The 57,671-nt window shown below is 50.6% G+C and carries 52 protein-coding genes (1 of these 52 running past the window's edge); 25 read left to right on the forward strand and 27 right to left on the reverse strand.

All coding sequences use genetic code 11. The features are described from left to right. Positions 1-8 precede the first annotated feature (8 nt). Entirely contained in the window at positions 9-437 is a 429-nt protein-coding gene (gene dcm / locus V0288_RS25135; protein ID WP_422661978.1) for a DNA (cytosine-5-)-methyltransferase, read from the reverse strand. A 166-nt stretch (positions 438-603) separates the two neighbouring features. Here dcm and V0288_RS14080 point away from each other — a divergent pair, with 166 nt between their 5' ends. Next, positions 604-804, forward strand: a complete 201-nt coding sequence (locus tag V0288_RS14080; protein ID WP_422661980.1) for a hypothetical protein — start codon at positions 604-606, stop codon at positions 802-804. Here the strand turns inward: V0288_RS14080 and V0288_RS14085 are convergent. From V0288_RS14085 to V0288_RS25140, 12 genes are all read right to left on the reverse strand, one after another. Continuing rightward, positions 801-1,688 (reverse strand): alpha/beta hydrolase, encoded by an 888-nt coding sequence (locus V0288_RS14085; RefSeq protein ID WP_332865750.1) that lies wholly within the window; start codon positions 1,686-1,688, stop codon positions 801-803. The genes V0288_RS14080 and V0288_RS14085 overlap by 4 nt on opposite strands. Before the next feature lie 25 nt (positions 1,689-1,713). Continuing rightward, on the reverse strand, positions 1,714-3,162 hold the full coding sequence (gene gatA, locus V0288_RS14090; protein WP_332865751.1) for an Asp-tRNA(Asn)/Glu-tRNA(Gln) amidotransferase subunit GatA: 1,449 nt from the start codon (positions 3,160-3,162) through the stop codon (positions 1,714-1,716). A gap of 104 nt (positions 3,163-3,266) precedes the next feature. Then, positions 3,267-3,497, reverse strand: coding sequence for a type II toxin-antitoxin system HicB family antitoxin (locus V0288_RS14095; RefSeq protein ID WP_332865752.1), 231 nt, complete (start codon positions 3,495-3,497; stop codon positions 3,267-3,269). Between the two features lie 314 nt (positions 3,498-3,811). Beyond that, a complete protein-coding gene (locus tag V0288_RS14100; RefSeq protein ID WP_332865753.1) occupies positions 3,812-5,161 on the reverse strand; it encodes a hypothetical protein in 1,350 nt (449 codons plus the stop codon). Positions 5,162-5,246: 85 nt separating this feature from the next. Beyond that, positions 5,247-5,549 (reverse strand): hypothetical protein, encoded by a 303-nt coding sequence (locus V0288_RS14105; protein ID WP_332865754.1) that lies wholly within the window; start codon positions 5,547-5,549, stop codon positions 5,247-5,249. 41 nt (positions 5,550-5,590) lie between these two features. Next, positions 5,591-6,613 (reverse strand): phosphoribosylformylglycinamidine cyclo-ligase, encoded by a 1,023-nt coding sequence (gene purM / locus V0288_RS14110; RefSeq protein ID WP_332865755.1) that lies wholly within the window; start codon positions 6,611-6,613, stop codon positions 5,591-5,593. Positions 6,614-6,647: 34 nt separating this feature from the next. Beyond that, entirely contained in the window at positions 6,648-7,403 is a 756-nt protein-coding gene (locus V0288_RS14115; protein WP_332865756.1) for a Uma2 family endonuclease, read from the reverse strand. Positions 7,404-7,726: 323 nt separating this feature from the next. Next, entirely contained in the window at positions 7,727-7,963 is a 237-nt protein-coding gene (locus V0288_RS14120; RefSeq protein WP_332865757.1) for a NifU family protein, read from the reverse strand. A gap of 74 nt (positions 7,964-8,037) precedes the next feature. Further along, positions 8,038-8,685 carry a DUF3386 domain-containing protein gene (locus tag V0288_RS14125; protein ID WP_332865758.1) on the reverse strand — a complete coding sequence of 216 codons (648 nt, stop codon included), beginning with the start codon at positions 8,683-8,685 and terminating at the stop codon, positions 8,038-8,040. Positions 8,686-8,825: 140 nt separating this feature from the next. Next, positions 8,826-9,842, reverse strand: a complete 1,017-nt coding sequence (locus tag V0288_RS14130; RefSeq protein WP_332865759.1) for a DNA cytosine methyltransferase — start codon at positions 9,840-9,842, stop codon at positions 8,826-8,828. A gap of 43 nt (positions 9,843-9,885) precedes the next feature. After that, on the reverse strand, positions 9,886-11,586 hold the full coding sequence (locus V0288_RS14135) for a sensor histidine kinase (protein ID WP_332865760.1): 1,701 nt from the start codon (positions 11,584-11,586) through the stop codon (positions 9,886-9,888). Positions 11,587-11,730: 144 nt separating this feature from the next. Then, positions 11,731-11,961 (reverse strand): hypothetical protein, encoded by a 231-nt coding sequence (locus V0288_RS25140; RefSeq protein WP_422661981.1) that lies wholly within the window; start codon positions 11,959-11,961, stop codon positions 11,731-11,733. Between the two features lie 241 nt (positions 11,962-12,202). Here V0288_RS25140 and lepA point away from each other — a divergent pair, with 241 nt between their 5' ends. The 5 genes from lepA (at position 12,203) to V0288_RS14165 (ending at position 17,523) form a co-directional block, all read left to right on the forward strand. Continuing rightward, positions 12,203-14,014, forward strand: a complete 1,812-nt coding sequence (gene lepA / locus V0288_RS14145) for a translation elongation factor 4 (protein ID WP_332865762.1) — start codon at positions 12,203-12,205, stop codon at positions 14,012-14,014. A gap of 90 nt (positions 14,015-14,104) precedes the next feature. Next, positions 14,105-14,344, forward strand: coding sequence for a type II toxin-antitoxin system HicB family antitoxin (locus V0288_RS14150; RefSeq protein WP_332865764.1), 240 nt, complete (start codon positions 14,105-14,107; stop codon positions 14,342-14,344). Then, entirely contained in the window at positions 14,341-14,571 is a 231-nt protein-coding gene (locus V0288_RS14155) for a type II toxin-antitoxin system HicA family toxin (protein ID WP_332865765.1), read from the forward strand. Before V0288_RS14150 ends, V0288_RS14155 begins: the two co-directional genes overlap by 4 nt. Before the next feature lie 470 nt (positions 14,572-15,041). Continuing rightward, complete coding sequence (locus V0288_RS14160) at positions 15,042-16,583, forward strand: ferredoxin--nitrite reductase (protein ID WP_332865766.1); 1,542 nt, start codon at positions 15,042-15,044, stop codon at positions 16,581-16,583. Between the two features lie 454 nt (positions 16,584-17,037). Beyond that, positions 17,038-17,523 (forward strand): hypothetical protein, encoded by a 486-nt coding sequence (locus V0288_RS14165; protein WP_332865767.1) that lies wholly within the window; start codon positions 17,038-17,040, stop codon positions 17,521-17,523. 141 nt (positions 17,524-17,664) lie between these two features. Here the strand turns inward: V0288_RS14165 and leuC are convergent, their stop codons facing one another. After that, a complete protein-coding gene (gene leuC / locus V0288_RS14170) occupies positions 17,665-19,062 on the reverse strand; it encodes a 3-isopropylmalate dehydratase large subunit (RefSeq protein ID WP_332865768.1) in 1,398 nt (465 codons plus the stop codon). A gap of 89 nt (positions 19,063-19,151) precedes the next feature. After that, positions 19,152-21,518 (reverse strand): glycogen debranching protein, encoded by a 2,367-nt coding sequence (locus V0288_RS14175; RefSeq protein ID WP_332865769.1) that lies wholly within the window; start codon positions 21,516-21,518, stop codon positions 19,152-19,154. Between the two features lie 353 nt (positions 21,519-21,871). Here V0288_RS14175 and V0288_RS14180 point away from each other — a divergent pair, with 353 nt between their 5' ends. Genes V0288_RS14180 through V0288_RS14190 form a run of 3 tightly spaced genes read left to right on the forward strand, consistent with a single transcriptional unit; the run spans position 21,872 to position 22,845 of the window. After that, positions 21,872-22,384 carry a DUF29 domain-containing protein gene (locus tag V0288_RS14180; protein ID WP_332865770.1) on the forward strand — a complete coding sequence of 171 codons (513 nt, stop codon included), beginning with the start codon at positions 21,872-21,874 and terminating at the stop codon, positions 22,382-22,384. Next, entirely contained in the window at positions 22,381-22,512 is a 132-nt protein-coding gene (locus V0288_RS14185; protein ID WP_332865771.1) for a hypothetical protein, read from the forward strand. Before V0288_RS14180 ends, V0288_RS14185 begins: the two co-directional genes overlap by 4 nt. 3 nt (positions 22,513-22,515) lie before the next feature. Beyond that, the gene (locus V0288_RS14190) at positions 22,516-22,845 is read left to right on the forward strand and encodes a GlsB/YeaQ/YmgE family stress response membrane protein (protein WP_332865772.1); all 330 of its coding nucleotides are present in this window, start codon (positions 22,516-22,518) and stop codon (positions 22,843-22,845) included. A 160-nt stretch (positions 22,846-23,005) separates the two neighbouring features. On the opposite strand, the gene V0288_RS14195 is transcribed toward V0288_RS14190, so the two are convergent. Next, on the reverse strand, positions 23,006-23,572 hold the full coding sequence (locus V0288_RS14195; protein WP_422661982.1) for a GUN4 domain-containing protein: 567 nt from the start codon (positions 23,570-23,572) through the stop codon (positions 23,006-23,008). A 173-nt stretch (positions 23,573-23,745) separates the two neighbouring features. Between V0288_RS14195 and arsS the strand changes: the two genes are divergently transcribed. Further along, entirely contained in the window at positions 23,746-24,717 is a 972-nt protein-coding gene (gene arsS, locus V0288_RS14200) for an arsenosugar biosynthesis radical SAM (seleno)protein ArsS (protein ID WP_422661983.1), read from the forward strand. Between the two features lie 144 nt (positions 24,718-24,861). Further along, positions 24,862-26,763: a glutamine--fructose-6-phosphate transaminase (isomerizing) gene (gene glmS / locus V0288_RS14205; RefSeq protein WP_332865775.1), complete on the forward strand. Its 1,902-nt coding sequence runs from the start codon at positions 24,862-24,864 to the stop codon at positions 26,761-26,763. Positions 26,764-26,981: 218 nt separating this feature from the next. Here glmS and V0288_RS14210 read toward each other — a convergent pair whose 3' ends face one another. Together V0288_RS14210 and V0288_RS14215 are read right to left on the reverse strand one after the other, a co-directional pair. Then, entirely contained in the window at positions 26,982-30,941 is a 3,960-nt protein-coding gene (locus V0288_RS14210; protein WP_332865776.1) for a DEAD/DEAH box helicase, read from the reverse strand. Positions 30,942-30,985: 44 nt separating this feature from the next. Further along, entirely contained in the window at positions 30,986-31,228 is a 243-nt protein-coding gene (locus V0288_RS14215; RefSeq protein WP_332865777.1) for a hypothetical protein, read from the reverse strand. Positions 31,229-31,354: 126 nt separating this feature from the next. Here V0288_RS14215 and V0288_RS14220 point away from each other — a divergent pair, with 126 nt between their 5' ends. Further along, positions 31,355-32,452, forward strand: coding sequence for a DNA sulfur modification protein DndB (locus V0288_RS14220; RefSeq protein ID WP_332865778.1), 1,098 nt, complete (start codon positions 31,355-31,357; stop codon positions 32,450-32,452). A 2-nt stretch (positions 32,453-32,454) separates the two neighbouring features. Here V0288_RS14220 and V0288_RS14225 read toward each other — a convergent pair whose 3' ends face one another. The 4 genes from V0288_RS14225 to V0288_RS14240 form a co-directional block, all read right to left on the reverse strand. Then, positions 32,455-33,285 (reverse strand): hypothetical protein, encoded by an 831-nt coding sequence (locus V0288_RS14225; protein WP_332865779.1) that lies wholly within the window; start codon positions 33,283-33,285, stop codon positions 32,455-32,457. Further along, on the reverse strand, positions 33,282-35,699 hold the full coding sequence (gene dpdA / locus V0288_RS14230; protein WP_332865780.1) for a tRNA-guanine transglycosylase DpdA: 2,418 nt from the start codon (positions 35,697-35,699) through the stop codon (positions 33,282-33,284). The genes V0288_RS14225 and dpdA overlap by 4 nt, the downstream gene beginning before the upstream one ends. Positions 35,700-35,989: 290 nt before the next feature. Then, complete coding sequence (locus tag V0288_RS14235) at positions 35,990-36,532, reverse strand: DUF2808 domain-containing protein (RefSeq protein ID WP_332865781.1); 543 nt, start codon at positions 36,530-36,532, stop codon at positions 35,990-35,992. A 28-nt stretch (positions 36,533-36,560) separates the two neighbouring features. After that, entirely contained in the window at positions 36,561-37,040 is a 480-nt protein-coding gene (locus V0288_RS14240) for a hypothetical protein (RefSeq protein WP_332865782.1), read from the reverse strand. Between the two features lie 460 nt (positions 37,041-37,500). On the opposite strand from V0288_RS14240, the gene V0288_RS14245 reads away from it, so the two are divergent. Together V0288_RS14245 and V0288_RS14250 are read left to right on the forward strand one after the other, a co-directional pair. Then, complete coding sequence (locus tag V0288_RS14245; RefSeq protein ID WP_332865783.1) at positions 37,501-38,013, forward strand: hypothetical protein; 513 nt, start codon at positions 37,501-37,503, stop codon at positions 38,011-38,013. 69 nt (positions 38,014-38,082) lie between these two features. Beyond that, positions 38,083-38,772 carry a tetratricopeptide repeat protein gene (locus V0288_RS14250; RefSeq protein WP_332865784.1) on the forward strand — a complete coding sequence of 230 codons (690 nt, stop codon included), beginning with the start codon at positions 38,083-38,085 and terminating at the stop codon, positions 38,770-38,772. Positions 38,773-38,783: 11 nt separating this feature from the next. On the opposite strand, the gene V0288_RS14255 is transcribed toward V0288_RS14250, so the two are convergent. Continuing rightward, the gene (locus V0288_RS14255) at positions 38,784-39,875 is read right to left on the reverse strand and encodes an AraC family transcriptional regulator (RefSeq protein ID WP_332865785.1); all 1,092 of its coding nucleotides are present in this window, start codon (positions 39,873-39,875) and stop codon (positions 38,784-38,786) included. 373 nt (positions 39,876-40,248) lie between these two features. Continuing rightward, positions 40,249-40,737, reverse strand: a complete 489-nt coding sequence (locus V0288_RS14260) for a glycine zipper family protein (protein ID WP_332865786.1) — start codon at positions 40,735-40,737, stop codon at positions 40,249-40,251. A gap of 451 nt (positions 40,738-41,188) precedes the next feature. Between V0288_RS14260 and V0288_RS14265 the strand changes: the two genes are divergently transcribed. From V0288_RS14265 to V0288_RS14315, 11 genes are all read left to right on the forward strand, one after another. Further along, positions 41,189-42,124 carry a DUF2092 domain-containing protein gene (locus V0288_RS14265; RefSeq protein WP_332865787.1) on the forward strand — a complete coding sequence of 312 codons (936 nt, stop codon included), beginning with the start codon at positions 41,189-41,191 and terminating at the stop codon, positions 42,122-42,124. A gap of 138 nt (positions 42,125-42,262) precedes the next feature. Continuing rightward, complete coding sequence (locus V0288_RS14270) at positions 42,263-43,063, forward strand: hypothetical protein (protein ID WP_332865788.1); 801 nt, start codon at positions 42,263-42,265, stop codon at positions 43,061-43,063. Positions 43,064-43,131: 68 nt separating this feature from the next. Beyond that, a complete protein-coding gene (locus tag V0288_RS14275) occupies positions 43,132-43,656 on the forward strand; it encodes a type IV pilin-like G/H family protein (RefSeq protein ID WP_332865789.1) in 525 nt (174 codons plus the stop codon). Between the two features lie 201 nt (positions 43,657-43,857). After that, positions 43,858-45,234 (forward strand): DUF1254 domain-containing protein, encoded by a 1,377-nt coding sequence (locus tag V0288_RS14280; RefSeq protein WP_332865790.1) that lies wholly within the window; start codon positions 43,858-43,860, stop codon positions 45,232-45,234. A gap of 39 nt (positions 45,235-45,273) precedes the next feature. Further along, a complete protein-coding gene (locus V0288_RS14285; protein WP_332865791.1) occupies positions 45,274-47,658 on the forward strand; it encodes an arylsulfatase in 2,385 nt (794 codons plus the stop codon). 57 nt (positions 47,659-47,715) lie between these two features. Beyond that, complete coding sequence (locus V0288_RS14290) at positions 47,716-48,030, forward strand: hypothetical protein (protein ID WP_332865792.1); 315 nt, start codon at positions 47,716-47,718, stop codon at positions 48,028-48,030. 134 nt (positions 48,031-48,164) lie between these two features. Continuing rightward, the gene (locus V0288_RS14295) at positions 48,165-49,988 is read left to right on the forward strand and encodes an SLC13 family permease (RefSeq protein ID WP_332865793.1); all 1,824 of its coding nucleotides are present in this window, start codon (positions 48,165-48,167) and stop codon (positions 49,986-49,988) included. Positions 49,989-50,091: 103 nt separating this feature from the next. Further along, positions 50,092-50,571 (forward strand): hypothetical protein, encoded by a 480-nt coding sequence (locus tag V0288_RS14300; RefSeq protein WP_332865794.1) that lies wholly within the window; start codon positions 50,092-50,094, stop codon positions 50,569-50,571. Positions 50,572-50,621: 50 nt separating this feature from the next. Then, positions 50,622-52,808 (forward strand): hypothetical protein, encoded by a 2,187-nt coding sequence (locus V0288_RS14305; protein ID WP_332865795.1) that lies wholly within the window; start codon positions 50,622-50,624, stop codon positions 52,806-52,808. 69 nt (positions 52,809-52,877) lie between these two features. Then, positions 52,878-54,557 carry an alpha/beta hydrolase gene (locus tag V0288_RS14310; protein WP_332865796.1) on the forward strand — a complete coding sequence of 560 codons (1,680 nt, stop codon included), beginning with the start codon at positions 52,878-52,880 and terminating at the stop codon, positions 54,555-54,557. Between the two features lie 67 nt (positions 54,558-54,624). Beyond that, the gene (locus V0288_RS14315) at positions 54,625-55,011 is read left to right on the forward strand and encodes a hypothetical protein (RefSeq protein ID WP_332865797.1); all 387 of its coding nucleotides are present in this window, start codon (positions 54,625-54,627) and stop codon (positions 55,009-55,011) included. 73 nt (positions 55,012-55,084) lie between these two features. Here the strand turns inward: V0288_RS14315 and V0288_RS14320 are convergent, their stop codons facing one another. The 3 genes from V0288_RS14320 to V0288_RS14330 form a co-directional block, all read right to left on the reverse strand. Further along, positions 55,085-55,249 (reverse strand): hypothetical protein, encoded by a 165-nt coding sequence (locus V0288_RS14320; protein ID WP_332865798.1) that lies wholly within the window; start codon positions 55,247-55,249, stop codon positions 55,085-55,087. A 27-nt stretch (positions 55,250-55,276) separates the two neighbouring features. Next, entirely contained in the window at positions 55,277-57,409 is a 2,133-nt protein-coding gene (gene glyS / locus V0288_RS14325; RefSeq protein ID WP_332865799.1) for a glycine--tRNA ligase subunit beta, read from the reverse strand. A 203-nt stretch (positions 57,410-57,612) separates the two neighbouring features. After that, positions 57,613-57,671, reverse strand: the end of a protein-coding gene (locus V0288_RS14330; protein WP_332865800.1) for a hypothetical protein. 97 nt of this gene lie beyond the right edge of the window; the window shows 59 of its 156 coding nt (coding positions 98-156); its start codon lies off the right edge, out of view; the stop codon is at positions 57,613-57,615.

Below are 57,671 nucleotides of genomic sequence, written 5' to 3' on the forward strand. Positions count from 1 at the left end.
CGTTCAATTTAGCTATCGATCACAGTATACCTCATCTTTGTGAGAAAGGCTGTAACATTTTCCAGAAAGATTACCTTCGGTTTTTTACAAACACAAATCCTTAAAATTTGCTCGATCGCTTTTCCCCGACTATCTTGAAAACCGTTCTTTTTTCCCGCTCTCGAAAAGGGTTGGCAGGGAAACCCACCACAAAAAACATCGAAATCTGGAATCTCGCTAGGGCTTAAATCCTCGATCGAGCGAGGTGGTATATTCTCGGCAAAATTATCATTATAAGTGGTCACGCAGTCGGGGTTATTCTCATTGGTAAAAACACATTGCCAACCGATAGGCTCAAGACCGAGACGAAACCCGCCAATTCCCGCGTAAAAATCGGCAAAAGTCAAGGATTGAATTTTGGATTTTCGATCGCGATTACTTTCCAGCAATTCTTTCATAATATTCGTGTAGAGTTGTACCGTTCCTATCAGTACAATTTTACTCGATATTTCCAGAACGATCGAGTTTTAGGCAAAGCGAGCGAAGGAATTGCCGGTCGATCGAGGAATGTCGTATATTCGGAAAGGTAACGGAGCGCGCGCTGAAAACATCGAGGAGGTTCTCGTGAACGATACGGTAGATTGCGCCAGAGATTGCGTGAACGGGTGCGTTTTAGGCGATAACTGTCCCCATCGAGAGGACGCGGACCGCGCCTCCAAATTTATCGCCGAGACTTCCCTGGACAAAATGTTAGAAATCGCCGAGGCCGCGAGAATGAAAAAATTAACCGAACCGCCGAAATGGATTATTCCCGACGATTTCTAGGGTTTAACGTGGGAACGGGGGAGCGATCGAGCGGCGCGGGTGAAACTTTCCAAAGCGTCGAGATAGGTTTTTCCGCCGATCGAGATCAGGTCATTATGTCCCGCGCCCTCGATCATCAGCAGTTGTTTGGAAACGGTAGCCTTATCGTAGAGTACCTGACTCATGGTAGCGGGAACGGCCCGATCTTCCGTGCCGTGAATTAACAGTAACGGCACGCGGAGGATGCGTAACTTACTCAGGGAGTCAAAATGCTGGGTTAACAGGAGATCCGCGGGAAACAGGCGATAAACGGGCATTCGATCGACGATCGCCCGCATCGAGGTAAACGTCCCGTCGGTGATCACCCCGGCCGCCCTCGGTTGACGGACGGCGAGATCGATCGCCACCGCGCCCCCGAGGGAATGCCCGTAGAGAAAAATATTCTCCGGTTCGATCCCCCGAATTTTCACCAGATAATCCCAAACGGCTCCCGCGTCGCGATAAACCTCCGCTTCGGTGGGAAAAGCTCCCTCGCTCCGACCGTAGCCCCGATAATCGAAAACGAGCGTCGAAAAACCGAGACGGTGGAAAGCCTGCACCGGCGCGAGATTGTAACTGATATTCCCCCCGTTGCCGTGGAGGTATAGCATAACCTGTCGATCGCCCCTCGCGCCGGGTATCCACCAGCCGTGAACTCTCTCCGTTTTCCCCGTCCAAGTCCTCACCCCGATCCAAACTTCCTCGTACTCCAGCCCGATATCCGCCGGGGTTTTTTCCAACTTGGCTTCCGGCAGGAAAATCAAGCGATTCTGTCCGATCAAGATAGCCAAGCAGAGGATGAAATACGCGAGCAGACTAATTCCCAGCCCCGCTAGGAGAAGCTTGAATAACAGGTGGAGAGTCATGGCGGTATCCCGGATAATTTATTGTCTACTGTAGCGGAGGTTGACGATTATGCCAATCCGTGGCCCGCTCGTAGGCGTGGGCTACCCGAAATAGTCGATCCTCACGCAAGACATCGCCGATCAATTGCAGGCCGATCGGTAAACCTTTGCCGTCGAACCCGCAGGGAATACTCATCCCCGGTAATCCCGCCAAATTCACCGGAATCGTCATTAAATCGGAAAGATACATACTCAAGGGATCTTCCGTCTTCTCGCCCGCGGTAAAGGCCGTCGTCGGCGCGGTCGGACAAACGACCACATCCACCGACTCGAACGCTTTATCGAAATCCTGTTTGATCAGGGTGCGGACTTTTTGCGCCTTGAGATAGTACGCGTCGTAATAACCGGCCGAGAGGGTATAGGTTCCCAGCATGATCCGGCGTTTTACCTCCGCGCCGAAGCCTCTCGCGCGGGTTTTGGTGTACATCTCGATCAGGGAATCCGCGTCTTCCCGGATACCGTATTTCACCGCGTCGTAACGGGCGAGATTGGCGGAGGCTTCCGAGGGGGCGATGATATAGTACGCGGGGAGTCCGTAGCGGAAACGGGGACAGGAAATCTCGCGGATTTCCGCGCCGAGATCTTTGCATTGTTCGATCGCTTTCCGCACCGTTTCGGCCACTATCGGATCTAATCCCTCGCCGAAAGTTTCGGTGATCACGCCGATTTTCATGCCTTTTAAATCGGGTTTGAGCGCTTCGGTGTAGTCGGGAATCGGTATGTTAAGACTGGTGGAATCCTTGGGATCGTATCCGGCGATCGCCCCGAGTAAAATGGCCGTATCCTCGACGGTGCGACCGAACGGCCCGATCTGGTCGAGGGAGGAAGCGTAAGCCACCAATCCGAAGCGGGAAACTAACCCGTAGGTCGGTTTTAGCCCCACCACGCCGCAAAAACTCGCCGGTTGTCGGATCGAGCCGCCGGTATCGGAACCGAGCGAGACCACGCATTCATCCGCCGCTACCGCGGCCGCGGAACCGCCGGAAGATCCGCCGGGTACTCGCGAGAGATCCCAAGGATTCGCGGTGACTTGATAGCCGGAATTTTCCGTCGAACTCCCCATCGCGAACTCGTCGAGGTTGGTTTTGCCGACGAAAATCGCGCCCGCGTCCCGCAGTTTCGCGGTGACGGTGGATTCGTAGGGGGGGACGAAGTTTTCGAGGATTCTCGATCCGCAGGTGGTGGGAATGCCGCGGGTGCAGAGGTTATCTTTGAGCGCGATGGGGATGCCTTCGAGGGGGCCGATTTCCTCTCCCCTAGCGATTTTCGCGTCCACCGTCCGCGCCTGTTCGATCGCCAGTTCGGGCGTTACGTGTAGGAAACTTTTTACTTTCGGTTCTAGCGCGTCGATGCGTTCTAGGTATTCCGTGGCGATCTCGACGGCGGTACGTTCTTTGGCGGTTAATTCTTGATGCAGTTGGCGGATCGATGTCATGGTTCGTTACCAATGGGCGGGATCGGCGAAGATCCCCGGACGGCAAAGTCTATTTTACCCGCGAACCTATCGCGGTGGGAAATGGGAGGGACGGGTCGATCGATTTAAGCGAACTGTAGAGGCTGGCCGAAGGCGATCGGTCGCGGTAGTGGCTTACCGTCTTGTTGGTAGATTTCGATGAGGGATTCGAGAACTTCCTGTCCGTGTTGGACGGCTTCCGCGTAGGTTTCGCCGTGGGTGACGGGTTGATAGACCTCGGTAAACTCCGGTAGCAGGACGACGAAACAGCGATCGATTTCCGACCATTGAATCACGAGGCTGTAGTGATAGTTCACGATTCTAGATCCTCCAATTCCCTTAGAGCTTGTTTGACTCTTTTTTCTTGATAATCTCGTGCGTCGTCACCATCGTTACCGGATAGGGTGATAATTCCCGATAGGTGATCGTGTTGCCATACTGTATGGCTCCCTTTACCCGGCCGTCAAGTGAATCCAGCCTTGAGAAGCATTTTTTTCAATTCTCTAACTTTTTTCGGCATCGATTACCCGAAAGCTAATACATAAATTTTACCGCTAGTTCGGACAATGGTGAGCGGTCACTTCCACAAACTGATAAATTCACCTTGTTCTAATATGTCAGGAGAATCAAATTAATTGACTTCAGGAAAGTCTGGATCGGCCGTGGTGAATCGTTTGTGAAACTTGGATGGAAATTTATCTTCTCTTAAATAAAATTTGGGAAATTGATCACCTTCAATCCAAGCGTAGCCATTTAGCTTTGTTTTGAGTTGACCGTATTGGGCGGGAATCGCTAACTCTTCCATCACTCGCTTTACAATTGCCCTATATCTTCTGCCAACAAAGTATTGTTTGTATAAAACCGCAGGAATGGGTAACTTGACGGATGAATCATCACCATCAATCTTAATTCCCAAAACAGTGGTTGGTGGAGTAATTCTGATAAAGCGTTCTTCTAATCCTTTTTCCAGTAAGATATTATTTCCAACTTTTTCGATTTCTCGTTTCATTTTTGCTAAAGGCTTATAATCACCTTTTTCAATAGATTGATGTACAAAAGTTAGCATTTCTCTTAACTCAATCACGCTAGATTCATACCTCATCTGATACAATACCGACATGAAATCGTCACCACTAGAACTTTCACGAATTAAAATCGGGAGAAAGCTAGGAAGATTTATATGGCTTGCTGATTCTGTTTGACCAAGTGCATTAAGAGAATCTTGTAGCTTACCTTTAAAATTGCCTATTCCATCAGAAAAAGCACTGGCAAAATCAGATTTACTTCGATAACCTGACTGTACACGAGCCAGAAAATCATACGCAAAAAAATCTCTTAAGGGATGGGGCATATAAGAGCAGTTATGTTGAGCAGAAAAAACTTGATGCCAGATGTACTGATGACTTAACCATCCCATCACAGAAAGCATTCGTTGTACGTGTTTTGAAAGTTTTTTCCAGGGTACAACCCTTCCGTCAGTACCTATAATCTGTAATTCTGAGCCTAATGTTTGATTGGTAGGACTCGATAAAACTGCCTCGATCAATGGATTAGTCTTGTCAATACCATGCGCGCGAAAAACCAAAAAAAATTCTGAACTTGAATGTTCCCAAATAAAATTACTAAAGGCGTTTACTTGCGAAAAATATTCAGAAAACAAAGAGCGTTCAGAGCCAGCATCAAATGCTTTATTCCACATAGGCAACAAGGAAGTGCAAATTTTAGAAATTTCACTATCTTCATTTTTCGCTAGTTCTTGAAAGTGAAAGCACTCTCCACTTAGGAGTGCCTTCCTACTAGCGGTTAACTCGGATTTATAGTTGTCGGGAACAATGATACAATCACTGAGCAAGACAGCCTCACAGAATCTTGCCAAAGCAATATGCTCAATATCTAAAAGTGCGGGTTCTTTCAAAGGAGCTTTACCTAAAGCTCTTTGAACGCTAGATATAGTTGCGTTATCAATAAGAATCCTAGTCATATTCTTATAATTGCCGATAAGGATTGCCCGTACCGATTCACTACAATCTTAACACTTCTCCCATTTTTGTCTAGGTCGATCGGAACTAATAGTCGATGATGTCACCCGCCATTAACTCCCGCCATTGAAGATCTTGTTGATAGTGATCCAGCATTTCCCCGGCCTGACTTTCGAGAATGCGTCTTCGTTCGGTTAGCGGTAACTTTAAAAACGCGATACGTTCTTCTAAAGAGGGCGATCGATCTTCCTCGTTAGCAGAATCCGGAATCGCGTCTCGCATTAGAATAACGACTTCCACCGTTTGCCCGACGGGAAGATCGGGGGATTGAATCTCGATTTTATTGCCGGGTAAAACTTTCGCGGTCGCGTATAGCGTTGATTTGGTCATTCTCGTTTCCCCCTTCTATCATTTATCCCTTGTCGATCGCCCTAATACAATCCCACCACTTCCCCCGTCCCCTCGATCGCTTCCCCGATTCGATACGCTTCAATTCCGTAGGACGAGAAACGATCGATCGCCTCCCCCGCTACCTTCGCGGGAACGATCACCACGTAGCCGATGCCCATATTAAACGTATTAAACATCGCCTCGCGACTGACTTCCCCCGCGATCGCCAACCATTGAAAAATCGGCGGGATCTGCCAACTGTCGGGATCGACGCGGATCGATCGACCCCCCAGACAGCGCGGCAAATTCTCCGGGATTCCCCCCCCGGTAATGTGCGCCATCGCGTGAATTTCCAGACCCGATCGCAACACCTCCAGCACGGGTTTCACATAAAGTCTAGTCGGTGTTAACAAAGCTTCACCTAGCGTCTCTCCCTCCAGAATCGCCGGACGGTCATCCCAGCCGAACCCGTTGGCCTCGACGATCTTGCGGACGAGGCTGAAACCGTTACTATGAACTCCCGCGCTGGCGAGGGCGATCGCCACGTCCCCCACTTCCACCCGCGATCCGTCCAGTAATTGACTCTTTTCGACGATTCCCACGCAGAAACCCGCGAGATCGTACTCTCCCGCCTTGTAGAAGCCCGGCATCTCCGCCGTCTCCCCTCCCAGGAGAGTACAGCCACTCTCGCGACAGGCCGATGCGATTCCCTCGACTACCGAGGCTAACTGATAGGGTTCGAGTTTTCCCGTGGCGAGATAATCGAGGAAAAATAACGGTTCCGCGCCGGAAGTTAACACGTCATTGACGCACATGGCCACGAGATCGATCCCGACCGTATCGTGACGGTTCAGCGCGTGGGCGATTTTTAGCTTCGTTCCCACGCCGTCGGTTCCCGACACTAACACGGGTTCCCGATAGCCCGCGGGTAGCTGGAAATAGCCCCCGAATCCCCCCAATCCACCGATTACTTCCGGGCGGAAGGTACTTTCCACATTTTTACGAATTCTCTCGACGAAGGCGCGTCCGGCTTCTACATCCACGCCCGCTTCTTTGTAATCCATGCACGCTTTACCGTAGGGTCATCTAAGATTCTACCTAGATTCGATCGGGATCGATCCCCTGTTCCCACAGGAAAGTTTCTAATCGTTCCGCTCGTTGGCGTTCCGCTTCGGCTCGTTGTTGTTCCGCTTGTATCTGCTGTCGCGCCCGATCGATCGATTCCCCACCCCAGAGTAACAACTCTCCCGATTCCGTCCACCAGCGTAACCAATAACCCGATCGATTTTCCCGCGTTCCCGACCAAACGCCTAAAAATAAATCTAATCCCTCGATAAAATATCTTCCCCATTCGTCGGGCGATCGAAGCTCGTACTCTCCCGTATTATCGAGAGAATAGCACTCTAGTTCCCCTCGCTCGGGCGTGAAAATGACATAATTCGGTACTTGCAGGATTTTCTCGTAAAAGAACCATTTCCCTGGCGGATAGGTGGGTTTCCCCGAATACTCGTCCCCCTCGGTTTCGGAGAGAAATTCCATGACGATGAGGGGAATATCCCCCTGTAGTCGCGGGGTATAGCTACGGATTACCTCTTCTCTCGGGACGCTAATTCGAGGGATATACGACCAATCGGGGGCTTTCACGACGAATCGGGTGCCGATTCTGGCACAGATGCCGTAATTAGTGGTCGTGAGCGAGAATTCACCGAGTTTACCCGCGATCGCGAGGCTTTCCGTTAACGCGGCGGCTAGAGCGGGCTGATTAATATTGTCCACGGGATCGTCCGGTAGGATAAAGTCGTCGGGGAGTTTTTCCCAGAGAATTCGATCGCCGAGAGTGGTCGCGTCGGTCATAATGGGACGGGGATAGGAGGCAGGAGTCAGGAGTCAGGAGTCAGGAGGCAGGAGGCAGGAGGCAGGAGGAAATAAATTATAAAAATGGTAAATATCTATTTTTTTCTCGAATATCCCTAAAATCGTAAACTTTAACTAAAATTCGATTTTCGATTGTCACTTTTGCCGGAGGTCTCCCGTCACGATTGTAACGATTATTCGGGAGAAGGTGCGATCGATTCTCGCTCCGGTAAAAAGAGAATAAAAACGAAGAAATCGCCCGAAAAAGCGAATAGTGACCGGTAAAAGGCTCACCGATCACTATCGAGACGTGTTTTCAACGATTACAGCGCTTGTTCTACTTCGGCGATTTCGGGGATCATCTCGCGCAGACGACGTTCGATACCCATTTTCAGCGTCATGGTAGAACTCGGACAGGAACCGCAAGCGCCCTGTAGACGGAGTTTGACAATCGGGCCGTCGATCTCGACTAACTCGACGTTCCCGCCATCGGCCATCAGGTAAGGACGCATCTCGTCTAAAACGGTTTCAACGTTATCCGGTGTCAATGTTAAGGACATAATCGGCCTCTAAATTCTTCGTGCAGTGTTTGTAAGTTACCCCGATCCTAACGCTTTTCGGAGAGCGATCGACCTTAAGATTCCAGCAGTTGAAGATTGAGAAAATTAAATTCTGTCGTGGTTTTCTCCCCTCCCGCGTCGATCGCGTTGATGACCTGGCACGACGGTAGATAATAGCCGCCCACTTTCTCGTAATTCTCTTTAAAGTCCCGTTTTCCCTTTAATTCGTCGGTTTTAGGGTTGCGGAAAATGGCGTTATAGCGGATCGAGATGTATCCCTCTCCCGTATCTAGACTTTCCTCGGTATTGATGGTGAAAGCCACCGGCCCCATCACCCGACTCACCTGCGAGATTTCCCGGCCGCGCACTTTATAATTCGACCCCATCGCGTCCCCCGTGACGAGGATTTCGACCGCGCCAGTGGGATCGTCGTTTCCGAAGGTAAATTCGTTTTTGCCGTGGGCTGTCTCGAAATTTCCCCGTTTCCGGTGCGTGACGATATCGCGCATCTGATTATAGATGCTTTCTTTCACTTTCTCGTCCTCGATACCCGTCACCTCGACGCTAAAATCGGCGTTCACCCGAATCTGTCCGGTGTAGACTTCATCCCCTTGCGTCAGGATGATATCCGCAGTGTAGCCGGGGAAGTTTTCATCCCAAGTGTAACGGTTCTCGTAGGCGGTGCGGAAGAGATCGCGGGCGTTGTTGGTCGCTACAGTCATGCTCGTTTATTGGATAGAGTGATTGTTCTATTGTCTCTTATTTTTCGGGATCTTTCCCGGTATCGGCGCACCACGTCACGCTAACACATCCCGCGCCGAATTTAATTCGATCGAATCTTTAATTTTCCGAATTCGGTATGTCACGCCACGCTAACACACCCTACGGTATTTTTGGGGGCGGTAGATAGGGTTAGATTTTTAATAACTTCTGTCGCCACCGCTTCTACTACGGGAATGGCTACAGAGTTGCCGAATTGTTTATAAGCTTGCCCATCACTGACGACGATTTTAAAATCTTCGGGAAATCCCTGTAATCTCGCCCACTCTCGCGGGGTCATTCTTCGCACGAATTCTTTATTAACTTCGCCTTTAATTCGGGTGACGGGTTGAAAGTTAGTTAATCTTTTATCGATGACTAGATTTCTCTCTTTGCCCATACCACCGACGACGATCGCGTTCGAGATGCCATCATGAGGAATAATTTCATAGCCGAAACCGTTTCCCTTATCCTCGTGTCTTTGGCGATGTTTATAGAGGGTTTCTAGATAGCATTGAGATAAATAATATTTGACGCTGACTTCTTTTCGTTCAAGAATATCTTTAATCGCCACTGGTTTACGAACCGGTTTCGGGTAGGTGAAGTGAGTGATATTTAAATCTTTCCGAAAACCGACGATAAAAATTCTCGGACGATTTTGGGGAACGCCGAAATCTTTGGCGTTGAGAATCTGCGGGGTGGGAACGAAATAATGTAAGTCGTTTTCGAGAATATCTAAAATTACTTTTAAGGTTCTGCCCTTGTTATGGTGAACCAACCCTTGCACGTTTTCCAGGATAAAGGCTTTCGGTTTTTTATGGTTGAGAATTCGGGCGATTTCAAAAAATAAAGTTCCCCGCGCTTCCTCGAAACCTCGCTTTCTCCCGGCGATGCTAAATGCCTGACAGGGAAAGCCACCACAGAGAATATCGTGATCGGGAACGTCTCTCTCGTCTAACTGGCAGATATCCTCGTTTTCGGGTAAATGTCCGTGATTAGCGGCGTATACTTTGCGCGAGTGAGGATCGATTTCCGAGGAGAATACACAGGTACAGCCTAGATTTTCTAGGGCGATTCTAAAGCCTCCAATTCCCGCGAATAGATCGATAAAGGTAGTCATTGCTAGATCACTGACGCGACATTCTCTAATTCTAGCAGAAATTTCATGTTTCTGATTCCGAGGTAGTTTTCATCACCGGAATATCGGTGAGGGGAACGGTAAATGTCACCGTCGAACCCAGTCCCTCGCCCATACTATAAAATTGTACCTGTCCGCCCATCGCCTCGATTAATTTTTGCGAGATAGCCAATCCTAAGCCGGTTCCCCCGTAGGCTTTAGTACGCGAACCGTCGATCTGTACGAATTTTTCAAATAGTTTCGATTGTTGTTCTAAGGAAACACCGATTCCCGTATCGGCCACGCTAATTTTTACTATCGCCGGGAATTCTCTATCTTGAAAGAATACTTTTTTCTTAACGATCTCGGCACTTAAAACGATGCCCCCCTCGTGGGTAAATTTAATCGCGTTGCCGACGAGATTTAACATGACCTGTAATAAGCGTTGATAGTTGCCGTGGAGAACGATCGGCGTGTGGGTTGGCGGGAGTTTCAGTTTAAAATTAAGGCTTTTTCTCGTAGCTTGGGGACGGGCGAAATTATCGACGGCGGTAAACAGTTCCTCCAGGAGAACGGGACTGAATTCTAAATCGAGTTTTCCCGCCTCGATCTTGGCGATATCGAGAATATCGTTAATTAAATTGAGGAGATGGAGGGCGGATTTATAGGATTCTTCTAAAAATTCCCGCTGTTCTTCCGGGTCGTCGGCCATGCCGTCGAGAATTAATTTTAAAAAGCCGATAATCCCGTTTAACGGGGTGCGGAGTTCGTGGGTGGTACTGGCGAGAAATTCACTTTTGAGACGGGAGGCATCTTCGGCCGCGCGCCGGGCCTGTTCGAGTTCTTGGTAGAGGGTGGCGTGAGCGATCGCCGTCCCCACCTGATCGGCCACTTCCTGCACTAATTCTATCTCTCCAGCGCGCCAGTAGCGCCGTCGATCGCACTGTTGCAGACAGATCAACCCGTTACGTCGATCCTGATAGAAAGTAGACACCACGAGGATCGATCGGGTTTGGAACTCGTCCGGTTCCGGCAGTTCCACGATAACCGGTTCGCGGCCCGATAGCGCCCTCTGCCAGTAATCCAGCGACCAATCCACGCGACCGACGAGTAACGAGGGATATCCCGCCTCGCGGTATTCGGCTTTTAATTCCAGATTATCGCCGTCGCGGGCGACGATCAGACAGCGACTCACCTCTAGCGCCGTCCCCAGACTCTCGACCGTCTGTTGCCAGATGGTTTCTAGATTGAGGGTACGGCGGATTTTTCGGGCGATGCGGGTTAATAATTTCTGGTAGGGACCCGGCGCGGGGGGAAAGGGGGAGGAGTGAACGAGAGGACTTTCGGCGACGCTTAACCGGTGTCCCATCACCAACACGCTAGTGACCGCGCCCCGTTCGGGAAGAACCGGACTGATGATTAACTCGAAAGGAAACTCCCGGCCGCGGTACTCGAACAGACAGTAACACTGTTCCGGTATTCTGCGATCGATCACCCGATCGATGCGTTCGTAATAAGTTTCCAGCGCCACCGGCCGGAAACTCCTCTCCGGGAAACTGCCGACAATCTCCCGCGGGTCGATACCGTATTCCCGCGCTGACGGCCATTGAAAATCGAGATACTGTCCCGTGTTCGCCTGAAGATACGCGAACTCCGCGGGAATCTCGATCGAGATGCCAGTCACCTGACTCTCTTGTTTTTCCACGATTTTCGGCGAATCCTCGTGATTTACGCCCTCGAACTGCATAATCTCTCCGCGGGGAACGCGGGTTATTCCCTTCCCTTCCATTATCCCCTCACCGAGCCGTGACGAACCGAACCGAAACAAAAAAATAGACGAAAGTTTTCCATCTCTCGTCTCGCTCGCGGGGCGCGTTCGTTTCGCCCTCTTTTAATCGTTCCATTCCCCTTTCGGCGGTAGGGGGGGATTGCGTCTCAGGGTACGGGTGAGATCGTCATCGGGTTGCCGTTCACCTCTCAGCCATTGTTTGATAGCCGTTTCGATAACCCGACTCGGATCGTTGGTTAAATGTTTGATCTGTTCCAAAATTTCCGAGTCTAAATGGATGGAAATCTCTACTTTGTCAGCCGCGCGCTGAGTCGGGACAGCGTTCTCGTTCATAAGCCTTCGGTATGGTTCCTCTCCGGGTAAAATGCTAACCGTCTCTATGGTGTTCGGAATCGGCACTTCTTTTATCATAATCCGATCCGGGGAAATAATCTCGATCGCTCCCCCCGCGAACCCGACACGGAGAATGCCTTTTGAGGCGGTCGCCGAGCCAAGGATAGACATTCCCCTTACAATAGATCCAGCGATCGAAATTTTTACAAACCTTTACCTCTCTCGCGCGCCGAAAAACACGATGACTGACGTTCCCGTTTCTCGAATCCGTAACTTTTCCATCATCGCCCACATCGATCATGGTAAATCGACCCTCGCCGATCGACTGCTCCAGATCACGGGAACTGTCGCCCAGCGGGAGATGAAAGAGCAATTTCTCGACAGCATGGATCTCGAACGCGAACGCGGCATCACCATCAAACTCCAGGCCGCTCGCATGGATTACACGGCGAAGGACGGTCAGCAATACGTCCTCAACCTGATCGACACCCCCGGCCACGTCGATTTCTCCTACGAGGTGTCTCGATCGCTGGCCGCGTGCGAGGGCGCGTTACTGGTCGTGGACGCGTCCCAGGGCGTGGAAGCGCAAACTCTAGCGAATGTTTACCTCGCACTCGAAAATAACCTAGAAATCATCCCGGTATTGAATAAAATCGACCTTCCTAGTGCCGAACCCGATCGGGTGGCCGGGGAGATCGAGGAAATCGTCGGTCTCGACTGTAGTAACGCGATCCGCGCCTCGGCCAAAGCCGGGATCGGTATCGATGATATTCTAGAATCGATCGTCCAACAGGTTCCCCCGCCGCGGGACACGATCGATCACCCCTTCCGCGCCCTGATTTTCGATAGTTATTACGATGCCTATCGCGGCGTGATCGTCTATTTCCGCGTCATGGACGGCCGGGTGAAAAAAGGCGACAAAATCCGTTTCATGGCCTCCGGCAAAGAATTTCAAATCGACGAATTAGGCGTACTTTCCCCGCAACAGATCCAGGTAGACGAACTCCACGCCGGGGAAGTTGGCTATCTCGCGGCCGCGATTAAAGCCGTATCCGACGCGCGCGTGGGCGACACCATCACCCTCGCTACCAAACCCGCGAAAGAACCGTTACCGGGCTACACGGAAGCGAAACCGATGGTTTTCTGCGGCCTATTCCCCATCGACGCGGATCAGTACGCCGATTTAAAAGACGCGCTGGAAAAATTGAAACTGAACGACGCGGCGCTGTCCTACGAACCGGAAACCTCTAGCGCGATGGGATTCGGTTTCCGTTGCGGTTTCTTGGGACTCCTACACATGGAAATCGTGCAGGAACGTTTAGAACGCGAGTATAATCTCGATCTGATCACCACCGCGCCCTCGGTAGTCTATCGCGTCACCACCATCGACGGGCAAGTGGTAGAGGTGGATAACCCCAGTCTCCTCCCCTCGCCGCAAAAACGGGAAAAGATCGAGGAACCCTATATTCAGGTGGAGATGATCACCCCGGAAACTTATGTCGGCGCGTTGATGGAATTGTGTCAGAGTCGCCGCGGGGTTTTTAAGGATATGCGGTATTTCACGCGGACGCGGACGGCGCTGATTTACGAACTACCTCTCGCGGAAGTGGTGACGGACTTTTTCGATCAGTTAAAGTCTCGATCGCGCGGTTACGCGAGTATGGAATACCAGTTAATCGGCTACCGGGAAAACGAGTTAGTCAAGCTGGATATTATGGTGAACGGCGATCCCGTGGACGCGTTGGCGATGATCGTCCACCGCGATAAGGCTTACAACGTGGGACGCGCGCTGACGGAGAAGTTAAAAGAGTTAATTCCCCGTCACCAGTTTAAGGTTCCCATTCAAGCGGCGATCGGCGCGAAAATTATCGCCAGCGAACATATTCCCGCGTTACGCAAGGATGTGTTAGCGAAGTGTTACGGGGGCGATATCAGCCGGAAGAAAAAGCTGTTAGATAAACAGGCTAAAGGGAAAAAACGCATGAAGGCGATCGGTACGGTAGATGTCCCGCAAGAGGCATTCATGGCCGTCCTCAAACTCGATCCGCAGTAGAATATTAGGGTGGGCGATCGCTCACCCTCGTTACCGTTTTTTTTCTCGGCGAGGGATCTATAGAATTCATCTACGCTAGTTAAAAACAGAATGGACAAGAATAGTAAACAGATTTATAACTACACGATTCTTCTGGAAAAGGAAGCCGATGGCGGTTATCACGCTTTTTGTCCCGTTCTCAAAGGTTGTCACTCTCAAGGCGATTCTTTTGAAGAGGCGATCGAGAATATTACGGAAGCGATCGAATTATATCTGGAAAGTTTACGGGCGGATAATCAAGAAATTCCTAGAGACAATTTAATTGTCAAGCCAGTAAGTATTTTAGCATGAGTAATTTTCCTAGCGTTACCGCGAGAGATTTTATAAAAGTTATCGAAAAATTAGGATTTTATGTCGATCGTCAAAAGGGAAGCCACGCTATTTATAAAAATAGGGATGGGCAAAGAGTTATTGTTCCGATTCACTCGGGAAAAGACCTTAAACAGGGAACCCTTATGGGAATGATTCAGGATATCGGTATTGATAAGGAAACATTTTTCGAGCTACTGAGAGAATAAAATTAATTCACCCTGATTTCAAGGGAATAAAATGAAGGTAATATCGCTCCCGATCGCTCTCCCGCCACGTATTCTTATACTCTAATTCTATTTCTAACATTCTACCCGTACACATCGAGCTCGTGTCGTCCCGTTACCGAAGTTGACCAGTTTCTATCAACTCACGGGATCAGAATTTAACCAGCCTCTACAAATGTCGTCAGATCGATCGATCCCCCCCGTCCCCATCCATGCGAAAAACGCGTCGGGAGAATGACGAAACACGATTTCGACGGGCTTTCTGTTACCGAAAATACAAAATCGACCGGGTTAAACCGGATTTAATGGGGTGTCGAAGCGCGATAAATCAACAGATCTTGACCCGATAACAGAAGTTTATTGAAAAATATCGATTCTACCTATTGATTTTCCCATAGCGAAACCTTTACAGAGCCATCGATCGAACCCGAACCCTAGCAGGAGGCATTTCCGTGGTACAAGCACCGCAACGAGACGAGACTAGCGTAAATAAATTCGAGAAATTTAAAGCCGAGAAAGACGGACTCGCCATCAAAGACGAACTCGAACACTTCGCGCGCATCGGTTGGGAAGCGATGGACAAAACCGACCTAGAACATCGCCTAAAATGGGTCGGGGTTTTTTACCGTCCCGTCACCCCCGGTAAATTCATGATGCGTTTGCGGGTTCCGAACGGGATTCTTACCGGCGAACAGATGCGGGTATTAGCGGAAGTCGTGCAACGTTACGGGGAGGACGGCAACGCGGACATCACCACCCGACAGAACCTGCAACTACGCGGCATCCGTTTAGAAGATATTCCCGAAATCTTCCGTCGTCTCCACGCGGTAGACATGACCTCGGTACAATCGGGGATGGACAACGTGCGGAACATTACCGGTTCCCCGATGGCCGGACTGGACGCGGACGAGTTAATCGACACCCGCGAGTTAGTGCGGAAAGTTCAGGATATGATCACGAACTACGGTTCGGGCAATCCCGAATTTACCAATCTCCCCAGGAAATTTAATATCGCGATCGAGGGAGGCCGCGATAACTCGGTTCACGCGGAAATTAACGATATCGCCTTCGTTCCCGCCTATAAAGAGGGAGAACTAGGCTTTAACGTGGTCGTCGGCGGCTTTTTCTCCGCGAAACGGTGCGAGGCGGCCATCCCGATGGACGTGTGGGTGAGACCGAACGAGGAAGTGGTCGAGTTATGTCGATCGATCCTCGAAGTGTACCGCGATAACGGACCGCGATCGAACCGTCAGAAAGCTAGATTGATGTGGCTGATCGACGAGTGGGGGATCGAGAAATTGCGATCGACCGTCGAGAGACAACTCGGCCGTCCCCTCGCTACCGCCGCCGAAAAAGACGCGATTGACTGGGAAAAACGAGACCATATCGGAATCTACCCGCAAAAACAAGAAGGATTAAACTATGTCGGTCTCTCTATCCCCGTGGGACGTTTATTCGCCCCCGATATGTTCGACCTAGCCCGGATCGCCGAGGTCTACGGTAGCGGCGAACTCCGGCTCACCGTCGAACAGAATATCATCATTCCCAACGTCGCCAACGAGAATCTTGAAGTCCTTCTCACCGAACCTTTATTACAGAAATTCTCGCCGAACCCCAACCTTCTCGAAAGAACCCTCGTTTCCTGTACCGGCGCGCAATTCTGCAACTTCGCCCTAATTGAAACCAAAAATCGCGCGGTGGAACTGATTCACGAGTTAGAAGCCGAATTACATATCCCGCGCGGGGTGCGAATTCACTGGACGGGTTGCCCCAACTCCTGCGGACAACCGCAAGTCGCGGACATCGGGTTAATGGGTACGAAAACGCGTAAAGATGGCAAAACTGTCGAGGGGGTTGACCTCTACATGGGGGGAAAAGTCGGCAAGGACGCGCACCTGGGAACCTGCGTCCGTAAAGGTATCCCCTGCGAGGATTTGAAATCGGTGTTAACTACCATTCTCGTCGAACAGTTCGGCGCGACACCCAAAGCTTGATCTACAGATTTCTCGATACGCTAAACGGGGGGCGATGCCCCTCTTTTTTTGAAAACTTTTATCATGATAAACTTCGATTTTTGAGGGCGGTATCACCGAAAAAACGGTTAAATTGTCCCTCAAATAAAGATTGTCGAAATCAATGAAGAGAAAATAAATTGCTTACAAAAACGCATTTGTATTGTTATTTGATCCATCAACAAAAAACCAAAAATGAAATATTTAAAAATTATTCAGGCTTTTTTAAATCTGCAATCTATCTTTTGTTCACGCTAGTTTAACCCTTGCTATCTATCCTTAAATATCCTGTTTCGCGGCACTAGAACAAATCACGGGAGTGAATTTCTTAAATTTTTAGAAAATTTTCGGGGGAGCGATCGCTTTCACCGCATAGTAGTGATTACAGAATTTTCCCGATCGCTCCACGTACCGATATGAACTATAGGAGATAACCATGTTCCAAAAACTAGAAAAAACTACCCTCTCGATCGCCGCGCTCCTGGTCACGATCCCCGGCGCGCTCGTGTTCCCCGCGGTCGCCCAAACGCCCGCCCCCAGCCTCGCCGATGGGATCATGTGCGCGGCCCGGGGCAAAACGGCCGACGGGGCGAGAATCTACGCCTATACTTCCGTGATCGATGGCGCTTCCCTGAAGAAAAAACCGGTTTCCGTGACGCTCGTTTCTCCCGTTAGCGATGTGGTGGACGGACAGGTACTCGTGATCGATAAAAAACGTCAGACGATTATCATCGATGATTTCGAGGCCGCTACCTCCCCCGAAATGCAACCCGTGGGGAGAGCGATGACAGTATATCAAGGAAAAAATACCTTCAGTGGCAAAACGCAAGCGGGAACCCCGGTCAGTTTTACCCTAGACAACAATCTCCGTACTTTTAAACTCACACACGGGAACGAAAGCTATACAGGGGTTTGTCATTAATCCCGATCGAATTTTCCCGCGCGTCGCGCTCTCCATCCCCCGGAATTCCGCTATTCATCCGGCGGGAAATTCCCACAAAAACTAACGATAAGGGTAAGGAAACGACGATCGATCCCGTTTTCCTTACCCTTCTGACTACAATTAGCCTAACTCCCGCGCGTCGGTTACTTCCCCTTTAATCGCGGCGGCCACGACCATCGCGGGACTCATTAATAACGTGCGTCCCGACGCGGAACCCTGACGGCCTTTAAAGTTGCGATTCGAGGAAGAGGCGCTGATCTGATCGCCGGATAACTTATCCGGGTTCATGGCCAGACACATGGAACAGCCCGCCTCGCGCCACTCGAAACCGGATTCCACGAAAATTCGATCGAGTCCTTCCGCTTCCGCTTGCTTTTTAACGCGTTCCGAACCGGGGACGATAAAGGCTTTCACGTTGGGCGCGACTTTATGCCCTTTCGCCACGCGCGCGGCGATACGGAGATCGTCGATCCGTCCGTTGGTACAACTGCCCACGAAACAGACATCGACTTTGGTTCCCTTGATGGGACTGCCGGGGGTTAGTTTCATGTACTGGTAGGCTTCTTTCGCGATCGCCCGTTCCGATTCCGGTAAACTCTCCAGCGTGGGGATCGGTTCGTTGATGCCGATGCCCTGTCCGGGGGTGATGCCCCAGGTGACGGTGGGTTCGATATCCGCCGCGTCGAATACTACCACGTCATCGTATACCGCGTCGGGGTCACTTTTAATGCTTTCCCACCACTTAACGGCGTTTTCGTGATCTTTCGGCGCGAAATCCCGACCTTTTAGATAATCGTAGGTGATCCGATCGGGGTTAATATACCCACAACGCGCCCCACCCTCGATCGACATATTACAGATCGTCATGCGCTCTTCCATCGACATCCGCTCGATCGTCGTTCCCGCGTACTCGTAAGCGTATCCCACGCCGCCTTTCACGCCCAATTTCCGGATAATATGGAGAATTACGTCTTTGGCGTAAACACCGGGTTTTAAATCGCCGTTTACCTCGATCCGACGCACTTTTAATTTAGAAAGGGCGAGGGTTTGACTGGCGAGAACGTCGCGAACCTGGGAGGTACCGATCCCGAAAGCGATCGCCCCGAAAGCTCCGTGAGTGGAGGTGTGGGAGTCCCCGCAGGCGATCGTCATGCCGGGTTGGGTTAATCCCTGTTCCGGCGCGATAACGTGAACGATGCCCTGATCGCCGGAACCGATGCCGTAGAAGCGGATATCGTTGGATTCGGCGTTATTCTCGATCGCCCGCATCATCTCTTCGGCGAGGTCGTCGGCGAAAGGACGCGCTTGGTTTTCCGTGGGGACGATGTGATCGACGGTGGCGACGGTGCGATCGGGGAATAATACTTTCAGCCCTCTCTCTCTCAGCATCGAAAACGCTTGCGGGCTGGTCACTTCATGTACGAGATGGAGTCCGATAAATAACTGTGTCTGTCCGGAGGGGAGAATTTTAACCGTGTGCGCGTCCCACACTTTATCGAAAAGGGTTCTTTCGCTCATTGACCTGTCGGGAAGAATGTAGCCATAATTTCCCATCTTAACAGGGAATCGAGGGGGGAGAACGTCGATCGATCTCCCCGTCCGTCCCTTCAGTCGTCGATTTCCTCGAAGACGACGATCGAAAAACCGTTCACCTCGTATTCCCCGGACAGTCGGGCCGCGGTTTCGATCGACCAACAATTATACTCGGGTTCAGCCCAACCGGCGGTATCGATAATTCGCGCCCATTTGCCCTCGATCGGGAGGGAGAATTTCACGGGTAGATGATACATATTGATCAGTAACAGAAAATCCCGATCGCCCACCGCGCTACCGTCGATCAGTAACCGGATACAGCGATCGCCCCGAACTAAATTTCCCTTTCCGTCCGTTTTTTTAAATAAATAGGTGACATTATTCGGCGATTCGAGAGTCGTATCCCCGTACACGCGCTGTTTTAACGCTTGACTACCGCGACGGAGACGGGCTAAATAAGCGGCGAAAATGAAGAGGGGATTTCGATCGTCGAAATTGGTCGCGGTTCCGAAATTATCGTGATAGGCGATCGGGTAGCCGGTATCGACCTGATGCGGGGAACGGGTGGCGATCGAATCGTAATGATTCCAGGTCGCGACGCTATCGATATTGTAGGGATTATTATTGCCGTTCTGGGTGCGTCCGAACTCGTCCCCCCACACCGTCATGGGAATGCCGCGGGAAAAGAATTGAACCGTCCAGAAATTCCGTAATCTCTGCCGTCGTAACCCGTGATTTCCCCCGGAATCCCAGGAATCGTTACTATCGTTTCCCCCGTCCGAGGGGCCGAACGGCCACGGGTTCAGGTTATTTTTGGTGTTGTAACTAACGAGATCCATCAGGGTAAAACCATCGTGGGCGACGATGAAATTAATCGATCGGGCCGGCCCTCCCTGATCGTTAAAATCGCGATAATCGCCGTTAACTCGATCGATAAAGTCGAACGTATTCCCGTCCCCCTTCAAAAAGCGACGGATCGCGTCCCGATAACGTCCGTTCCACTCTCCCCATCCGTCGGGAAAATTCCCCACCTCGTAGCCCCAGATATCCCACGCTTCGGCGATCATTTCCGCTTTATAGGAGCGTCCTAACCCTTCGATTTCCACCAAGAGCGGATGTTTTTTAAAAAACTTTTTCTGATCGGCCCAATCCTCTCGATCGGAGCCATCGGGATCTCTCCCCAAAACGGGCGCGAGGTCGAAACGGAAACCATCGACCCCCATTTCTTCTAACCAGTAGGTGAGGGAATCGAGAACTAGATTTCGGGTTACTTGTTTAGAGAAATTGAGTTGATTGCCGCAACCGGTCGCCCCGTCTACTAGATATCCCTCGTCGTTTAACTGATAGTATTCGGTCACGTCGAAACCGCCGAAACTAACGAATTCGGTGACATCGTTATTCCCACAACAGCCCCCTTCGCCGGTGTGGTTGTACACCACGTCGAGATACACTTCCAATCCCTCGTCGTGGAAGGCTTTGACCATCCGTTTAAATTCGCGGGTCGGGCCGCCGGGGGATTTATCATAAGCGTAACGGCGATCGGGCGCGAAATAGCCGAAGGTCATGTATCCCCAATAATTTCCGCCGGGTTTATCGTCGGGGTTGTTATCGTTGCCGGTCTCGTGGACGGGGAGGAGTTCGATCGTGGTGAATCCCAGCGCTTTGAGATATTTCGCCATATAGGCCGCCCCGGCGTAGGTTCCCCGGTATTCTTCGGGAACGTTCACTACCGCCTCGAAACCGTCGATTCCTCGCAAAATGGTCTGTAAACGACCCGCGGAAGGATGGCGCGTCAGTCCGCGAACGTGGGCCTCGTAGATAATCGAGGTTTCCGGGGGAAGGTGGGGGCGATCGCCCGTCGGGGTCGTATCGGGGGCGAGAACGATGCCTTTCGGCGACCATTTGCCGGTATCGTACTCGCGACAGATGACACCTTTATACTCGCCTCCCCCGGTCGCGTACATCCCCCCGTCTTCCCCGGCCGCGTACATCGCGAGGGTTTCTTTATCGTGGGAGATCTCGCGCGCGTAGGGATCGAAAAGGACTTTATTGGGGTTGAAGCGATTCCCGAAAGTATCCACGTCCGCGAGGAAACCAGCGTTACTGTTGCCCCTCTGCCACTCCCCGTCATATTCCCAGTTGGAACCCCAACAGCGGAACGCGTAATAGGTTCCGGGTTTGACCCCGGCGATCGTGGCGCGCCAGATGTGATCTTCGGGGTTTTTCGCCATCCAGTAGTCATATTTGGCGATTTCCCCGGTGGGTCGATCGTATATCTCCAGGAGGATACGGGTGGCGTTTTTAGAGTAGACCGCGAAGGTGGTTCGATCGCTCTCGTACCGCGCGCCTAACGGGTATTTCGCGCTAGACCAGGTTTCAAGCTGTAGGGGACTATAATCACCGGATTCCGGGTAATTGTAACCGGTTTGATAGTATTTCATGTCGGTTTCTGGCAATGGGGTTCCGGCGATCGGTCGGTAGCCATTTACCGCGTCGATCGCTTTCCCACCGCTCGCGACCTGTCGCCTCTATCGTTACGGTAATCGATCTCGTCTCTCCCGAGGCCGATCGTTAACGGAATGTATCGATCGGGGGATGCGGAAGGCGGGAGGCGGGAGGCGGGAGCGGGAATTCAAGAATAATCCGCCTAAAAAAACTGAAGTTATACAAGATAAATAAATGTTTTTTGAAATTTTTAGCTATAATATTTTTATTCTTTCTCCTGAGTTCTGATTCCTGACTCCTGACTCCCTAAGTACACGACAATTTTTGAATTCCGCGAGAGGTCTTAATTATGACGGCGCAAACATCCCTATCGATGGGGACTCTCTACGATCGAGATTACGTTCTCTGGACGGAAAAAACGGCGGAACAGTTGAGACAAAAAAATTTTGCCGAGGTGGACTGGGAGAATCTAATCGAGGAAATCGAAAGTATGGGGAGAAGTGAGAGACAGGCGGTAGTCAGTTTGTTAACCGTTTTGATCGAACACTTACTCAAGTTAGCCTACTGGGAATCGGAACGGGAACGGAACGCCCGTCATTGGATAGTCGAAATCGCTACTTTCCGCTCGCGATTAGACCAAAAGATAGAAACCACGACTCTCGCGAACCACGCGCGGGATTCTTTCGAGAAAGCTTATTTAGTCGCTCGAAAAACGATGATCGACGCGAGAATTGTCGCTAAAGATTCGATTCCCGTAGAGCCTTTTTTCTCGGTCGCCGGAGGCGCGCCCTTGGCGAGCGAACAGGCCCTCGACGCGGACTGGTTCCCGATCGAGATCGATCGGTTCCTCGAAAATCGGTGAGCGATCGGGATTCGAGAACGGTGGAGACGGCTAGAGTCGGTCTATTCGATCGACCCCATAATAAAGGTAGTCCCCTATCCGACGGGTATCGGTGGGGGAAAGAAAATCAAACCTATATCGGAGTCTAGCCAATGACCCCCGTTACCGAAACCGCTCTGAAACGATTAGAAGAACTCATCATTAACGGACAGAAAGCGATCGAGGCGCGATTAACGGCACTCGAAAACGGACAGGGAGAAATAAAGGCGGATCTCAAAACCCTGAACGGGAAAGTGGAAAACATCGATAAACGTCTGACAGCGATCGAAACCCGTCTAGAAGACTGGAAACCGTCAATGGATAAAACCGCCGATCTCGCGGAGAAAGTCGGGGAATTGAAAAACTGGCGCTCGATAGCGTTTCTGATACTGGGAGCGATTGCCGGATGGATCGCTCGGAATTCGATGGGAAACAATCCCTAGTCTTTATCCGCTACAAAAACGATGATCGGGCTAGGATTGCCGATAAAAACTCGATGCTAGTAGAGCCGCTCGATCGCCCCGTCCGTCTCTCGATCGACCTCCCACCGACAAACCTCGATCGATCCCTCCCGACGAGAAAATCGGGTATTTATCCCGAAAGTTACTGTAAATCGCACTCCATCAGGCGGGTGAAACAGAAAGTCGCCATTTTCAAGCCGTAGGGAGATTTCCACCAGTTGGCGGGAAAGGAACCCTCCGGCGCGGAGAGGCTGAAATCCCAACTCTCGTAATCATCCATCCGCCATTTATCATCGGCGCGCCATCCTACCGCGTCACCGAATTTGCGGATCGTTTCCGCGTCCTGACTTCTCAGGGTATTGATATTCCCGCCTACCGAGCCATAGATCTGTACCTGGACGCTAAAGCCGAAACGTCCGTCACTGTAGCGTGTCCAGAGTCGATCGATCACCCGCAGAACATTACAGGGAAACTGTCGGAAATCCTCCGGTGTCATTGTATCGCGGAGTCTGGAGGCGGTTTCCAGGATAACGCGCGTGGTTTCCTCGTCCGCTCCCCTAATATCGCCCTTTTCTAGCAATTGCTGTAAGGTTCCATAGCGCTCGATGTCGGGGACTAACATCTGTCGGGCTTCCAATCTCTCGACGCGCTCGGTGAGGGACTGTAATCGATCGAGAATTTCCGCGAGTTGGGCGTTAACGTCTGACATAAAGGTGAAAAAAGCACGTAAGAGCGATACCGAAACAATTTTATCCGAGAAACTATCACCTCTCGATTCTTTATCACTATACTGTAAAAATGTCTCGAATCCCGATCGCCAACGGGGACACCCCGATCGCCCCGATCGACCCCGACGATTAATTATAGCCATCGTTCATGAATATCACCCCTTTTTCCGTCAAACTACAAACGCCCCTAACCAAGCGAAAAATCACCGTTCTACAAATCAATCTAGGGCGAAAATGTAATCTCGCTTGCGGTCATTGTCACGTCGAGGCGAGTCCCCACCGTACCGAGGAACTATCCCCCGAGATCTGTCAACAGATTATCGAGTTAATCGAGCGTTTCCCGGAAATCGAAACCGTCGATCTCACCGGGGGCGCGCCCGAGATGAATTCCGGTTTCCGATCGATCGTCGAAGCCTCCAGAAGAGCGGGAAAAGAAATAATCGTCCGATCGAACCTGACGATCTTTTTTCACGCGGGATACGAGGATCTACCCGAATACTTCGCGAACCATCAATTACGGGTGGTCGCGTCCCTGCCCTGTTACCTAGAGGATAATGTCGATAAACAACGGGGAAAAGGAGTGTATAAAGATTCGATCGAAGCGATCCGAAAACTCAATCAACTCGGCTACGGCAACGACCCGAATTTAATTCTCGATCTGGTTTTCAATCCCCAGATCCCCAAGAGCGATCGCTTTAGTTTAACGCCCGATCAGGCGAAACTGGAACGGGATTACAAGGAGTATTTGCAGGAACATTTCGGAATTACATTCAATCATTTATACACGATTACCAATTTACCGATCGGCAGAACGAAACACCATTTAAAACATCAAAATCTCTATTTTTCCTACCTGCAATTTTTAGAAAGTAACTATAATCCCGGTACGATCGAGCGTTTAATGTGTCGGAACGAACTCTCGATAGACTATCTCGGCAATGTCTACGATTGCGACTTCAACCAGATGGAAAATCTGCCCGCGATAACCGCCGATGGAGAAGCGTTAACCGTCGCCAAACTGTTAGAAGCCGGTAGTTTAGATCTCGTCTCCGAAGTACAGACCGCTCCCTATTGTTACGGATGCACCGCGGGCAGTGGTTCGAGTTGCGGCGGATCTTTAGTATAAACAAGGCGGCCTCCCGGTTTCTGCCTCCTCCCGTATTGCCGGGAAACATCGGATCGATCGATACCGTCAATACCCCCGACGCTAGAATAATCGAGCTTCGCGATAGAATAGGTTGAACCAAACCGTAGAGGGGACAGGGAAGGGATGTGTGGAATCGTAGGTTATATCGGCACGCAGACGGCGATCGAAATTCTAGTCGCCGGTTTAGAACGTCTGGAATATCGCGGCTATGACTCGGCCGGGGTCGCCACGATCTCGGAAGGCGAATTACACCGGATTCGCGCTAAGGGAAAACTCTACAATCTCCGCGAGAAACTGGAACACGAGATCGATCACGCCCGCGTCGGTATCGGTCACACCCGCTGGGCCACCCACGGTAAACCGGAAGAACACAACGCCCACCCGCACACGGATAATACCAGTCGCGTCGCGGTCGTCCAGAACGGTATTATCGAGAATTTTCAATCGTTACGGGAAGAGTTAAAAGAAAAAGGTTGTAATTTTCTCTCCGAAACCGATACGGAGGTGATCCCCCATTTAATCGCCCAATACCTTCCCGAATCGCCCGAAGAAGAATCCCTCGGCGCGAGTCCTTTCCTGAAAGCGGTGTTAGAGGCGATCGAACATTTAGAGGGCGCGTTCGCGTTAGCCGTGATTAGCGCCGATTATCCCGATGAATTAATCGTAGTCCGCCAGAACGCGCCGTTAATTATCGGTTTCGGTCAGGGAGAGTTTTTCTGTGCCTCGGACGTGAGCGCGCTCGTTCCCCATACCCGCGCCGTCCTCTCCCTCGATAACGGCGAGGTCGCCCGTTTAACCCCCCTCGGCGTGGAAATCTATACCTTCGAGGGCAAACGGGTTCGCAAATCCCCCCGCGTCCTCGATTGGAGTTCGACAACGGTAGAGAAACACGGCTACCGTCACTTTATGCTCAAGGAAATCCACGAGCAACCCGGAGTGGTAAGCTCCTGTCTGGAATCCTACCTCGATCTCGATTGGACAGCACAACACGGCGAAAATGTCAACCCCGTCCGACTGAATTTACCCGAATCGATTTACGAGGATCTGGAGAAAGTGCAGATTCTCGCCTGTGGAACCAGTTGGCACGCGAGTCTGATCGGTAAGTACCTGATCGAACAGTTGGCCGGTATCCCGACGATGGTACAGTACGCTTCCGAGTTCCGCTACGCGCCAGCCCCGATTCAGGCGAATACCCTGACGATCGGGGTCACGCAATCGGGAGAGACCGCGGACACCCTCGCCGCGCTGGAGACGGAAAAACACCGTCGCGCCGGTCTGGACGCGAAATATCGCGCGCGGATTATCGGCATTACCAACCGCCCGGAAAGCACCCTCGCCCAAATGGTCGATCAGATTATTAACACCCAGGCGGGCATCGAGATCGGGGTGGCGGCGACGAAGAGTTTTACCGCGCAGTTACTCGGTTTTTATTTGTTGGCGCTGGATCTGTCTTTCCGCCGTCGGACGCTATCGTTAGAGCGGATCGAGACGATTATCGATACGCTTCGATCGATCCCCCGACTGATCGAGGTGATCTTGGAAAAACAGGAGAAATCGATCGAGGAGTTAGCCCACGAGTTTAACGATACTCAAGATTTTATTTTCCTCGGCCGGGGGATTAATTTCCCGATCGCCCTGGAAGGCGCGCTGAAACTCAAGGAGATCAGCTACATTCACGCGGAGGGCTATCCCGCGGGCGAGATGAAACACGGGCCGATCGCCCTGTTAGATGAGAAGGTGCCGGTAGTGGCGATCGCCATGCCCGGATCGGTATACGATAAAGTTCTCTCCAACGCCCAGGAAGCCAAGGCGCGTGATGCGAGATTACTGGGAGTGATCGCGATGAACGATACGGAAGCGCCGAAAGTGTTCGACGATCTCTTATGTGTTCCGGCGATCGATGAACTGCTCTCGCCGATCCTCGCGGTAATTCCCCTCCAGTTACTCGCCTACTACATCGCCGCCCGTCGCGGTCTGGACGTGGATCAACCCCGAAACCTCGCGAAAAGCGTCACGGTTGAATAAATTCGGCGATATTTCAACGCTTTTCGGTTATGCCAGTCGTGAGCGATCGGCCGAAATTGCGGTGACAGCTAAGGGGTCGGATGTAGAAGATCATCCAGTGATAGGTTCTCTGACGATGGCGGAATTGAAAGCGATCGTCACGAGAACCGTGCGAAAAGTTATCTCTTCGCAACAGGAGAGATTAGTTACCGAATCAAGTCTTATATTTTATAGACAGACTATAAATTTTTTCCTAATTCTTTCATTAGTGCTTCAGCAACTAAATGACTTACCGCATAAGGCTGATCTAAATGTTCAGTACAGCTATTAGTGTATAAGCAAGCAGGACAACCATCTAAATGCTGACATTGCAGGGGAATTTGTACTTCTTCAGAATCATTACTACTATGTTCAATTCGACGTTCTGATATAGCTTCACGCACAATATTTTCAATAAATTTTTTTGATTCTCGATTATGATCATCAAGTTGCCAAGTTTTTAATAATTCGGTAGTAAATTTCTCGGTAGTTAACCAATCTTTTCTTTCCGCCAAGTTCACTGGGCATAGCACAGATGTTAACAGTTCTCTATAGATTGAGAGAGGATTATTCTGTAATTCTTCGATAAAAACTTGAGAAATACCAGAACCTCCTTCATAGCGTTCCCAAACAACTACTTCATTATTATCTTCGCGGAAGCAATATTCAAGAACATCCTCATTGACTCCGCTAATAGTAGCAATTGCTTTCTGCAATATATGTGACGCAGTATGAAGAACTAAACTTTTGTTAAATTCTTTTGTTCTTTCTTCGATTGTAATTGTTTGGACTAATTTTTTTAGCTGTTCATTTTGTAATACTTTATCAATAACTCCCGTTAAATTCCAAATAATTCCTGTTGTTTTTAGTCCATAGCGCACGGGTTCAGGTTGTCCTTGAGTGTCCACATAACGCGCTTCAAAATTCCATGTATTATTACCACCCACTGGAAAATATTCTTTTTGATCGGGATTGAAAATCATATTCACAACTCTTGCGCGTGAACCGTAAACAGTAATTTCACTATCCAATTCGGAAAGAAAACCAAACGTAGATGAAATCGATTGGAGCTTAACAGGTTGATAACTGTAAGTACGCTCGATAATTGCTTCGGCATAAAGTCGTACAGGACGTAGCGAGACATGATGGCAAAAACGACTTCTACTTTCACTATATAGGGCTAAACATTCCGGACACATTTTAACTACTTGTTTTCCTTGTTCATCGCCTTTTAAAGCTTTAACATACAATTTTTCAGGACGAAATTCAGGGGATGTATCAGTTTTATGAATTCCTTCACCTAGTAAACGGACTCCTACAGTTCCCCCTTGTCCCCATTGAACATGGTTCCATTGAGGAGCGTGTTCGGTTTCTACCACTGATAAATAAGGATGGCGAGAATAGCGATAAGCGGTACGATAAGGAATTAATAGGGTTGAAAGTTTTGTCGTATCTTCTTGCTTGAGTTCTGGCTTTTCTGGTCTTCTTTTGCTTCTGACAGCAACAATTATGGGTTTCACTTCATTAAAATAAGCATCAGGTATAAAAAAATCTACATCCGACTGACGCAAATAGAACAGAGCTTGTAAAACAGTTTTAATAACATCAGGAGCAGAGTTAAGAATCCAATTACTGTTTTCATCTTCCCTAAATTTTTCCAAAGTTTGAAAAAAAGAATAAAAACCATCTGCCTCATCGAAACAAATACCAGATTGTACTTTATTTTGAAGTTGATTCCAAACCTCTAAAATAGCTCTGTGTAAATCTAAGATTTCTTGACGGTTTTCAGCGTTTTCTTCATCAAAAGCGATGTCTCCCAAATCTCGACCTATTTTTCGTAATTTAATACCAATCTCGTCTTTCAGATCGTTTTGACCATCTAAAAACTGTTTGATTAAAACGAACGCTTGTTTAACAGGCTCGGCAAGGATATCGGGAGCCTCATCTTCAATAGCTTGTAGAGTCCATCGAAGGTTAAGATAAGCTTCAAAACGTTCTTTTTGTTGTTTTATCCATTCTCGAAAATATTTTGCTTTTTCTTTATAGTGATCATCTCGATGGTCGTTTAACCAATTTTCAAAATACTGTCGGATGGTAGGACAATCTTCTAATTTTTCCCAAATCCAATTCAAAATAGCTTGCGGAATATTTTGAGATCGCTGTACATGATAACGCATTCTTTCGCGTTCATGAGCGATCCTTTCGTGCATAGAACGTAAAACAAAATTGTTGGGATTTAGGGGGAGTTCATAATTACCATGAACTAGGCGATGACGACGGAAGAAATAAAAATGATCGTTAGCGGAGTTAGCAACAATTAGAAAAGTATAGGCAATAGAATTAGCCGCTCTTCCCGCTCGTCCACGTCTTTGAATAAAGGAAAATACAGTTCTAGGTGGCCGATAGTGAAAAGTAGCGACAATTCTTTCATCATCGACACCAACATCGAGAGAGGGAGTGGCAACGACGATATCACCTTCCCAATAGTTGCTTTTCTGTTGAGAGGAAACATAGGAAATATTGATGCTTCTCTCTCGGAGCCCTATAATAGGATTCGTGCAGTTAACTCCACCTAGAATACCACGCCAACATTCTCCTTCTAGATAATGATTGAAACATTGTGCGGGCGAAACATTAGGACAACTTTGTTGTTGAAACAAAATATCATTCTTAACCGTCCGGAATTGCCAAAGTTGAAGACGGTTTTCAGCATCTCGAATTTGGGCGGACAAACGATTAGCCAAATCTAATGATTCCGTAAAAACAATAGCTCTGTCTTGCTTATTATCTGGTCTATCTATAAATAAACCATGACTAAGGGCCATCGTACTTTGGATTAAGGTTGGTGATGCACCGACCCTATTTTCTTCTTCTGGAGATTGTAAAAAGTAAAGGATTTCTAACCCTGATGATTCTTTAGGGTAGTCGGATGCAGTATGAATAATGACGGGATGGCTATCAGTGCCGTAGAAAAGCTTGCTGGCAAAACGCTCTGGATAGGCTACGGTTGCACTGGCCGCAATTTTACTGATTTTATTGCCGCTTAAGTTTTCAATTCTTTGAATGAGATGGTAGATATGCGCGCCGTAAAGAGAATGATATAGATGGACTTCATCAAACAGTACACCTGATAGGCTATGGAGATAATCTTCAAACTCGGGTTTAGGATTTAGGTATAGTCTATCTAGAGATTCTGCTGTGGTTACTAATAGATGGGGTTTATATTTCGCATGATCGTTTTTGGCTATAGATACCTTGAAATTCGCTCCACAGATCTCGTTGTTACATTTTAGACTAGAAATGGAATTTCTTTTTTTAGGTTTATATAATAAGCTCCCCTGACCACAAATAGGACAACATTCGCCAGATAATAATTTAAAACGGTATCCGTCAAATAATTGAGGGTTTTCAAGAGTATGTTTCGCTTCTGAACCCACACCAGAAAATTGAAATCCGATAATAATACTATCAGAAACCTTACGAGAACGACTAAAAAGTTCTAGCTGTTGGTTATTGCCTAACTGATTTTGCTCCGCTTGATACACGTAGCGAAAAATTCTGGTCAGTTGATCCTTCAAAAGTTCAACACGGGGGTAGAGCAAAACAAAGCGAGAAATGTTTTTAGAATTCTCCGCGATCTGCCGAGCGAGTTCATAAATTAAAGGCAGTAAAAAGACTTCGGTTTTACCGGACCCAGTAGGAGCGACAATAACCATGCCTTCTCGATTACGAATGGCTTGTAAAGTTTTGCCCCATCCTGTAATTTGAAACTGCGAAAATTCTTGAATTGGTTTTATTACTAAATTAGCGGCAATAGCACCAATGTCTCTGTTTTCACCTTCTAGAGTTGTGAGATTAATATTTCTGATTGGACGTTCTCTAAGTAAAACATCTGTACGGATTCTTGCCGTTAAATCTCGTCCTACTTGAGCCGAATTAAATCGTTGACGTATTTTCGATAATATACGACCTGTCTCTATAGCTTTGGGTATCCATAACCCGTTTGATAGTTCGACAAATTCTTGGGGATACTCCAGTAATAAAGGCTGAATTTGAGCCTGATAATCATTCCAAATATCTTGAGGTAAGCGAACTGAATTATTTAAATTCACTTCGTCGAATAATCGGTGGAGTAAAGTTTGTAAATTTTCCCAAGACATTTCGCAATAGTGGCAATAGAATTGTACTGGATAGAATGCCTAATTTATTTTTCTAATTTTAACTTCTTCCCCATCCGCGAACGCGCTTCCTGACGATGTTGTAACAAAGTTTCAAGAATCTGCTCCTGCTCCCCGGAATTATTCCAGTCTTGGATAAAACGTTTGAGAGCGACACTTACTATATCTTGCAGTGTTGGCGCGGCACTGAAATGGCGACTCTCAAGGGAAAGTCTGATTTCCTGTAAACTTTGATGGATGTCTGGAGGAATCCGGATGGTTGAGGACAAGATACAAAGCTCGATCGAGTAATACCTCAGTATTGTATCTCTTCTATTCGGCTCGTGCTACCATGTAGTCATGTATGCAGGATTTGCAATACTTAATAATTATAACCAGTACAGTTAACCGCGCTTATGTTACAGCTAGTGCTTCAAGCCGTACCTATTCAAAGAGGTTCCGCGGACGGACAGGTAAGCTACATCGCCAGTATGTCTTTTGGCGATGCGGCCCGATTGTTAGATTTGGATTATCTATACGTGGCTAATCAAGCCGAATTAGCCGACCTAGCTCAAAGAAAGTTGAATATCGCGAGAGTAAACTCAATAGCTCAGTATATTTTGGAGAACCACGCGAAAGGAACGATTTTCTTCCCTCCCGTCTGTGTCAACATTCAGCCCGCCCCTCTTTATAACGATGGGAGATTACTACTGCCTTACTCCTCCGTAACCATGCGTTTAACTGACGGACAGCATAGGTGCTTCGGAATTCGCCAAGCCTTAAAACAAAGCCAGTCCCGTGATCCCGATACCTTTTCGATCCTTTCTCGATTAGAGATCGGGGTACTCGTGTACTCCGCGCTCTCCCTAGAAGATGAACGACAAGCATTCCGCGATCAGAATCTTCTAGTACAAAGACCTAGTGTATCGTTATCCCACTATTTCGACCAGCGATCGCCGGAAGTGTTGATCGCGAAAGCCCTGATGCAAAGAGTATCTTGTTTTCGAGATAATATCGAGCAGATCGAACGGGGTTTAGGCTCCAAGAATAGTAAGCTCATCACCCTCTCTACCTTGGTGACAGCCACTAGATATATGTTTCCAAATTTAAAAAATAATCATCAATTTGAATTTAAACTAGAATGGGCGGTACATTTTTGGGAAACGATTTCCAAAATTTTTCCAAACGATCCTTGGCAACTTAAAGATCTAGAAGAACAACGCCAGCAAAGAAAAAGCTCGCTTTTAGTTTCCGCGGTTTTATTCCAAGCTCTAGGAATGCTAGGACACGATCTATTAGTAGAGGGAGTTTCGCCAGATGAATTGATTAAATGGTTAAATAGATTACAGGAAGTAGACTGGCATCGAATTCATCCACTTTGGTTAAACAAAGGAATCACTCAACCGGGGGTCAAAGGAGAAGTAATTATCTCTAATACGAAAACAACCGTTGAATTGTGTCATCAGGCTTTACGAGAATTTATCGGCCTAGCTTCAATCACAAATCCCGTGTAAATTCAAGTCGAGCCTACTACTTCCTGTAGCGCGTCACGATGTCCGAATCGTTGAGGATCGTAACGAGCGTCCCACCAGAGCCAATTGGTAGAATCCGCCCAAACCCGATGTTTTTTTAAAACCTCTAAACGGGTTAACGCCAATCCTCCTAAAACAAAATTCGGTCTAGCCCAAGCTAACAAATCATCTAGCTCTTGTACCGATAACCCGAACTTTAGGCCGATCGGAGCCGTGGGTTCTGCTTTCAATAATCCCCCTAACGCGATGTAATCATATCCTATATTTCGATACTCGCTAATTAAAGAAGCGATCAAACTTTTAGGAGTGCTATAATGAGGAAATATTGAATTTTGATAGGGCATCGGTAACATCGTTGAATTGTATAGGATATAACCGGTTTGAACCACTCCTATTAAGCGATAAGGTCTCGGTTTACTTTGATATTCTTCACGAGTGAGACGAGCGAGATATAAAGATAAAATCGGTTCTTCAATAACATCGGGAGCGAAAACATAATCAGGAGAGAATAAAGTACAGCGATCGAGATAATAACGAATCTTTTGACGTAAATTTTCTTCCGAAGCTAACCGATATTCACGAACCCAACGATCTTGTTTAAATTCACTATGCAGTTGATAATACCAAGGTTTATCCTTGGATTCAAAAACACCACTATCAATAAAGAAAGGTTTGTTGAATTCCCGTATTCGATGAAGAAGGGCATTGTAAACGTGGAAAGGAGCGAGAATGCCATAATCACCCTGTACTTTTTCTAGCTTTTTTAGTAATCCAGCCCAATCTACAGAAAAAACGGGTAGAAATTGATCGTTCATACAAGCGCGTCAGTTTCATTAGATATTGTAGAGTTATAGGAAATATTCTGATCCCGAGAGAGAGCATCATATTTTTTCAATAACTCTTGAAAACGTTTATAGAACATATAAGTATTATGAAACCCTCTCCGTCTATTTCTATCGTTTCCTCGAAAGATAATAGATTCAACTCCAATCTTAGAGCAAATTTCGCACGAACACTTTTGCCAAGGTTTATCCTCTAATAATTGTCTGTATATTTTCTCGTGTTTTTGTAACCTTGCGGCTAATTTTTGGGGGCAGACCGTACCATTCTCTGGTTTTTCTAAAAATTTATCATAGTCTAATAACGTTTGAAGGGTTTCCTCAAGAGATAAAGTCCCCGCATCGAATTCACGTAAACTTGAGAGTGCTTTTTGTTCGAGATCTTGAAGTACCTCCCGAGAAGCTATCCCTTCTTTAATTACCTGTTTTACTTTCGCGCTATTTATTGAAGGAATTCTAACGGCGGCGTAAATTTTGTCATCTGAAGAGTGATAGTTAGCGGCTGGATCTAACCACGCTTTTCTCAAAGGACTGGCAGAATCAAAGCTAGTAACACCGAGATGACGAAATATAGGAATCGCGTTCAACCTTCCGACACCGAACAGATGCAATTTAGTTTCCGATGTTAACAGAGGAGAAATCTCATATAAAATCTCGATAATTTCTGATGTTGTCGCTCTAGCCAAGCCTCCAAGCGCAATATAGTTATACTGCATCTCAATATACTGTTTCACGGCCTCTATATAAGACGGTATATCCCAGCCCTGAACAGCACCGATCGGAGTAAACTTGTATTGACCTTCCTTATATTTTTGAATAAATTCTCTAGCGTTATTTATCGTTAATTCGTACCGTTTTTCTCTAATACCTGGTTTCGCAAAATCTCCTACAATCAAATGGTCTATGCTAACTCCATAATTAAAACCAACTTTTTCATAATAGGATAAAATATCCTCGGTCTTATAAGGCGGCTCTTCCTCCGCTATATAGCCGAAAGCTCCACAATCTCCCATAATCGGATTGTTAAATCGGATATATCGACGGATTCCCTCGGCAAAAATTCTATCTCTTTTCTTTTTGCCTTTATCAAAGATAGTTCGAGATACTAAAATTCCATCATAATTATGGAAGGGTGAAAAAATTTCGTGCGCGTACACCTCATCATCATGGGGATCTCTATTAGCGGTAAGTCGATCTTTCAGAAAATCAAAGCCCGGATCTACATGATCATTCCATTCTGGAATAAAATACTTCATTCCTAAATGATAATTTTTAGCGGGTGGAATATTTGGGATCGGAATAACCCGATCGATTTCTGAACGACCTCTAATAATCAAACGAGTAGATTTATTTAAACGAAACATTTTAGGCGGAAATCCCGGAGCGGCAATGTGATTGTTGTGATTACTGTTAGCTCCCGATTTTATTTGCAAGTCTGAAGTGACTTCGTTAATAAAGGATGAGTTATCAATCAGATCGAGTCCATTTTTTGATAAGCTTGGCTCTTGAATTAAATCGCTAACAGATTCCGCTCTATCCTGAAGCCCTGAAAAGATATTTTGCTCTAATCCATTTTGATATAACTTTCCGCTCTCTTGAGTTATTTCACGAACAGGCTGATCGTTTATATTATTATAGCTCTTGTCAATTTTTTCGCTTAATAAATTCAGTTGTATGGCTGGTTCAGTCTTTACGTCTAGAAAAGATATAAATGACATTGGATCTGTAAAAAAAATCTGAATAAGTTGCGGATTTAAAGCGATCTTTTGAGCGAACTGCTTAAACAGAAATCCTTTTAAACCAACTAACCCATAACCGTATTGTTTGGCTTCTAGGTTGGAGAGAGGTAAGACAAAACTCGGAGCGCTTGAACTATAAAGGTACTTGCGGCTACTGGGTGAAGCCAAAAATATGATTTTTTGTTGAGATGACGTTTCGATCGGTAATTGAAGAGAGCGAAGATACTGTTCACCCAATAAAACAAAGATTAAATTGTAATTTTTAATAATCGTTTCAAACGATTCCCGAATTTTTAGCTTTTTAGCCCATTCATCGATCTCTTCCCCTTTCATTGTCTTGAAAGTCACCTCGTAGGGAGCGATTCGATCATTTTCCTTGATAAGTCCGTATCCCGCCGAAATAATCGCCAGATCGACCACTCCCCCGCTTAATGCTTTCCGGAGTATCTTCACCCCCTCCATCACTCTAAGATGCTGTACACCACGGTACATTTCATGAGCGGGGCAAACACGATTTTGAGCCTCTAACTCCTCTGTTCGGATTTTCAGGGACTCCGGATCTTTAAAATCTTCTAAGGTAAGCTGATTATTGTCTTTATCGCGTTTTTCTCCGGTGCAAGAGGTAACGACTAAGATACGAGGATACGACATGAAGATATAGCTCTTGAAAGCATATCGGATTATACAACTAAATGTTGAAATAAGAAAGATTACACGAATAAATTTTAAGAATTAATTAACCTTGATTTCTCAAATCTTGTTGAGTTTCTCGAACGAACCCTTCGATTCCTTCTTCGTTTAAACCGAGCTATAGAATAGCGAGCAAGCTACTTATACTCTAGATTAGCACTTGTCAGAAGCTCGGACGGATAGAGAACAAACGCCCCCGTCGATCGACGCGAGTTCACCCCGATCGCCCGTCCGTCCGCGGCGAAGATACATCAACGCATGGGTTGATAGAACGAGAAACTACCCACCCCGAGATCCAGGGCGATCGGGTTCGGGCCGGCCGGGTATACTTGCACTTGAAAAAGATAGGTTCCCGCCATACCCGGATTATTGTACGGTTGTAGACTGACCGTGAAAGTGGTGTTCGGGGGAACGGGGTTCGCGAAGGCGATCGAGATGACCCGCGTTTTCGGATCTTGAACCGCGGATTTTAGCGGGATGGCTTGACCCCGATTCCGACTCGTTCCCGTGAAAGCGACGGTTTTCGAGAGATCGAAAGCGATCGGATCGCCGTTCGCGTCGGGAGTCACACTTATCTGTCCGACGGACTGGGGCGAGGTGGCGGGAATCTTGAACGTGAAGTAGTAGTGAGGATAGGGCCAACCGACGAGGGTATCCAGGGTATCGGCACTCACGAGGGAGGGAGGATCGCCGGTGAAAAAGGTCGAGTTAGCCGGATAGGGCAGGGTTTGCGCGAGAAGAACCGGGGAGATGGCCAGCCCGAGAGTGACGGTCACGAGAGAGAGATAACGCATGGGAATGTGTGAGGGTTCGAGAGAAAATTTAGTGACAAACGCCCGTGTAGGTTTCGTTGCCGTGTCGGATTTTAAAGGTACGGTAACTATTTTCTAGGGTGAAAGTCACGGTATTTCCCGCCTGGGTTTTCCCGGTGAAGGTATTTTTGCCTTGATAGACCGTCATCGCTTTGCCGACCGGTTGCATTTCCGGGGAAGTCGCCGCCTCGAAATCATCGATTAAAACCGCTTGGCGTTTTTTATCGATGACGATGACCTGTCCCTCGACCACATCGCTGACGGGAGAAACGAGCGTCACGGAAACGGGTTGTTTTTTCTTGATCGAGGCGTTATCGATCACGGACGTGTAGGCGTAGATTCTCACTCCCGCGGCCGTCTTTCCCCGGGCCGTGCAGAGAATCCCATCCCCGAGACTAGGTGCCTGAGCGAACACGGGTAGTGTTACGCTAGAGATCGTCGCGAGGAGAGTAGCGAGGGAAAGAGGGGTGAACTTGGCCTTTTTGAACATGATTCTCTCCTAGATACTTGGATTAAGAACGATCTTTTCCGACGATATTTATACTCGATCGTTCCGACGATCGCGCTCGTCTATAATTTCCCAAGTTTAACAAACCGAACGAGGTCGAGACAACGAAAAATGAATTTCGATCTTGGCGTGAAATGGTAAGACAGAAAACGCGCCTCTATCTATAATCAACGCCTTGAAAACTCTTGATTTTTAGGAACGGCCACGAAAGCTCGCCCCTCGCTGTCCGTTGAAGGGTGGATTTTTCTCGGTCTTATCCTTACCCCGATCGCCCGTATCTTTTATAGTATTGAGAGGTCTGTCGTTCGGCGATCGCCCGTTTCCCCGGTCGCCCGCGAAATCTCCCGAAGCCACTCCCGACGAGCGATCGAGTTTCTAGATACGGATAAAATTCTCGATCGACCCGCGGGAAACTCCCCGACCCTCCTTACCCCGAAAATTTATGCAGGCACTGAAACACGAGATCAAAAAGCTAATCCCTCTCACCCTCTTTTTCTTCCTCAGTTTCGCTTACATACTCCTGATTATCAAACTCTTTGTCAAAGAATACTCGATCGATGTCAACGTGGTCTCGAAAGCCCTCCTCGGCGCGATTATCGCGGCGAAAACGGTCGCCATCCTCGACGCGGTACTCAAGTTCGATCGCCTCGGAGAAAAGCCGCGTTACCTCGCCGTCCTGTATCGCACTTCCGTATACACCGTTATCGCGTTGGTGATTTTTTTAATCGAGGGATTTATCGAGGATTACCGGGGAACGAAAGCCTTACCGGCGGCGATCGCCCGCTTCTCGCAGACCGAAAGATTCTCTCACATCCTCGCGATTACCCTTCTCGTGGCGGTTGTCTTTTTCGTACACAATCTCTGGCGAGAGATCGATCGGTATTTAGGCGCGGGAAATTTAAAGCGATTTTTCCTCTCTTCCCCCCGACAATCGCTTCCCGATCGCCCGCGATAACCGCTTTCCCGATGATTCTCTCTCTACTTATAGCTATCCGGTGAAAACCGAACGCCCTTTCTAGAAAAAATGCTGAAACCCCGTTCTCTCGTCTTATTCTGTCTCCCGATCGCCCTCTCTCTCGGAATGCCGCGGCCGGTTCTCTCTCAATCCGCCGTCATTACCTCTAGTCAGGACGGTCGTTTACAGCAAGCCCAACAAGCTCTCGTTCAAGCGACCAATAATAACGACACGCTAGGACAGGCGAACGCGCTCCTGGCGATCGGTCAGATTCAATACTCGCGGGCCCGATACCCCGACGCGACCTCGGCCCTACAGCGCGCGTTGAGTCTCTATCAATACTTGCAACAGCCGCTCGGACAGGCGCGGGCGTTAACCTATCTCGGCTATATTTACCAAGCCCAGGACGATCGGGAGGACGCGTTAAACGCCTATAATCAGGCCCTCATCGCCTATCGAGCGGTACAGAACAATCTGGGAGAGGCGGCGACGCTCGATAGTCTGGCGTTAGTCCACGCGAGTAAACAGGATTTACAGACCTCGCTGGCGAACTATCAGAAATCCCTCGCTATCTATCAGGAAGTGGGGGACACGCTCAAAGAAGCCAACACGTTAAACTCGATCGGATTAGTCTATCAGGCGCTCGGTCAGAAAGATCCGGCTAGGAACGCTTTCCAACAAGCCCTCGCGTTGAGCCGGGAAATCAACGATCGAGTTCTCGAATCCCAGATCCAGAATAATCTCGCGTCCCTTCCCTAGTCGGCATTCCGTTAATCGCTTCCCCCGCGGTTGCCGCTTACTGTAGGTTCGGCGAAATTGGCGAAAAAATCGGGTTTTTCAGCACCATATCGGCGAAATTCCGCCGGGGATAGTCCCGTCCACCGTTTGAAGGCTCGGGTGAAGTGCGGGGGCGCGCTGTAGCCCAATTCGATCGAGATATCCAGGCATTGGAGGGAAGGATCTTGTAACCAGCGGATCGCCTGCCTCAAACGCGCCCTCTCGACAAGACGGGAATAGGTCAATCCCTCCGTTTCCAGCCGTCTCTGCAAGGTGCGAACGCTCATCCCGGCGATTTCCGCCGCGAGATGGATGTCGGGATAGCCTCCCCGCAGGAGCGGGACGATCGCCCGTTCCAAAGAACCGAGCAGATCTTGAGGGGGAGCGGAAGCGTGGAGATCTTTCCAAATATCTGGATTGTTCGGGGCGCGGGAATCGAGCGCCGTCCGCCGTTGCAAACTCAGCAGAGAACGGGGAAAAGCGATCGCCGTGAAGCCAACTCCGTCCTGGATGGGAATTCCCCCGAAAGAATCGCTATCGAGGACGGTTTTCGGTTGGCGGGTCTGTAGGTAGATCGCGCTCGGTCGCCATTCTTTTCCCACTGCCGAATTCACCAAACTTAGCATTTGCATGAGGACGAATTGTTCGGCGTGGGGACAGCGAAGATCGTCGCCGGTATAGTACATCGAAAATCTCGCCCGATCGAGCGTCCGTCCCTCGATTCCCCCACCGTTCGCGAGCCGGTAGATCTCCCCGGAGTTGGTAACGGGCATCAGGGTTTGAATGGTCGTTAACGCGTCGTACAGGGTGAGAGACCCGTGAACGAGCCGCCCGAAATTTCCTAGGGTGGCGATCGACGTTTCCCGTCCCACCAATAGCCCTAAATTCTCGATCCCCTCGGCCCTGGCGGCTTTTTGCAGGAACTGGAAACCGAGATGTCGGGGGATCAGCGATTCGGGATCTTCGAGCGCGAACGGGGAGATTTTTACCTCCTCTAACCAACGCTCGATCGGGGAGCCGAGCCGTTCGAGAAAAGCGAGGAAGGGGGTAAACGTATTCACCCGAACCAGGGGGATAGATTTCATGGGAGTCGGTCGGAACCGCGATAGGAACGAGCGGGAGACACCCGACCTCGCTTTTTAGCGTAGCCCGATTTCGGTTAGCGGAGATCGGGAAATCTTGGATTTTTTCGGGATTGAGAACAAGGCGATTCAGCGAACGCTAACAGAAGTAAGACTCGAAAGTTAAATTCAACTAGAAACTCACGATTTCAAGAATAAAATGACGAAAAATACACATTTTATATCTTTTAATTTTCTCTAGTTCTCCTTTCTCTTTTCTCCTCCTGTCTCCTGTCTCCTGCCTCCTGTCTCCTGCCTCCTGCCTCCTGCCTCCTGCCTCCTGCCTCCTGCCTCCTGCCTCCTGACTCCTGACTCCTGACTCCTGACTCCTGCCTCCCTAATTCACGGTATAACCCCGTCCCTGCATACAGGCCGTCCAGGCGCGATAGTAGGTCTGTAATTGCTGTTGTTCGGCCGCGTTCGCGCGAGCTTGGGCTTGTTGCGCTTGTTGTTCCTCGTCCCGTTTGCGGAACAGTCCGGCCAACGCCCCGACTCCCGCGCCGATCGCCGCGCCTTCCCCGACATTCCCGCCGATCGCGCCGCCGACGGTTCCCAATAAGGCACCCCTTCCCGCGCTCCGTACAACCGCGCCCTGTTGGGAGGATTGAGCGGTGGTAGCGGTCGATAATCGGGACGGATCGACCCCGGTTTGTTGCGTGGCCCAGCTAGAGCAGGCCGCGTGATCTTGTTGTTGCTGTTCCGGGGTTTGATTTCGGGTGGGATAGGCGAAGGGTTCGGGGAACTGATTCTGAGCGAATCCCGCCCCGGTGGGTAATAACAGACAACTTAAAATTCCGAGGCCGATTCTCTTGATTTTCGGGTTCATAAAAATTAACGGGAAACGATTCCGTAGGATCGATCGTTATTGTATTCCCCTTTGTTCCAAAGTTCGATCGCTCGTAAACGGAGCTTCATTCCGCGGGCGTTCGATCGGGCCGTTAGACCTCTCGCCCCCTTCCTTTTTCGCTATCTAAAAACTTGAAAAATCGAGCGAATAAAAAGACGAACCGCTTTTGAAGCCAGATTGTAGACATTTTAATCTTTATTATTCTTCCTAACTCTCGCCTTCTAGCCCCTGCATCCTATTTCGAGCGAAAATTTTGAATGCCGCTCGGATGTATATTGTTACAATTTATGCCGATGGCACGAAATGGTAAGAAGCGATCGGGTAAACGCGATACACCTAAAGATTGAATCCGAAAAACAGTACGAGTAGTATCGTTCGAGGAATAGCCGATCTTGTTTCCGTCCTCATTTACCAGTATCGAGAGCGAGCGATGAAAGGATTCTTTTTCGCGAAAAGTAGTTCGATCGGGATTCGGTTCCCCCGGAAAACCGACGCGCGCCCGATCGAGAGATCCCCTGGTTTCCGCCTCGCTCCCGCGCTCGATCGAATCGACATGAATTTCCCGAAACTATTCTTCCTGGTAACGCTGGTCTGCCTGAGTTCGATCGCGATCCTACCGCGGGCGACGGCACAACCGAGAGCGAACCCCGAACCGCGGGCCGAGGAGAAACTCGAACCGCGGGCGATCGATCTTCTCAAGGCGATGAGCGATCGATTGAGGGCCGCCCGATCGATGTCGTTCACGACGATCGCCACCTACGAGAGTCCCAGTCGCATCGGCCCGCCCCTCGTGTACACGACGATCGCCGATGTCACCCTACAGCGCCCGGATAAATTACGGGTGATCAGCCCCGGAGACGGACAGGCCAACGAGTTCTACTACAACGGCAAAACCATCACCGCCTACTCGCCGATGGAAAACCTCGTCGCCGTAGCCAAAGCGCCGCCGACGATCGACGCGGCCTTAAAACTCGCCCACGACTCCGCCGCGATTTATTTTCCCTTTACCGATGTGGTGGTCGCCGATCCCTACCGGGATATCGCGCCGGGATTGACCCACGCTTTCTATATCGGGCAATCGCGGGCGATCGGCGGGACGACCACGGACATGATAGCGATCGCCAACGACAAGGTATTCGCCCAGATCTGGATCGGGGCCGAGGATAAACTGCCCCGGATGATCCGCGCCGTTTACCGCGACGATCCCGCCCGACTCCGCCATCAGGTAGCCTTCGATAACTGGAAACTAAATATCCCCCTCGCGCCGGATGCTTTCACTTTCTCCAATCCGAACGACGCGAAACCGATTCCCTTCGCCCGACCCGAACCGATGGCCCCTCCCCCGCGCAAAGGAGACAGGAATTAGGAGTCAGGAGTCAGGAGGCAGGAGGGAAATTCCCGAAAAATGTTTTAAAAAGCTCTTTAAATAGCCAATTATCCGACAAATTCTCGATTAAGAAAATTTGAGGTTTTCAGAATGTTCAGGGTTAGGAGGGTTTCGATCGTGAAAACGCTCGCGTTCAGTTTAACCGGTCTTCTCGCCGGTATTTGTCTTTCCGCTTCTCCCTCGCTCGCTTACTTTCACGCCGGGGGGGGATCTTGGAGCGCTTCCGGCTATCGGGGTACTGCCTCCGGGGGGGATGGCTCTTGGAGCGCTGACGGTTATCGCGGCGGTTCCGCGTCCGGGGGCGACGGTTCTTGGAGCGGTACCGGCTTTCGCGGGTCTACGGCCTCCGGGGGCGATGGTTCCTGGAGCGCCGACGGTTATCGCGGCGGTTCCGCGTCCGGGGGCGACGGTTCTTGGAGCGGTACCGGCTTTCGCGGGTCTACGGCCTCCGGGGGCGATGGTTCCTGGAGCGCCGACGGTTATCGCGGCGGTTCCGCGTCCGGGGGCGATGGCTACTGGCACGGGACTTCCGCTTACGGAACGTCCGTTTACGGCTATCACGGCGCGTATTACGGGGGAACCTACGCGACCTATCATCCCCCGACGGTCGTGAATAGTTACTACGGTTCCGGGTGTTATAACTGCGGCGGTTGGGCGGCCGCGGGCGCGGTGGCCACGGGAGTCGCGTTAGGAACGGCCGCCGCGGGCGCGAATCAAGCGAACGCGTATAACGCGGGATTCGTCGCGGGAACCGAAACGGCGAACGCGTACTCGATCGGCGCGATCTACGGAACCCTACCCGCGGGATGCGTTTATAATCCGGTCGCGAGCGTTAGTTATTACCGTTGCGGTACGGCTTGGTTAAGTCCAGCCTACGGAGCGAACGGGGTTTACTATCGGGTCGTGACCGCTCCCTAATTCTTGTCGGGGAGCGATCGATCTCGATCGTCTCCCCCTACTTTTGACCACCTTCGATAACTGACCATATGTTCCGACTTTTGCCGTCTTCTTTTTTTTCTCTCATCGCTTTATCGATCGCCGCCAACGGCGCGGGGGCTGATTTAATTAGCCAGGCGGGAAGTCCGGTCGATCGGGACCAGAATGCCGCCCTACAAGCCGTCGCCAAGATGACCGAGGGACAGCGTACCTACTATCAGAATAATGGCAACTTCCGCGCCAAAGTTGACAGTATTCAACAGGATTTCGGGGTGACGTTACCGGATACGTTTAACTACGCCGTTCGTACCACCTCGGAGGCCGCCTATAGCTACGTCATCCCGGCCCGATCGCCCGTGTCCGGCCAGCTAAAAGCCTACGTGGGAGCGGCGTTCATCACCCCGAACCAAGACCCGAAAATCACGACGATCATCTGTCAGAGTACCACCCCCGGACAGGCTCGCCCCGCCGATCCCCAACTGGTACGGGGAACCGATTTCAACAATCCCACGAAACTCTCCCTACAATGCGGTGATTTCTCGGTACAGGTTCCGGCTTCCGAGGTGAACGAGTGATGACCGGACTTCCGGTAGCGATCGCCGCTTTTTCCCTCGCGTAACGAATGGAACCCCTCGAATTCTGGAAACACTTTCCTCGCGCTCGAATCCCCGGTTACCGGAAATCGGCCGATACTGCCCCGAAAATTCCCGTTGAACAGTAGGAACCTTCTCGGTTGAACCGCCTCGATCGTCTCTTGATTTCTATTAGGTAGTGCTATGAATGACCCGAATCCCCCGACCTCTCCGCTCGAACCGATTAATTCCCCCGATCGAGAGGCGATCGAGATCGCCGAAGAAGCCTACATCTACGGTTATCCCCTCATCACGATGGAAATAACCCGACGGGTCATGACCAACACCGTCACTCCCGAAAACAATCACGCCCCGATGGGACAGTTTTATAACGCGAAAACCTATCCGAGTGCCTCTTTTCGCGATGTGACCGCCCCGAACGCCGATACGCTATACTCTACCGCTTGGCTAGACGTATCGCGGGAACCCTATATCTTTAGTCTTCCCGACATGAACGGGCGTTATTTTCTCATGCCCATGCTCTCGGCCTGGACGGACGTGATCGCCGTACCCGGCGCGCGTACCACCGGGGAAAAAGCGCAGAAATACGCGATCACCGGGCCGGGTTGGCGGGGAACCCTGCCGTCCGGTGTCACCGAGATTAAATTCCCCACCGCGCTGGTCTGGATTCTCGGCCGTACCTACTCCTCCGGTACTCCCGAAGATTACCGAGCGGTTCACGATTTACAGGCACAATACCAACTCGTTCCCCTGAGCGCCCACGGTAAACCCTATACACCTCCTAACGGTACGATCGATCCGGCGATCGATGGGAAAACCCCCGTTCGCGAGCAAGTACACGCCCTCTCTCCCTCAGCCTATTTCTCTCTACTCGCCGATCTACTCGCCGAAAATCCCCCGTCCGCCGCCGACGCGCCGATCGTTCAAAGAATGGCGAAAATCGGCATCGTGCCGGGTCAAAAATTCAACGCGAGCGGATTATCCCCGACCGTTGTTCAAGCGCTTCCGAACGTCCCGAAAACGGCGATCGGGAAAATTATGGCGCACCAGAAAGAAGGGGGAATGAAAGTGGTGAACGGGTGGATCGTTTCCCTCGATATGGGCGAATACGGAACGGATTATCTCCAGAGGGCGTTTATCACGGCGATCGGGTTGGGAGCCAACAAACCGCAGGACGCGGTTTACCCGCTAACCACCACGGATAACGCGGGACAAAAACTCAACGGGTCGAATCGTTACGTCCTGCGTTTTCCCGAGGGGCAAACCCCACCGGTTTGCGGTTTTTGGTCGTTAACGATGTACGATGCCGACTTTTTCTTCGTGAATAATCCGTTAAATAAATACACCGTGAGTCCCCGGAATAATCTCAAGTACAACCCGGATGGTTCGCTCGATATTTACGTCCAGAATGAGTCGCCGGGGAAAGACAGGGAAGCGAACTGGTTGCCCGCGCCCGCGGGAGATTTCAAGCTCATGCTGAGAATGTACTGGCCCGACGAGAAAGACCCCTCGATTCTCGACGGTACCTGGCAACCGCCCGCGGTGGAGCGAGTGAATTAACCCGTTATCGATCGCCCATCCTATTCCCTAAAAAATTATTTGAAAAAACCGATCATGTCCCCGAACCAGCCGATCCAACGCCAGATTCTACCGATTCCCGATGTAACGCGCTTCGGTCTCACCACCTACGACGCGAAGCACCCCGACACTCACTTTCCCCCGATCCGGGATATACGACCGCCGGCCGGCGCGCCCAACGTTCTCATCGTTCTCCTCGATGACGTGGGTTTCGGGGCTTCCAGCGCCTTCGGCGGCCCGTGTAATACCCCCACTTTCGAGAGATTAGCGTCGGAAGGACTGAAATACACCCGATTTCACACCACGGCCCTCTGCGCTCCGACCCGCGCCGCCCTACTCAGCGGACGGAACCATCACTCGGTGGGGATGGGCAATATCACCGAGACCGCCACATCCGCCCCGGGACAGAATTCCGTCCGACCCAACACGAAAGCCCCCCTCGCGTTAACCCTGAAGTTGAACGGCTACTCGACGGCTCAGTTCGGGAAGTGCCACGAGGTTCCGGTGTGGCAGACTAGCCCGCTCGGCCCGTTCGACGCGTGGCCGACCGGTGGCGGGGGGTTTGAATATTTCTACGGCTTTATCGGCGGGGAGAATAACCAGTGGGACCCGGCCCTGTACGAGGGAACCACGGCGATCGAACCGCCGAAAACCCCGGAGGAAGGCTACCATTTAACGGAAGATCTCGCCGATCGCGCGATCGCCTGGGTTAGCCAGCAGAAAGCCCTCATGTCCGATAAGCCCTTCTTTATGTACTTCGCGCCCGGCGCCACCCACGCGCCCCACCACGTCCCGAAAGAGTGGATCGACAAGTACAAAGGAAAATTCGCCCACGGTTGGGATCGTCAGCGGGAAATTACCTTCGCCAAACAGAAAGAATTGGGCGTGATTCCCGAAAACGCCGAACTTACCCCGCGCCACGCCGAGATCCCCGCGTGGGAGGAAATGGACCCGCGCCTTCAGCCGGTATTAGAGCGCCAGATGGAGGTCTACGCCGCGTTTCTGGAACACACCGATTATCAGGTCGGCCGGGTGATCGAGGCACTAGAAAATCTCCAGATTCTCGACGATACGCTGATTTACGTCATCGTCGGCGATAACGGTGCGTCCGCCGAGGGAACGCTTCAGGGCGCGTTTAACGAGATGGCCAATTTCAACGGGTTGGCGGCTTTAGAGACTCCCGAATTCCTGCTCTCGAAACTGGATGAATTCGGCTCTCCCGAATCCTACAATCATTACGCGGTCGGTTGGGCCTGGGCGATGAGCGCTCCCTACCAGTGGACGAAACAGGTGGCCTCGCACTGGGGCGGAACCCGCAACGGCACGATCGTCCGCTATCCGAAGATGATTTCCGAAAAAGGCGGGATTCGATCGCAATTCTGCCACGTTATCGATGTAGCCCCGACGGTGTTGGAAGTGGCGAACATTCCCGAACCGACGATGGTAAACGGTGTCCTACAGAGTCCCTACGAGGGGACGAGTATGGTGTATACCTTTACCGATAAGGACGCACCAGAACGGCACGACGTGCAGTATTTCGAGATGTTCGGCAACCGGGGCATCTATTACAAGGGTTGGAGCGCGATTACCAAGCACCGCACCCCCTGGGTGATGACCGGCCAGAAAATGCTTCCTTTCGACGAGGACGTGTGGGAACTGTACGACGGCAGTAAGGACTGGACGCAGGCGAACGATCTCTCGCGGGAAATGCCGGAAAAATTGCACGAGTTGCAGAGACAATTTCTGATCGAGGCGGTTAAGTATAATGTACTCCCGCTCGACGATCGCCAGGTGGAACGGTGCGATCCGGCGATCGCCGGCCGTCCTACCCTCGCGCGGGGGAACTCGCAATCGTTCTTCGCGGGAATGGGGCGATTGTCGGAAAATTCCGTGATCAATATTAAAAACAAGTCCTTTTCGGTGACGGCGGAGTTGGAAATTCCCCCGGAAGGCGCGGAAGGGGTGATTATCGCCCAGGGCGGTCGGTTCGGCGGTTGGAGCGTGTACACCCACGAGGGAAAAGCCAAGTTCGTCTATAACGTGCTGGGAATTCAAAGTTTCGTGACCGAGGCGACGGAGACGATCCCGGCGGGGAAACATCAGGTTCGGATGGAATTCGCCTACGACGGCGGCGGACTCGGACGGGGGGGCGATGTCACCCTGTACTATGACGGTCAACCGGTGGGAACGGGTCGGGTAGAACGAACTCAGGCTTTTATTTTCTCCGCGGACGAGACGACGGATATCGGTTACGAGTCCGGTACGCCCGTATCGTCGGAATATACCTCGAAAACGAGCCGTTTCACCGGAAAAATCGGCTGGGTTCAGTTAGACGTGGGCGAGGACGATCACGACCACTTTATCGACCCCGAGGAGCGGATGAGAATCCTCATGGCCCGGCAGTAGATTTCCTCTCACTCCCTCTCACGATTTTCTCTATCACTTAATTCGGAGGAATTTTCCATGAAAAACATCCAGCACATTCTAACCGCTCTCGTCCTGCTTTCCGGCCTCTCGCTCCAGGTAACGACCCGGATCGCGGGAGCGCAACAGGGCGGGCAGGATGCCGATAAAGAACAATTAGAGTATTGCGTGAGTCAACTGACCGTTCAGGTGGCTCAGATACAGGCGATCGAGGCGATCAAAAAACAACCGAATCTGACCAAAGCCCAAAGATTAATCCAGATCGGTCAGATTCTTAGCCCCGCGCAGAAACAACAGCTAGAAGCCTGTATGTCACAACCGATGCGCCCCCCCTCCGCGCCCCCGCAAGGGTAAACGAGGGAAAAATCGGGGCGATCGCTATCGGGAAAACCGTTCGATCGCCCGAACGGGAAACGCGATGTTTTCGGGCGAGATGATAACAGAATCCGACCGGTGGTTCGGGGAGTAAAAAAGTGATAACAGAAAGGATGCTCATTGTCTTCGGCATACTGGCCGTCGCGGTCGGACTTTTCGCGTGGGGTCGCCCGCGGGCCGATATCGTCGCGCTTCTCGTGGTGCTGGCGCTGATGGTGAGCGGTATCCTCACACCTGGCGAGGCGTTGGCGGGTTTCGGTTCGCCGGTGGTGATCCTGATCGCCGCGGTTTTCATCGTCAGCGAGGGATTGGTCAATACCGGGGTCGCGCAACGGTTGGGCGAGGCCGTGGTCAAGGTGGGCGGGAAGAACGAGACGCGGCTGGTCGTGTTGATCATGCTCCTCGCGGGATCGGTCGGCGCGGTACTGAGTTCCTCGGCACTGGCCGCGATGCTGATCCCGGTCGTCCTGACGATCGCCAACAAGACCGGGTTAAACCGGAAACGGATGTTGATGCCGCTCTGTATCGCGGTGACGATCAGTGGCATGATGACCCTGATCGCCTCCTCCTCCAACATCATCATCGAGAATATCCTGCGAGAACGCGGGGCGACCCCCCTCGGTTTTTTCAGTTGGGCCCCCATCGGGATCGTCGTGTTAGCGATTAGTATCCTGTTCACGCTATCGATCGGACGCGACCTGTTGAGCCGGCAACGTTCGGAAGAAGACGCGGGGGACGGGTCGCTGAAAGTGACCGACACGATCGCCTCCTACGATCTCGAAAACCGTTGGCATCGGTTATCTGTCCCGGCCGGCTCGTCCCTCGTCGGTCATTCGGTGGCCGAAATGCAACCCCTCCTACGCGATCGTTTCGGACTCGTTCTCGTGGGTTTTGAAAAACACCGGCCGATCAAAACCGAGTTTTCTCCCGCTCTTCCGGAAACGATCTTCGAGGCTGACGATATTATCTTTACCCTCGTCGGCGGGGAACGATTGCCGGAACTGCGCGACGATTACGGGTGTCGGGAGGTGGGATCGCTCGACGAGCGACAACGCCAAGAGGCACTACAGGATATGGGCGTGGCCGAGGTGATGCTATCCCCGGAATCGAAGGCGATCGGCAAACCCCTGAGCGAGCTAGAAATCCGCTCGCGCTACCGTTTGAGCGTACTGGCGCTCCGCCATCGCGGCCGTCCCCTGATCGATAATCTACGGGGGCAAGTTCTCGATTTCGGCGATACCCTGCTGGTGGGCGGCCGGTGGGAAGATATCGATCGCCTGCGGGACGAGCGCGATAACTTCGTGATCCTGAACCTGCCCGCGGAATATCGAGAGCGATTACCGGCCCGCGGTCGGGCCCCGATCGCCGTGGCGATTCTGCTCGTGATGGTCGCGATCATGGTCTTCCAATCCCTGCCCAACGCGGCGGCGGCCCTGATCGCCGCGTTGGCGATGGTCGCTGGCGGTTGTGTCCGTCTAGATAATCTCTATCGGGCGATTAGTTGGAAAACGCTGGTGCTGATCGCCGGAATGCTTCCCCTCGCCACGGCGCTCTCGAAAACGGGCGCGACCACCCTAATGGCCAATGGATTGGTCAAGGCGTTAGGTTCCCTCGACGCGATCTGGATGCTCGGCGCGGTGTTCCTGATTACCGCGCTGGTCGGTTTGTTTATCTCCAATTCCGTGACCGCGGTTCTGATCGCCCCGATCGCCATCGAGGCCGCGGACGCTTTACACGTCTCGCCCCAGGCCTTCGCGATGACGGTGGCGATCGCCTGTTCCGCCTCCTACGTTACCCCCGTATCCGCGCCGGCGAATATGTTGGTCATGGAGCCGGGGGGCTATACCTTCGGGGATTACGTGAAGGTCGGTCTGCCTCTGCTCCTACTGACCGCGATCGCTACCGTCGTCTTGGTCAGGATATTGTTCCCCCTCTGAGCCGACGGGAACCGTTGCCGTAGTTTCGCCCCCGTCAAAACCACGTCCGATCGCCACCCTCCGACACACGGTTACAACCCCGTCTTTCTACCCCCTGTAAACGATGTTAAATTTTTCTCTCCCGATCGGTTTCCTGACCCTGATTTCCCTATGGCCGAACCCGAACCTCCTCGCGCGAGCGGAAACCTGTATCCCGCTTCCCGTACTCGGCGGTCAGGGGAGCGAGGTAACGAAATCGGTCTCGCAACCGACGATCCCGAGTCCTCTCGGCATCGACATCACCCGCAATAATTGGAATACCGATTGGGCGGTACCGACCGATCGTCGGTTCGATCGTTTCGTGGCGACGATTACCGCGCCCGGTGGGGGTTCTTTCGACATCAAAATGTATTTGAAATACAACGATGGAACCACCGGGGAATTCTTCAATACCGCGGGCGCGCGACTCCAACCCGGACAGCCGCTCGTGATTAAAGCCGAAAATCGACCGGGCGATGAACCCTATCAGGTCAATCTGTTTATCGGCGGCGTGAATTATTTCGGGAATACCTATACGGCTTCCGTCGTCGGTTGTTATCGATAAAATCTATCCCTAAAATTGGGCGATCGATCCTTGTGAGGAGTGAAAAAATCATGCCATTCTCGAAATACAGCTTTCCGATCGGGACTGTACTCGGTTTATCCTTTCTCGTCCCCGGCGCGCTCGCCGAACCGATCGACGGCGGAAAAGCGATCGATCCCGCGCCCGTCCCGCCTTCCTTCTGCGAGAGGTTCACCCCCCTGACCAACACCGTTTCCCCGACCTTTCCAGAATCGAACGCGACCGTTTTGGAAAGGCCCGATAGCGCTTGTGCCGGAGATCTCGCGGGAGTGGGAGATCCGGTAGTTCAAACGACCCCACCGACGGAACCCGCCCCGACAGAAACCCCGATCGAGCCAACGCCGACTCCCGAACCGAAGAAAGCGGAAGGCTGGCGGATTAATTTCCAGCCCTACGTTACCGTTCCGATCAATACCTACGGAAGCGCGACGGCAAGAGGGCGTACCGTGAATTACCATCTCGATCTCGGAGAGCTATTAGACTCGCTCCGGGTGACGGGTAGCGCGCGCGTGGAAGCGTGGAACGGTCGTTTCGGTTTGATTTTCGACGGCTATTACGCCAGTTTAAAAAACGTGATCGACCTACAACGGACGAGGGTTCGAGAACCGAATTTTATCGATGCCTTAAATTGGTTACTGAGTCGGGACGCGAACGGGAGAATTCAAAAAGCGATCGATGGACTCGAAGGGATCTCTCGGGCGACCGACACGATTCAAGGATTACAAGAAGGCGCGGCCTTTCAAGAAGCTGAAAACAAAGTTCGGGAGTTACGGGAGGATCTCGCCCGTAAAGCCGAACAATTAAGCCAATTACAAACGGCGGCCGCGGATAAGCGGGAGAGTGTACGGGAAGAGGTCACTCGAAAGGCGGAACAATTACGCGAACTCGAAGCGGCGATCGACAACGCTCGGGAACGTTTTCAAGAAGAGGTGGTTCCGAAAATCGATCGACTGCGCGAACTGAAAACCACCCTCGAAGGAATTCGACAGGAGGTTCGGGAAGAGGTCGATCGAAAAGCCGAACAGTTAACTCAATTTAAGACGGAGCTTGACAGTCTTCGAGTCCAATTGTCCGAACGAGAAAATACCTTACAAGATCTGGTCGTAAAAATTCAAGATCTCCCCGCGGTGGATATAGGCGAGATTCGGGATAATATCGATATTAAAGATCTTCGCGAGTTACAAGATAAATTACAGGAATTACCGAAAGAAGGATCTTTTGGTGAGCGGATAGGAAATTTAAATGAGTTTAAACAAAAGCTCTCGGAAATCCAAGAAACTCTGGCTAGAGGACAGGAGAAAATTCAAGAATTACGGGAGGTAAAAGATAGCGAGCCGATCCAGCAACTACAAGCGAAGATTCAAGAGTTACGACAGCTAAAAGATAGTGAGCCGCTCCAACAGTTGGAAGAGAAGATTCAAGAGTTACGACAACAAAAAGATAGCGAAGCTCTCCAAAAGCTGGAAGCGAAAGTTCAAGAATTACAACAATTAAAAGATAGTGAACCACTCCAGCAACTGCAAGCGAAAATTCAAGAGTTACAACAGCTAAAAGATAGCGAACCGCTCAAACAACTGGAAGAAAAAATTCAGAACGCCCGTGAATCGATCGATTCGATCGTTCAAAGACTGAAACAGCTTCAAGAATTCGCGGAAAATCGAGAGTTACAACAACTCTCCGCCGAGTCCGAGACCGACCTACAATTCGATCAGGGGATCTACGATTTCGCCGTCAGTTACCACATCGGCGATCCGATGAGTCAAGAACTGCCCGAAAAACCGTCTAATCGAGCTTTTCCTTTAATTTGGTTCCAACCCTACGCGGGCGTTCGTCTCAATAGCCTCAGTATCAATATCGATCAAACGCTTACGGTACAATTATCCAGTACCCTCGTCAACTCCACCCAAACCTTCCAACAGAGTTTTAATCAGGGGAGAACTTGGTTTGAACCCCTCCTCGGTGGTAAATTCGGGGTACAGGTGTCCGACCCGATCACCCTGTGGCTTCGGGGCGACGCTTCCGGTTTCGGGCTGGCCGGGGAGACGGATTTCAGTTGGAATTTCCTCTTCGGAATGGATTGGTGGGTTAACCGCAAAATCTCCCTGCAACTCGCCTACCGTTTCTACGGCATCGAGTATAAAAACGGCAGTGGCGATAACGCGTTCGGCTTCACGGAAAACTTTAACGGCCCCTTTCTCGCCGCTACCTTTCATTTTTAAAGAACCGATCGACGCTCGCCAAGAACTAACCACGGCCCGGATACTCACTTTACCCCCCTACTTTCGCCAATGAGTCAATTACCCTTCCGTTTTCCGATTTTCCGAAAAAAAGGATTCCGTAGAGCCACTTCCTTTCTCTTCGGTACTTTACTGGCCGGTCTCACCGCCCTCCCGCTCAGAGCGGCGGAGGAAATCGATTTTGTTTACACTCCCTTCAATTTTTCCCTGCCGGTCGCCTCTCTAGAAGCCTTCGCCCGCGAGGGTAAGATCGATCCTTCCCTGCGAACCTATCTCTCGTTCGCGACTCCCGAAGAAAGAGAAGAATTCCGAAAACTTTTAGTAAGAAAAGTTGACATAGATCCCGTTTTAATTTCTCGCTTTTTTAATAGCGAGATGGGAGCGGCTATGCTCTACCGCTTGGGGAAAGGAATCACCATTCAAGGGGGGATCAACGGGAAATACGCGCTCCGGGGGGCGATCGTTAGCGCCGCTTTCGATAAGGAGGGATTAACCTTATTAAATGTCCTGAAAAAATTCCCGACGAATATGCAGATCGAGGGGGAATTAGTTCTAGGCTTGGCGGAAGCGATCGATTACGCCGTTTATGTAGCGGAAACTTTCACGAAAAATATGCGCGCCTGGACGGCGGAAGAAGCGGCCGCGGTCAAACCCCCGATCGATTTCGCCACCCTGCCGGATCTCCGCCAACGGGGACAATTCGAGGTTCGCAAAGAGACTTGGAACCTAACCGATAGTAGCCGGAATCGGAGTTTTTACGTCGATGTTTATATCCCGAAAACAGCGCGCCCTGGTAAAACCCCGGTCGTTGTTTTCTCCCACGGTTTAGCCTCCCGGCCGGAAGATTTCGCCACCGCGCTCGAACATCTGGCCTCCTACGGATTTGTCGTCGCCGCGCCGCAACATATCGGGAGCGATACGCTCTATCTAAAAGGGATGCTCGCGGGATATAATCGAAATATTTTCGATCGCGATGAATTTATCAATCGACCCAAGGATATCAGTTTCGTCATCGATGAATTAGAAAGAAGAAATGCGAATCAATTCGGAGGGAAACTAGATTTAACGAACGTGGGAGTCGGGGGACATTCTTTCGGCGGATACACGGCCATAGCGATCGCCGGAGCGCAGATCGATTTCGAGAATTTAGAACAAGATTGTAACCGTCCTTACTTCGGTTTGAATATCGCGATTCTTCTCGAATGTCGCGCCCTAGAATTGCCCCGTCAAGTGTATAATTTCCGCGACGATCGAGTCAAAGCCGTCTTCGCCGCCAACCCGGTGAACCGTAGTATTTTCGGACAGAAAGGACTGGAAAAAATTACCATTCCCATTCTCTTGGGTTCGGGGAGTTACGATCCCGCCGCTAATCCGATTTTCGAGCAGGCGATTCCTTTTACCTGGTTAAAAGCGCCGGATAAATATCTGGCGATGGTCGAGGGACAGGCTCACGTTAATTTTACCAAACTCGATCCGGGCATCGAGAAAACCCTCGATTCCGTGGCCGAATTAACGTTACCGAGTCAAAACTTAATCGGTGAATACGCGGGCGCGCTGTTAGTATCCTTTTTCGAGGTGCATCTCGTCGGAAATGAACAATTCCGTCCTTACTTGCGTTCCGACTACGCCGAATATATGGCTAAGGGACAACAGTTTAAATTGGATTTCATCTCCGCCGCTTCCGCCGATAAATTGACGGAGTTGGTCAACAAACTCCGCGTGGAACGTTAATCATTCGGCGATCCGCTAGGTGGGAAACTCGATCACGATCGAACGAAACGAGTGGAGGGAAAAAACCATGATCGCTCGCTACCTTCTGGCATGGATACCGATGATCTTTATCGGAATTCTCAACGGTATCCTACGAGAGACCACCTACGGAAAATATTTCCACGAGTTACGCGCCCACCAGATCTCGACCGTTACGGGAATTGTTCTCTTCAGTGTCTATATCTGGTTTCTGACCCGTCTGTGGGGTTTGGAATCGGCCGGACAGGCGATCGCTGTCGGCGCGATCTGGTTATTATTAACGGTAACGTTCGAGTTTTTATTCGGTCACTACATCGCGGGACATCCGTGGGGAAAACTGTTCGCGGATTACAATCTTCTCGCGGGACGGGTCTGGATTTTCGTTCTCGTGACGATAGCGATCGGCCCGTTCCTATTTTATCGATTTTCTCCCTGAATCCATGAATCGCGTTCTCGATTAATATATTCTCGCGTGTCGATCGCTTGCCAAATTTCTTTACCCGATCCCTCTAATTCCAGAATACTACGCCTCCCATTAACCGGTAAAGTGTACCGATAAACGGTAGACGATATTCCGTATCTGAACTAATTCGGGATAATTCGTGTCGATCGGCCAGGATTTGCAACCGATCGATCACTTCGGGAGGCAGATTATCGATCGCGATCGAACTCATTCCCCGAACCCTCCGATTGACTCCAGCTTACCCCTTGACGATCGCCCCGAAGTCCGCCAGAACCCGCGCGTGATTCCGCAGTAAACCGAGGAGATTCAGACGATTCCGACGGATATCGGCATCTTCCGCCATCACCAGCACACTATTCTCGCCGTCGAAAAATTCCGCCACCACCGGCGCGATTTTCGCCAATCCGGACACGAGACGCTGATAATCGCGTTCGGCGCGCGCGGCGCGGGTTTCGGGAACCAAGAAGACGATCTCGTTGTAAAACGCGCCCTCGGAAGACTTCTCGAATAAACCCGGCTCTACCAATCCCGTCGGATCGAGAGTGATCGTATCGAGATCCCCTTTCTCCGCGAGACGGGTCGATCGATTCACCGTCTCGTAAATGGTTTCCAATCGTCCATCCTCGCGGATCGCGGACAGGAACAAGGCCCGATCTCGCGTGTCCAGTAAATCCTGTAAGGCCCGGCGCGCGTATTCCGGGTCATTTTCGCCGACAACCGCTTTTACTAGGTCTCGATCGATACTTAACTCGTCCGCTAACAGCGTTTCTAGCCGTTGCTGGAAGAAGCTATAAATCGCGGGCGCGGGGGATTCCTTGTCGGGATGCGCGGTGACGAAATCGGTCGCGGTTTGGTCGATTAACGCCGCGAGATCGATCGCCAGGCCCGCGTCCCAGGTGATGCCGATAATCGCGTTGGCGGCGCGTCGGAGGGCGAAAGGATCGGAAGAACCGGTCGGGATCATCCCTAAGCCGAAAATTCCGACTAATGTATCGAGTCGATCGGCGATACCGACCACGCGACCGGTGATCGTCGAGGGGTACACGTCCCCCGCGCCCCGCGGTAAATAATGCTCGAAAATCCCGCGCGCGACGATTTCCGGTTCCCCGCTGGCGAGGGCGTATTTTTCCCCCATCACGCCCTGTAATTCGGGGAATTCGTAGACCATTTGGGTGACGAGATCCGCTTTACACAGCATGGCGGTGGATTCTACATCCGATCGCTGTTTTTCATCGAGACGTAACTGGTCGGCGATCGATCCCGCGATCTCCATGATCCGATCGACCTTATCGCGCATCGTCCCCAGTTCCTCCTGAAACGTCACCGTCTCTAACTGGGGTAGGAAACTCTCTAACGGTTCATCTCGATCGGCCTGGTAGAAAAAGCGCGCGTCCGCCAGTCTCGCCCGGATAACTCGCTCATTTCCCGCCGAAATGATCGCTTTTTTAGCGGGATCGCCGTTAGAAATGGCGATAAAGGAAGCGGATAACCCCTCGCTCGTTTTCACGGCAAAATAGCGTTGATGCGTCACCATCACGGTGATGATCACTTCCGGGGGTAACTCCAGAAATTCATCGTCGAACTTACCGACGATCGCCGTGGGATACTCGACTAAATTGGTCACTTCGGCGAGTAAATCTTCGGAAATTTCGGCTTTCCCGCCGATTTCTCCGGCTAACGCGTTGACCTGAGATTCGATCGATTGCCGACGTTGCCCCGGATCGGCCTCGACGTAAATCGATCGCAGGGTAGATAGATACGCTTTCGCGTCGGGGATCGCCGCCGATTCCGGGTGTAAAATACGATGGCCGCGGGTGAGGCGATCGCCCTGTAACGCGGTCGATCCGTTGATTAATTCGATCGGTAGTACGTCCGCGTCCAGCAGGGAAACCAACCACCGGATCGGTCGGGGAAAACGCAGATCCCCGTCTCCCCAACGCATAAAGCGCCGGCCTTCTAATTTACCAATCCAACGCGGGATTAATTCTTGTAGGATTTCTTGGGTGGCGCGGCCGGGGATTTTTTTCTCGATAAAGACGAATTGCCCCTTATCGGTGTCGCGGAGGACGAAGGAATCGATCGAGACTCCCTGTTTACGGGCGAACCCTTCCGCCGCGGGAGTCGGTTTTCCGTCTTTATAGGCGGTACTCGCCGGTGGTCCCTTGATTTCCTCGGTTCGATCGGCCTGTTGTCCCGGTAGCCCGGCGATCGACACGGCCAGACGACGCGGGGTTCCGTAGATCTCTATACTCGCGCTCGTTAAAGATTCCGCTTCTAAACTCTTGGATACCTTTTCCCGTAACTGTTCGATCGCGCTATCGACAAAATCCGCGGGCAGTTCTTCCGTACCGATTTCGAGTAAAAAATCCATCTGTATTGGCCGTGTCTATTCTTCACCAATATTCAAGGCTAACATAGAAGCTCGATCGCTCCCCGGATTTTCCCGAGTCTCTTCCGTTATGCGGGAGAGATTAAAAAAGTAGACTTTCGCGCCTGTACACTAGATAGTCAGCGGACTTTCAGAAAAAGCGAGGCTCGAAAGTCAAATCCAACTAAAAAATGGCTTTTTAAAGACTATATAGCGAAAGAATACACTTTTTGTACCTTCCCGATCTCTTGAATTCTCCTGTCTC

It is taken from the genome of Pannus brasiliensis CCIBt3594, assembly GCF_036688125.1.
Classification (GTDB): Bacteria; Cyanobacteriota; Cyanobacteriia; order Cyanobacteriales; family Microcystaceae; genus Pannus; species Pannus brasiliensis.

Excerpts from the sequence above, each read along its gene's own strand:
- dcm (WP_422661978.1), bottom strand. The coding sequence starts at position 437 with ATGAAAGAATTGCTGGAAAGTAATCGCGATCGAAAATCCAAAATTCAA.
- V0288_RS14085 (WP_332865750.1), bottom strand. The coding sequence starts at position 1,688 with ATGACTCTCCACCTGTTATTCAAGCTTCTCCTAGCGGGGCTGGGAATT.
- gatA (WP_332865751.1), bottom strand. The coding sequence starts at position 3,162 with ATGACATCGATCCGCCAACTGCATCAAGAATTAACCGCCAAAGAACGT.
- V0288_RS14100 (WP_332865753.1), bottom strand. The coding sequence starts at position 5,161 with ATGACTAGGATTCTTATTGATAACGCAACTATATCTAGCGTTCAAAGA.
- V0288_RS14105 (WP_332865754.1), bottom strand. The coding sequence starts at position 5,549 with ATGACCAAATCAACGCTATACGCGACCGCGAAAGTTTTACCCGGCAAT.
- purM (WP_332865755.1), bottom strand. The coding sequence starts at position 6,613 with ATGGATTACAAAGAAGCGGGCGTGGATGTAGAAGCCGGACGCGCCTTC.
- V0288_RS14115 (WP_332865756.1), bottom strand. The coding sequence starts at position 7,403 with ATGACCGACGCGACCACTCTCGGCGATCGAATTCTCTGGGAAAAACTC.
- V0288_RS14120 (WP_332865757.1), bottom strand. The coding sequence starts at position 7,963 with ATGTCCTTAACATTGACACCGGATAACGTTGAAACCGTTTTAGACGAG.
- V0288_RS14125 (WP_332865758.1), bottom strand. The coding sequence starts at position 8,685 with ATGACTGTAGCGACCAACAACGCCCGCGATCTCTTCCGCACCGCCTAC.
- V0288_RS14130 (WP_332865759.1), bottom strand. The coding sequence starts at position 9,842 with ATGACTACCTTTATCGATCTATTCGCGGGAATTGGAGGCTTTAGAATC.
- V0288_RS14135 (WP_332865760.1), bottom strand. The coding sequence starts at position 11,586 with ATGCAGTTCGAGGGCGTAAATCACGAGGATTCGCCGAAAATCGTGGAA.
- V0288_RS25140 (WP_422661981.1), bottom strand. The coding sequence starts at position 11,961 with ATGAACGAGAACGCTGTCCCGACTCAGCGCGCGGCTGACAAAGTAGAG.
- lepA (WP_332865762.1), top strand. The coding sequence starts at position 12,203 with ATGACTGACGTTCCCGTTTCTCGAATCCGTAACTTTTCCATCATCGCC.
- V0288_RS14150 (WP_332865764.1), top strand. The coding sequence starts at position 14,105 with ATGGACAAGAATAGTAAACAGATTTATAACTACACGATTCTTCTGGAA.
- V0288_RS14155 (WP_332865765.1), top strand. The coding sequence starts at position 14,341 with ATGAGTAATTTTCCTAGCGTTACCGCGAGAGATTTTATAAAAGTTATC.
- V0288_RS14165 (WP_332865767.1), top strand. The coding sequence starts at position 17,038 with ATGTTCCAAAAACTAGAAAAAACTACCCTCTCGATCGCCGCGCTCCTG.
- leuC (WP_332865768.1), bottom strand. The coding sequence starts at position 19,062 with ATGAGCGAAAGAACCCTTTTCGATAAAGTGTGGGACGCGCACACGGTT.
- V0288_RS14175 (WP_332865769.1), bottom strand. The coding sequence starts at position 21,518 with ATGAAATACTATCAAACCGGTTACAATTACCCGGAATCCGGTGATTAT.
- V0288_RS14180 (WP_332865770.1), top strand. The coding sequence starts at position 21,872 with ATGACGGCGCAAACATCCCTATCGATGGGGACTCTCTACGATCGAGAT.
- V0288_RS14190 (WP_332865772.1), top strand. The coding sequence starts at position 22,516 with ATGACCCCCGTTACCGAAACCGCTCTGAAACGATTAGAAGAACTCATC.
- V0288_RS14195 (WP_422661982.1), bottom strand. The coding sequence starts at position 23,572 with ATGTCAGACGTTAACGCCCAACTCGCGGAAATTCTCGATCGATTACAG.
- glmS (WP_332865775.1), top strand. The coding sequence starts at position 24,862 with ATGTGTGGAATCGTAGGTTATATCGGCACGCAGACGGCGATCGAAATT.
- V0288_RS14210 (WP_332865776.1), bottom strand. The coding sequence starts at position 30,941 with ATGTCTTGGGAAAATTTACAAACTTTACTCCACCGATTATTCGACGAA.
- V0288_RS14220 (WP_332865778.1), top strand. The coding sequence starts at position 31,355 with ATGTTACAGCTAGTGCTTCAAGCCGTACCTATTCAAAGAGGTTCCGCG.
- V0288_RS14225 (WP_332865779.1), bottom strand. The coding sequence starts at position 33,285 with ATGAACGATCAATTTCTACCCGTTTTTTCTGTAGATTGGGCTGGATTA.
- dpdA (WP_332865780.1), bottom strand. The coding sequence starts at position 35,699 with ATGTCGTATCCTCGTATCTTAGTCGTTACCTCTTGCACCGGAGAAAAA.
- V0288_RS14235 (WP_332865781.1), bottom strand. The coding sequence starts at position 36,532 with ATGCGTTATCTCTCTCTCGTGACCGTCACTCTCGGGCTGGCCATCTCC.
- V0288_RS14240 (WP_332865782.1), bottom strand. The coding sequence starts at position 37,040 with ATGTTCAAAAAGGCCAAGTTCACCCCTCTTTCCCTCGCTACTCTCCTC.
- V0288_RS14245 (WP_332865783.1), top strand. The coding sequence starts at position 37,501 with ATGCAGGCACTGAAACACGAGATCAAAAAGCTAATCCCTCTCACCCTC.
- V0288_RS14250 (WP_332865784.1), top strand. The coding sequence starts at position 38,083 with ATGCTGAAACCCCGTTCTCTCGTCTTATTCTGTCTCCCGATCGCCCTC.
- V0288_RS14255 (WP_332865785.1), bottom strand. The coding sequence starts at position 39,875 with ATGAAATCTATCCCCCTGGTTCGGGTGAATACGTTTACCCCCTTCCTC.
- V0288_RS14260 (WP_332865786.1), bottom strand. The coding sequence starts at position 40,737 with ATGAACCCGAAAATCAAGAGAATCGGCCTCGGAATTTTAAGTTGTCTG.
- V0288_RS14265 (WP_332865787.1), top strand. The coding sequence starts at position 41,189 with ATGAAAGGATTCTTTTTCGCGAAAAGTAGTTCGATCGGGATTCGGTTC.
- V0288_RS14275 (WP_332865789.1), top strand. The coding sequence starts at position 43,132 with ATGTTCCGACTTTTGCCGTCTTCTTTTTTTTCTCTCATCGCTTTATCG.
- V0288_RS14280 (WP_332865790.1), top strand. The coding sequence starts at position 43,858 with ATGAATGACCCGAATCCCCCGACCTCTCCGCTCGAACCGATTAATTCC.
- V0288_RS14290 (WP_332865792.1), top strand. The coding sequence starts at position 47,716 with ATGAAAAACATCCAGCACATTCTAACCGCTCTCGTCCTGCTTTCCGGC.
- V0288_RS14295 (WP_332865793.1), top strand. The coding sequence starts at position 48,165 with ATGCTCATTGTCTTCGGCATACTGGCCGTCGCGGTCGGACTTTTCGCG.
- V0288_RS14300 (WP_332865794.1), top strand. The coding sequence starts at position 50,092 with ATGTTAAATTTTTCTCTCCCGATCGGTTTCCTGACCCTGATTTCCCTA.
- V0288_RS14305 (WP_332865795.1), top strand. The coding sequence starts at position 50,622 with ATGCCATTCTCGAAATACAGCTTTCCGATCGGGACTGTACTCGGTTTA.
- V0288_RS14310 (WP_332865796.1), top strand. The coding sequence starts at position 52,878 with ATGAGTCAATTACCCTTCCGTTTTCCGATTTTCCGAAAAAAAGGATTC.
- V0288_RS14315 (WP_332865797.1), top strand. The coding sequence starts at position 54,625 with ATGATCGCTCGCTACCTTCTGGCATGGATACCGATGATCTTTATCGGA.
- V0288_RS14320 (WP_332865798.1), bottom strand. The coding sequence starts at position 55,249 with ATGAGTTCGATCGCGATCGATAATCTGCCTCCCGAAGTGATCGATCGG.
- glyS (WP_332865799.1), bottom strand. The coding sequence starts at position 57,409 with ATGGATTTTTTACTCGAAATCGGTACGGAAGAACTGCCCGCGGATTTT.